The organism is Actinotalea solisilvae (genome assembly GCF_016464425.1).
GTDB lineage: Bacteria > Actinomycetota > Actinomycetes > Actinomycetales > Cellulomonadaceae > Actinotalea > Actinotalea solisilvae.
In genome coordinates this window covers 1-56,239 of record NZ_JADDKQ010000023.1, presented here as the reverse complement: position 1 = coordinate 56,239, position 56,239 = coordinate 1, and the positions used below count along the sequence as shown (strand labels likewise).

General features: G+C 74.6%; 53 protein-coding genes, 1 rRNA gene and 1 riboswitch (1 of these 55 cut by a window edge). Of the genes, 23 read left to right on the top strand and 31 right to left on the bottom strand.

Annotated elements, in window-relative coordinates:
* Positions 1-853: the 5' portion of a ThiF family adenylyltransferase gene (locus tag JIG38_RS17250; RefSeq protein WP_199424964.1), read on the bottom strand. It extends 335 nt beyond the left edge of the window; 853 of the gene's 1,188 nt are visible here — the first part of the coding sequence; the start codon lies at positions 851-853; the stop codon falls past the left edge of the window.
* 120 nt (positions 854-973) lie between these two features.
* Between JIG38_RS17250 and JIG38_RS17245 the strand changes: the two genes are divergently transcribed.
* Genes JIG38_RS17245 through JIG38_RS17230 form a run of 4 tightly spaced genes read left to right on the top strand, consistent with a single transcriptional unit; the run spans position 974 to position 4,126 of the window.
* Positions 974-1,390 (top strand): TOBE domain-containing protein, encoded by a 417-nt coding sequence (locus JIG38_RS17245; RefSeq protein ID WP_199424963.1) that lies wholly within the window; start codon positions 974-976, stop codon positions 1,388-1,390.
* Complete coding sequence (modA, locus tag JIG38_RS17240) at positions 1,387-2,223, top strand: molybdate ABC transporter substrate-binding protein (protein ID WP_307844997.1); 837 nt, start codon at positions 1,387-1,389, stop codon at positions 2,221-2,223. The genes JIG38_RS17245 and modA overlap by 4 nt, the downstream gene beginning before the upstream one ends.
* Positions 2,220-3,062, top strand: coding sequence for an ABC transporter permease (locus JIG38_RS17235; RefSeq protein ID WP_372419936.1), 843 nt, complete (start codon positions 2,220-2,222; stop codon positions 3,060-3,062). Before modA ends, JIG38_RS17235 begins: the two co-directional genes overlap by 4 nt.
* Entirely contained in the window at positions 3,059-4,126 is a 1,068-nt protein-coding gene (locus tag JIG38_RS17230; protein WP_199424962.1) for an ABC transporter ATP-binding protein, read from the top strand. Before JIG38_RS17235 ends, JIG38_RS17230 begins: the two co-directional genes overlap by 4 nt.
* Before the next feature lie 10 nt (positions 4,127-4,136).
* Here the strand turns inward: JIG38_RS17230 and JIG38_RS17225 are convergent, their stop codons facing one another.
* The gene (locus JIG38_RS17225) at positions 4,137-4,352 is read right to left on the bottom strand and encodes a hypothetical protein (protein ID WP_199424961.1); all 216 of its coding nucleotides are present in this window, start codon (positions 4,350-4,352) and stop codon (positions 4,137-4,139) included.
* Entirely contained in the window at positions 4,349-4,996 is a 648-nt protein-coding gene (locus tag JIG38_RS17220; protein WP_199424960.1) for a winged helix-turn-helix domain-containing protein, read from the bottom strand. Before JIG38_RS17220 ends, JIG38_RS17225 begins: the two co-directional genes overlap by 4 nt.
* Before the next feature lie 203 nt (positions 4,997-5,199).
* Between JIG38_RS17220 and JIG38_RS17215 the strand changes: the two genes are divergently transcribed.
* From JIG38_RS17215 to JIG38_RS17205, 3 genes are all read left to right on the top strand, one after another.
* Entirely contained in the window at positions 5,200-5,535 is a 336-nt protein-coding gene (locus JIG38_RS17215; protein ID WP_199424959.1) for a YciI family protein, read from the top strand.
* The gene (locus JIG38_RS17210; RefSeq protein WP_199424958.1) at positions 5,532-6,851 is read left to right on the top strand and encodes an RNA polymerase sigma factor; all 1,320 of its coding nucleotides are present in this window, start codon (positions 5,532-5,534) and stop codon (positions 6,849-6,851) included. Before JIG38_RS17215 ends, JIG38_RS17210 begins: the two co-directional genes overlap by 4 nt.
* 61 nt (positions 6,852-6,912) lie before the next feature.
* Positions 6,913-7,317 (top strand): hypothetical protein, encoded by a 405-nt coding sequence (locus JIG38_RS17205; RefSeq protein WP_199424957.1) that lies wholly within the window; start codon positions 6,913-6,915, stop codon positions 7,315-7,317.
* 136 nt (positions 7,318-7,453) lie between these two features.
* On the opposite strand, the gene JIG38_RS17200 is transcribed toward JIG38_RS17205, so the two are convergent.
* From JIG38_RS17200 to JIG38_RS17190, 3 genes are all read right to left on the bottom strand, one after another.
* Complete coding sequence (locus JIG38_RS17200; RefSeq protein ID WP_199424956.1) at positions 7,454-7,849, bottom strand: cupin domain-containing protein; 396 nt, start codon at positions 7,847-7,849, stop codon at positions 7,454-7,456.
* 165 nt (positions 7,850-8,014) lie between these two features.
* On the bottom strand, positions 8,015-9,199 hold the full coding sequence (locus JIG38_RS17195) for a YihY/virulence factor BrkB family protein (protein WP_199424955.1): 1,185 nt from the start codon (positions 9,197-9,199) through the stop codon (positions 8,015-8,017).
* 88 nt (positions 9,200-9,287) lie between these two features.
* Entirely contained in the window at positions 9,288-10,097 is an 810-nt protein-coding gene (locus JIG38_RS17190) for a hypothetical protein (protein ID WP_199424954.1), read from the bottom strand.
* A 390-nt stretch (positions 10,098-10,487) separates the two neighbouring features.
* Between JIG38_RS17190 and JIG38_RS17185 the strand changes: the two genes are divergently transcribed.
* The 5 genes from JIG38_RS17185 (at position 10,488) to JIG38_RS17165 (ending at position 16,271) form a co-directional block, all read left to right on the top strand.
* A complete protein-coding gene (locus tag JIG38_RS17185; protein WP_307844996.1) occupies positions 10,488-11,798 on the top strand; it encodes an ABC transporter substrate-binding protein in 1,311 nt (436 codons plus the stop codon).
* A gap of 99 nt (positions 11,799-11,897) precedes the next feature.
* Entirely contained in the window at positions 11,898-12,914 is a 1,017-nt protein-coding gene (locus JIG38_RS17180) for a carbohydrate ABC transporter permease (RefSeq protein ID WP_199424953.1), read from the top strand.
* Positions 12,911-13,819 carry a carbohydrate ABC transporter permease gene (locus JIG38_RS17175; RefSeq protein WP_199424952.1) on the top strand — a complete coding sequence of 303 codons (909 nt, stop codon included), beginning with the start codon at positions 12,911-12,913 and terminating at the stop codon, positions 13,817-13,819. Before JIG38_RS17180 ends, JIG38_RS17175 begins: the two co-directional genes overlap by 4 nt.
* Complete coding sequence (locus JIG38_RS17170; RefSeq protein ID WP_199424951.1) at positions 13,816-15,249, top strand: GH1 family beta-glucosidase; 1,434 nt, start codon at positions 13,816-13,818, stop codon at positions 15,247-15,249. Before JIG38_RS17175 ends, JIG38_RS17170 begins: the two co-directional genes overlap by 4 nt.
* Complete coding sequence (locus JIG38_RS17165; RefSeq protein WP_199424950.1) at positions 15,246-16,271, top strand: LacI family DNA-binding transcriptional regulator; 1,026 nt, start codon at positions 15,246-15,248, stop codon at positions 16,269-16,271. The genes JIG38_RS17170 and JIG38_RS17165 overlap by 4 nt, the downstream gene beginning before the upstream one ends.
* A gap of 29 nt (positions 16,272-16,300) precedes the next feature.
* Here JIG38_RS17165 and JIG38_RS17160 read toward each other — a convergent pair whose 3' ends face one another.
* From JIG38_RS17160 to JIG38_RS17100, 13 genes are all read right to left on the bottom strand, one after another.
* Positions 16,301-17,047 (bottom strand): VIT1/CCC1 transporter family protein, encoded by a 747-nt coding sequence (locus JIG38_RS17160; protein WP_199424949.1) that lies wholly within the window; start codon positions 17,045-17,047, stop codon positions 16,301-16,303.
* A 107-nt stretch (positions 17,048-17,154) separates the two neighbouring features.
* Positions 17,155-17,961, bottom strand: a complete 807-nt coding sequence (locus JIG38_RS17155; RefSeq protein WP_199424948.1) for an esterase/lipase family protein — start codon at positions 17,959-17,961, stop codon at positions 17,155-17,157.
* Entirely contained in the window at positions 17,958-18,755 is a 798-nt protein-coding gene (locus JIG38_RS17150; RefSeq protein WP_199424947.1) for an alpha/beta fold hydrolase, read from the bottom strand. Before JIG38_RS17150 ends, JIG38_RS17155 begins: the two co-directional genes overlap by 4 nt.
* A 70-nt stretch (positions 18,756-18,825) precedes the next feature.
* Positions 18,826-21,111: a putative bifunctional diguanylate cyclase/phosphodiesterase gene (locus JIG38_RS21150; RefSeq protein ID WP_199424946.1), complete on the bottom strand. Its 2,286-nt coding sequence runs from the start codon at positions 21,109-21,111 to the stop codon at positions 18,826-18,828.
* Between the two features lie 145 nt (positions 21,112-21,256).
* The gene (locus JIG38_RS17140; RefSeq protein ID WP_199424945.1) at positions 21,257-21,760 is read right to left on the bottom strand and encodes a CAP domain-containing protein; all 504 of its coding nucleotides are present in this window, start codon (positions 21,758-21,760) and stop codon (positions 21,257-21,259) included.
* Positions 21,757-22,761 carry a galactosyltransferase-related protein gene (locus tag JIG38_RS17135; RefSeq protein ID WP_199424944.1) on the bottom strand — a complete coding sequence of 335 codons (1,005 nt, stop codon included), beginning with the start codon at positions 22,759-22,761 and terminating at the stop codon, positions 21,757-21,759. Before JIG38_RS17135 ends, JIG38_RS17140 begins: the two co-directional genes overlap by 4 nt.
* Entirely contained in the window at positions 22,758-24,059 is a 1,302-nt protein-coding gene (locus JIG38_RS17130) for a lipopolysaccharide biosynthesis protein (protein ID WP_199424943.1), read from the bottom strand. Before JIG38_RS17130 ends, JIG38_RS17135 begins: the two co-directional genes overlap by 4 nt.
* Positions 24,056-25,405 carry a polysaccharide pyruvyl transferase family protein gene (locus tag JIG38_RS17125; RefSeq protein WP_199424942.1) on the bottom strand — a complete coding sequence of 450 codons (1,350 nt, stop codon included), beginning with the start codon at positions 25,403-25,405 and terminating at the stop codon, positions 24,056-24,058. The genes JIG38_RS17130 and JIG38_RS17125 overlap by 4 nt, the downstream gene beginning before the upstream one ends.
* Positions 25,402-26,724 (bottom strand): O-antigen ligase family protein, encoded by a 1,323-nt coding sequence (locus JIG38_RS17120; RefSeq protein WP_199424941.1) that lies wholly within the window; start codon positions 26,722-26,724, stop codon positions 25,402-25,404. The genes JIG38_RS17125 and JIG38_RS17120 overlap by 4 nt, the downstream gene beginning before the upstream one ends.
* Positions 26,717-27,877 carry a glycosyltransferase family 4 protein gene (locus JIG38_RS17115; protein WP_233405195.1) on the bottom strand — a complete coding sequence of 387 codons (1,161 nt, stop codon included), beginning with the start codon at positions 27,875-27,877 and terminating at the stop codon, positions 26,717-26,719. Before JIG38_RS17115 ends, JIG38_RS17120 begins: the two co-directional genes overlap by 8 nt.
* A 5-nt stretch (positions 27,878-27,882) precedes the next feature.
* Positions 27,883-28,701, bottom strand: a complete 819-nt coding sequence (locus JIG38_RS17110; protein WP_199424939.1) for a glycosyltransferase family 2 protein — start codon at positions 28,699-28,701, stop codon at positions 27,883-27,885.
* Positions 28,702-28,742: 41 nt separating this feature from the next.
* The gene (locus JIG38_RS17105) at positions 28,743-29,645 is read right to left on the bottom strand and encodes a glycosyltransferase family 2 protein (RefSeq protein ID WP_199424938.1); all 903 of its coding nucleotides are present in this window, start codon (positions 29,643-29,645) and stop codon (positions 28,743-28,745) included.
* The gene (locus tag JIG38_RS17100) at positions 29,642-31,048 is read right to left on the bottom strand and encodes a sugar transferase (RefSeq protein WP_307844995.1); all 1,407 of its coding nucleotides are present in this window, start codon (positions 31,046-31,048) and stop codon (positions 29,642-29,644) included. Before JIG38_RS17100 ends, JIG38_RS17105 begins: the two co-directional genes overlap by 4 nt.
* 340 nt (positions 31,049-31,388) lie before the next feature.
* On the opposite strand from JIG38_RS17100, the gene JIG38_RS17095 reads away from it, so the two are divergent.
* Genes JIG38_RS17095 through JIG38_RS17085 form a run of 3 tightly spaced genes read left to right on the top strand, consistent with a single transcriptional unit; the run spans position 31,389 to position 34,502 of the window.
* Complete coding sequence (locus JIG38_RS17095) at positions 31,389-32,963, top strand: tyrosine-protein kinase domain-containing protein (RefSeq protein WP_199424936.1); 1,575 nt, start codon at positions 31,389-31,391, stop codon at positions 32,961-32,963.
* A gap of 49 nt (positions 32,964-33,012) precedes the next feature.
* On the top strand, positions 33,013-33,495 hold the full coding sequence (locus tag JIG38_RS17090; RefSeq protein WP_199424935.1) for a transporter substrate-binding domain-containing protein: 483 nt from the start codon (positions 33,013-33,015) through the stop codon (positions 33,493-33,495).
* Complete coding sequence (locus JIG38_RS17085) at positions 33,492-34,502, top strand: cation efflux transmembrane domain-containing protein (RefSeq protein ID WP_199424934.1); 1,011 nt, start codon at positions 33,492-33,494, stop codon at positions 34,500-34,502. The genes JIG38_RS17090 and JIG38_RS17085 overlap by 4 nt, the downstream gene beginning before the upstream one ends.
* Positions 34,503-34,698: 196 nt before the next feature.
* On the opposite strand, the gene JIG38_RS17080 is transcribed toward JIG38_RS17085, so the two are convergent.
* Positions 34,699-35,223, bottom strand: coding sequence for a peptidase (locus JIG38_RS17080; protein ID WP_199424933.1), 525 nt, complete (start codon positions 35,221-35,223; stop codon positions 34,699-34,701).
* A gap of 69 nt (positions 35,224-35,292) precedes the next feature.
* Entirely contained in the window at positions 35,293-37,167 is a 1,875-nt protein-coding gene (locus tag JIG38_RS21145; RefSeq protein WP_199424932.1) for a DUF4012 domain-containing protein, read from the bottom strand.
* Between the two features lie 78 nt (positions 37,168-37,245).
* Here JIG38_RS21145 and JIG38_RS17070 point away from each other — a divergent pair, with 78 nt between their 5' ends.
* Both JIG38_RS17070 and JIG38_RS17065 read left to right on the top strand, forming a co-directional pair.
* The gene (locus JIG38_RS17070; protein WP_199424931.1) at positions 37,246-37,821 is read left to right on the top strand and encodes an arsenate reductase/protein-tyrosine-phosphatase family protein; all 576 of its coding nucleotides are present in this window, start codon (positions 37,246-37,248) and stop codon (positions 37,819-37,821) included.
* 100 nt (positions 37,822-37,921) lie between these two features.
* Positions 37,922-37,999, top strand: a riboswitch (cyclic di-GMP riboswitch).
* A 13-nt stretch (positions 38,000-38,012) separates the two neighbouring features.
* Positions 38,013-38,867 carry an EAL domain-containing protein gene (locus JIG38_RS17065; RefSeq protein WP_199424930.1) on the top strand — a complete coding sequence of 285 codons (855 nt, stop codon included), beginning with the start codon at positions 38,013-38,015 and terminating at the stop codon, positions 38,865-38,867.
* Between the two features lie 58 nt (positions 38,868-38,925).
* Here the strand turns inward: JIG38_RS17065 and JIG38_RS17060 are convergent, their stop codons facing one another.
* The 3 genes from JIG38_RS17060 to JIG38_RS17050 form a co-directional block, all read right to left on the bottom strand.
* Positions 38,926-39,351, bottom strand: coding sequence for a hypothetical protein (locus JIG38_RS17060; RefSeq protein ID WP_199424929.1), 426 nt, complete (start codon positions 39,349-39,351; stop codon positions 38,926-38,928).
* 110 nt (positions 39,352-39,461) lie between these two features.
* Positions 39,462-41,057, bottom strand: coding sequence for a sensor histidine kinase (locus tag JIG38_RS17055; protein WP_307844994.1), 1,596 nt, complete (start codon positions 41,055-41,057; stop codon positions 39,462-39,464).
* Positions 41,054-41,803, bottom strand: coding sequence for a response regulator transcription factor (locus JIG38_RS17050; protein ID WP_199424928.1), 750 nt, complete (start codon positions 41,801-41,803; stop codon positions 41,054-41,056). Before JIG38_RS17050 ends, JIG38_RS17055 begins: the two co-directional genes overlap by 4 nt.
* A 200-nt stretch (positions 41,804-42,003) precedes the next feature.
* Between JIG38_RS17050 and JIG38_RS17045 the strand changes: the two genes are divergently transcribed.
* The 3 genes from JIG38_RS17045 to JIG38_RS17035 all read left to right on the top strand — a co-directional run bounded on the left by JIG38_RS17045 (position 42,004) and on the right by JIG38_RS17035 (position 45,451).
* On the top strand, positions 42,004-42,591 hold the full coding sequence (locus JIG38_RS17045; protein WP_199424927.1) for a DUF4956 domain-containing protein: 588 nt from the start codon (positions 42,004-42,006) through the stop codon (positions 42,589-42,591).
* Entirely contained in the window at positions 42,588-43,388 is an 801-nt protein-coding gene (locus JIG38_RS17040; RefSeq protein ID WP_199424926.1) for a polyphosphate polymerase domain-containing protein, read from the top strand. The genes JIG38_RS17045 and JIG38_RS17040 overlap by 4 nt, the downstream gene beginning before the upstream one ends.
* Before the next feature lie 128 nt (positions 43,389-43,516).
* Positions 43,517-45,451 (top strand): carbohydrate-binding domain-containing protein, encoded by a 1,935-nt coding sequence (locus JIG38_RS17035; protein ID WP_199424925.1) that lies wholly within the window; start codon positions 43,517-43,519, stop codon positions 45,449-45,451.
* Positions 45,452-45,570: 119 nt separating this feature from the next.
* Here JIG38_RS17035 and JIG38_RS17030 read toward each other — a convergent pair whose 3' ends face one another.
* The 5 genes from JIG38_RS17030 to JIG38_RS17010 form a co-directional block, all read right to left on the bottom strand.
* The gene (locus JIG38_RS17030) at positions 45,571-46,224 is read right to left on the bottom strand and encodes a DUF308 domain-containing protein (protein ID WP_199424924.1); all 654 of its coding nucleotides are present in this window, start codon (positions 46,222-46,224) and stop codon (positions 45,571-45,573) included.
* 93 nt (positions 46,225-46,317) lie between these two features.
* Complete coding sequence (locus JIG38_RS17025; RefSeq protein ID WP_199424923.1) at positions 46,318-46,461, bottom strand: hypothetical protein; 144 nt, start codon at positions 46,459-46,461, stop codon at positions 46,318-46,320.
* The gene (locus tag JIG38_RS17020; protein WP_199424922.1) at positions 46,458-47,084 is read right to left on the bottom strand and encodes a DinB family protein; all 627 of its coding nucleotides are present in this window, start codon (positions 47,082-47,084) and stop codon (positions 46,458-46,460) included. The genes JIG38_RS17025 and JIG38_RS17020 overlap by 4 nt, the downstream gene beginning before the upstream one ends.
* Before the next feature lie 141 nt (positions 47,085-47,225).
* Positions 47,226-49,730, bottom strand: a complete 2,505-nt coding sequence (locus tag JIG38_RS17015) for an MMPL family transporter (RefSeq protein WP_199424921.1) — start codon at positions 49,728-49,730, stop codon at positions 47,226-47,228.
* A 26-nt stretch (positions 49,731-49,756) separates the two neighbouring features.
* On the bottom strand, positions 49,757-50,413 hold the full coding sequence (locus tag JIG38_RS17010; RefSeq protein ID WP_307844993.1) for a TetR/AcrR family transcriptional regulator: 657 nt from the start codon (positions 50,411-50,413) through the stop codon (positions 49,757-49,759).
* 475 nt (positions 50,414-50,888) lie between these two features.
* On the opposite strand from JIG38_RS17010, the gene JIG38_RS17005 reads away from it, so the two are divergent.
* Positions 50,889-51,386 carry a cupin domain-containing protein gene (locus JIG38_RS17005; protein WP_199424920.1) on the top strand — a complete coding sequence of 166 codons (498 nt, stop codon included), beginning with the start codon at positions 50,889-50,891 and terminating at the stop codon, positions 51,384-51,386.
* 122 nt (positions 51,387-51,508) lie between these two features.
* Here the strand turns inward: JIG38_RS17005 and JIG38_RS17000 are convergent, their stop codons facing one another.
* Positions 51,509-52,993: an NAD(P)-binding domain-containing protein gene (locus JIG38_RS17000; RefSeq protein WP_199424919.1), complete on the bottom strand. Its 1,485-nt coding sequence runs from the start codon at positions 52,991-52,993 to the stop codon at positions 51,509-51,511.
* Positions 52,994-53,103: 110 nt separating this feature from the next.
* Between JIG38_RS17000 and JIG38_RS16995 the strand changes: the two genes are divergently transcribed.
* Positions 53,104-53,478: an ArsR/SmtB family transcription factor gene (locus tag JIG38_RS16995; RefSeq protein WP_199424918.1), complete on the top strand. Its 375-nt coding sequence runs from the start codon at positions 53,104-53,106 to the stop codon at positions 53,476-53,478.
* A gap of 281 nt (positions 53,479-53,759) precedes the next feature.
* On the top strand, positions 53,760-55,796 hold the full coding sequence (locus JIG38_RS16990; RefSeq protein WP_199424917.1) for a thioredoxin domain-containing protein: 2,037 nt from the start codon (positions 53,760-53,762) through the stop codon (positions 55,794-55,796).
* 373 nt (positions 55,797-56,169) lie between these two features.
* Here the strand turns inward: JIG38_RS16990 and rrf are convergent.
* Positions 56,170-56,239, bottom strand: a 5S ribosomal RNA gene (gene rrf / locus JIG38_RS21270); the annotation flags it as partial.

The following is a 56,239-nucleotide window of genomic DNA, read 5'->3' as shown; positions in this document are numbered from 1 at the left end:
GGCCGGCGTGGGCGGCGTCCGGGCCGGGCGCCGCGTCCGGCGTCGCGCCCGGCACGCGCGGCGCGGCCGCGCGCGCGCCGCCGCGCAGCGGCACCTCGGTCCACCGCGAGGCGAGCCCGTCGAGCACGAGCACGCGCCCGAGCAGCGGCTCGCCGACGCCCGTGAGGAGCTTGACGGCCTCGGTCGCCATGAGCGAGCCGACCTGTCCGCACAGCGCGCCGAGCACGCCGCCCTCGGCGCACGACGGCACCGTGCCCGGCGCGGGCGGCTCGGGGAAGAGGTCGCGGAGCTGCACGGCCGCCACGCCCGCGGGCGGACGGCCCCAGAACACGGCGACCATCGCGTCGAACCGGTAGACCGAGGCCCAGACCTCGGGCAGGCCCAGGCGCACGCACGCGTCGTTGACGAGGTAGCGGGTGGGGAAGTTGTCGGTCCCGTCGAGCACGAGGTCGTACTCGCCGAGCACGGCGTCGACCGCGTCCGGGTCGTCCCCGTCGAGCCGGACGCGGTGGAGCACGACGTCGACGTCCGGGTCGAGGGCGAGCACCGCGTCGCGCGCGCTCTCGGTCTTGGGGCGCCCGACGTCGGCGTGCCCGTGCACCACCTGCCGCTGCAGGTTGGTGAGCTCGACGTCGTCGTGGTCGACGACCCCGATGCGGCCGACGCCGGCCGCGGCCAGGTAGAGCAGGACGGGCGCACCGAGGCCCCCGGCGCCGACGACGCACACGCGCGCGTTCCGGAGGCGGCGCTGGCCCAGGGCGCCGAGCTGCGGCAGGAGCAGGTGCCGCGACCAGCGCTCGACCTGCGCGCGGGTCAGCTCGGGCCCGGGCTCGACGAGCGGCGGCACGGGCATGGCGCCACCGTACTTCGCCGCGCGCGCCGCGCCGGGCGCGGGTGCCGGGGAAATGACGCCGCCGGGACGCGGGTGCGCCCCGCCTACGCCCCGACCGCCGCACGTGAGTACGCTGGCACGGTGACGACCTACCGCATCCGCGACGCCGCCGGCCTGCTCGGCGTCAGCACCGACACCGTGCGCCGGTGGGTCGACGCGGGCCGCCTGGCGGCCTCCACCGACGACGCCGGTCGCCAGGTGGTCGACGGCGCGACGCTCGCGGCGTTCGCGCAGGACCTCGCCGGCGCCCCCGCGGCCGGCGGCGCGGGCCGGTCCGTCCGCAACCGGTTCACGGGCCTCGTGACCCGCGTCGTCCGGGACACCGTCATGGCGCAGGTCGAGATCCAGGCCGGCCCGTTCCGGGTCGTCTCGCTCATCAGCCGCGAGGCGGCCGACGAGCTCGGGCTCGAGCCCGGCGTGCTCGCGACCGCGACCGCCAAGGCGACGAGCGTCGCCGTCGAGCTGCCCGCCCCGCACGACCTGCGCGCGCCGCGGTGACCCGGTCCCGCGTCGCGCTGGGCGCGGCGGCGGCCGTGCTCCTGCTCACCGCGGGCATCGGCCTCGGGCGCGCCGCGGGCGGGCCCGAGGCGCCGTCGCCCGCCGACGGCGCCCTGCGCGGCGAGGTCGTCGTCCTCGCGGCCGCGTCCCTCGCCGGGCCGTACGAGCAGCTCGCGGCCGAGCTCGAGGCCGCCCACCCGGGGCTGCGCGTCACGCTGTCGGTCGGCCCGAGCAGCGCGCTCGCCGCCCAGGTCGTCGCGGGCGCCCCCGCCGACGTCCTCGCGACCGCGAGCGAGGAGACGATGGCGACCGCCGTCGCCGGCCTGCGCGACGCGGACGTGCCGGGCGCGCGGGACGCGCGCCCGGTCGTCGTCGCCACGAACACCCTCGCGCTGGCCGTGACGCCGGACGCGGCGGCCGCCGGGCTCGCGGGGCTCGCCGACCTCGACCGGGCCGGCGTCCGGCTCGCCGTGTGCCGGCCCGAGGTCCCGTGCGGGGCCGGCGCCGCGGCGGTGCTCGGCGGGGGAAGCGTCGCGACCGCGCCGGTGACCTACGAGAACGACGTCGCCGCGGTGCTCACCAAGGTGGTGCTCGGCGAGGTCGACGCGGGCCTGGTCTACACGTCGGACGTGCGCCCGGACGCCCCGCGCGTGCGCGACGGGAGCGTCGTCGGCGTCGTCCTCGACGAGCCGGGGGCCGCGTGGACGACGCGCTACCCCGTGCTCGCCGTGCCGGACGCGCCGCACCCGGAGGCTGCCGCGGCCTTCGTCGCGCTGGTCACGTCCGAGCGCGGGGCGCAGGTGCTGCGCGACCACGGCTTCGGACCGGCGTGACGGCCACCACCGGGGCCGGGACGAGGCCCGCTCCTGCCCGGACGCCGCCCGCGCACGCGCTGCCCGGCGTCGCCGTCGTGCCCGCCGTGCTGGCGGTCGCCCTCCTCGTCCTCCCGCTCGTCGGGCTCGTGGTCCGGGCCCCCTGGTCGGACCTCGGCCGGGTGCTCGCCGAGCCGGACGTGCGCACGTCGCTCGGCCTGTCCCTCGCGACCGCGACCGTGGCGACGGCCCTCTCGGTCGTGCTCGGCGTCCCGCTCGCCTGGCTCCTCGCGCGGGCCGACGTGCCCGGGCGCCGGGTCCTGCGCGCGCTCGTGACGCTGCCCCTCGTCCTGCCGCCCGTCGTGGGCGGCGTCGCGCTGCTCATGGTCCTGGGCCGGCGCGGCCTCGTCGGCCAGTGGCTCGACGCCGTCGGCGTGAGCCTGCCCTTCACGCCCGCCGCGGTCGTCGTCGCGCAGACGTTCGTCGCGATGCCGTTCCTCGTGGTGACGGTCGAGGGTGCGCTGCGGGGCGCCGACCGTCGCTTCGAGGAGGCGGCCGCCTCGCTCGGGGCGTCGCGCGTCACCGTGCTGCGCCGCGTCACCCTGCCCCTCGTCGCGCCCTCCGTCGCGGCGGGGGCCGTGCTCACGTGGGCCCGGGCGCTCGGCGAGTTCGGCGCGACCGTGACCTTCGCCGGCAGCTTCCCCGGGCGCACCCAGACGCTCCCGCTCACGGTGTACGCGGCGCTCGAGCGCGACCCCGACGCGGCCGTCGCGCTCAGCCTCCTGCTGCTCGCCGTGTGCGTCGCGGTGCTCGTCGCGCTGCGCGACCGGTGGGTCGGCGCGGGCGGGACGGGCCGGTGACGGCCGGGGCGCCCGGCGGGGACCTGCGGCTCGCGGGCACCGTGCGCCGCGGGTCCTTCGCGCTCGACGTGGACCTCACCGTCGACGGGGGCGAGGTGCTCGCCGTCGTCGGACCCAACGGCGCGGGCAAGTCGACGCTGCTGCGGGCCGTCGCGGGCCTCGAGGCCCTGGACGCGGGCCGGCTCACGCTGGGCGGGCGCGTGCTCGACGACGCCGCCGCGCGCGTCTTCGTGCCGCCCGCCGGGCGCGAGGTCGGCACGGTGTTCCAGGACCACCGCCTGTTCCCGCACCTCACGGCGGCCGCGAACGTCGCGTTCGGCCCGCGGGCGCGTGGCGCGGACCGCGCGACCGCCGACGCCGCGGCGCGCGCGTGGCTCGACCGGCTGGGCGTCGGGCACCTCGCCACCCGCCGGCCGCACGAGCTGTCCGGGGGCCAGGCGCAGCGCGTCGCGCTCGCCCGGACGCTCGCCGCGGACCCGCGCGCGCTCGTGCTCGACGAGCCGCTCGCCGCGCTCGACCCGCGCGCCCGGGCCGACGTCCACCGCGCCCTCGCGGAGCACCTCGCGCCGTTCGCGGGCCCGTGCGTCGTCGTCACGCACGACGTCGTCGACGCGCTCGTGCTCGCCGACCGGCTCGTCGTGCTCGAGGACGGGCGCGTCGTGCAGGAGGGCGCGCCGGGCGCCGTCGTGCGGCGGCCGGCGACGCCCTACGTGGCGCACCTGCTCGGTCTCAACCTCTGCACCGGGCCCGTGCCGTTCGCGACGACCGCGCCCGACGGCACCCCGCTGCGCCCGGGCGACCCGCGCGCGGCGGGGCTGCGGGTCGCGGTGCGCCCGTCGGCGGTGCGGCTGCTCCCCGCCGTGGGCGGGAGCGAGGCCGCGGCCTGGGTCGGGACGGTGGGCGCGGTCGGGACGCGGGGCGAGCACGTCCGGGTCGAGGTCGAGGCGGACCCGCCGGTGGTCGTGGAGACCACCGCCGCCGAGCTGCCGGCTCACGTCCGGCCGGGCGCCCGGGTGCGGCTCGAGGTCGACCCCGCAGGGGTCGAGACGTACGTCGCGACCTGACGCCGGCCCGCTACAGCGCGCCGAGCGCGGAGCGCTGCGTGGCCGCGCGGTCGCGCTCGAACCGCTCGGCGGCCGCGGCCAGGCCGCGCTCGCGCGCGAGGCGGGGCCGGCGGATGTACGGGTCACGCGCCTGGAGCTGCAGCACGAGGACCGCGCTGATGCGGCGCAGCTGCAGCGTGGGCAGGACGACGGTGGGCGTGCGGATCTCGATGCGCTGCGTGGTCATGGGGTCACCTCGGTCGGGTCGGTCGCGGCGCCGTGAGCGACGTCGGCAGCGGTGCTGCCGGACGCGCCGTCCGCCACGGGGAAGCTGTCGGGGTTGAGGGCCGCGAAGAGGTGCGCCGGGCGCGCCCCCGCGGGCCGGAGCGCGGGGTCCTGGTGCCGACCCTCGAAGCGGTCGGTCAGGTGGTGCAGCTGTGCGACGAGGTCGCGCAGCTCGTCCGCGGTGGCCCAGAAGGACTGGGACGTGAGCGTGACCGTGTCCTCCCAGCCGGGGGGAGGGTCGGGCTGGGTCTGGATGAAGGAGCGGACGCGCTCGACCTCGCGGTTCATGGAGAGCGTCGCGACCTCCGCGACCGCGAGCCGCGAGGCGGGGTTGCCGCGCTCGATGCTCATGGTCCGGCCGGGGGCGACCGGACGCCACGGCTTCTCGCGACCGCGGGCCGGCGCCGGCTCGATGAAGCCGGCCTTGGCGAGGACGCGCAGGTGGAAGGAGCAGTTGGCGACCGTCTCCCCCAGCCGCTCGGCGCACTGGGTGGCCGTCGCCTCGCCGAGCTCGTCGAGCAGCTCGAGGAGGTCGAGGCGCACCGGGTGCGCGAGCGCCCGGATGCGCTCCGGGTCGGTGGTGCTGAGCTGCCGGTCCTCGTCCATGGCTCCACGGTAGACGCGCAACGCTGGTTGCGCAAGATCTGTTGCGAAAGAGATGTTGCGCAGGCCAAAGCGGCGCGCCCGTCGCGTGTGACGCAGATCACACCTAGCGCGTGGGGCACGATGTCCTCGGGCGGCCCTCTCGCGCGTCGTCCGGGTGACCGCTCGACCACGCCGCCCACCCGGCCCGGCCCCAGGAGGACCCTGTGCGCTACCTCATGCTCGTCCACGTCGACCCAAGCACCGACCCCGGCCCGGCCGCCGACGCCGGCGACCCGAGCGCCTGGGTCGAGGACGTCACCTCGCGCGGCATCCGCGTCACCGGCGACCGGCTGCGTCCGGCCGAGGAGAGCACGACGGTGCGCGTCCGCGACGGCCGCACCCTCGTCACCGACGGCCCGTTCGCCGAGGTCCACGACGTCATCGGCGGCTTCGACCTGCTCGAGGCCGCGGACCTCGACGAGGCGCTCGCCGTCGCCGCCGCCCACCCCGCCGCCCGGTTCGGCGCCATCGAGCTGCGTGCGGTGTGGCCGTTCGAGTGAGCGACGTCGGCGCGCCCGCCGGCGTGGACGACGCGATCGCCACGGCGTTCCGCACCGAGTGGGCGCGCGTCGTCGCCCTCCTCATCCGCGTGACGCACGACTGGGCGCTGGCCGAGGACTGCGCGCAGGACGCGTTCGTGGCGGCGGCGCGCCGCTGGCCGGTCGACGGCGTCCCGGACCGTCCCGGGGCGTGGCTCCTCACGACGGCCCGGCGGCGCGCCCTCGACCGGCTGCGGCGCGCCGGCACCGAGCGCCGTGCCGTCGAGCAGGTCGCGGCCGAGCTCGACCGGCGCGCGCCGGGCGGGGCCGACGGTGCGTCCGGCCCGCCCGGCGGCCCGGGCGGCCCCGCCGACCCGGACGCGCCCCGCGGCGACGGCCTCGACGACGACCGGCTGCGGCCGGTCTTCACGTGCTGCCACCCGGCGCTCGCGCCCGAGACCCGGGTCGCGCTGACGCTGCGCACCGTGTGCGGCCTCGACGTCCACGAGATCGCCCGCGCGTTCGGCGTCGGGGAGGCCGCGATGGCGAAGCGGCTCGTCCGGGCGCGGCAGAAGATCACGACGGCGCGCATCCCCTACCGGGTCCCGCCGGCGCACGCGCTGCCCGAGCGCCTCGACGCCGTCCTCGCCGTCGTGTACCTGCTCTTCACCGAGGGCTACGCCGCGACGCGGGGCGCGCTGCTCCGCGAGGACCTCAGCGACGAGGCGATCCGGCTCGGCCGGCTGCTCGCCGCGCTCATGCCCGACGAGCCCGAGGTGCTCGGGCTCCTGTCGCTCATGCTCTTCCACGACGCGCGCCGGACGTCCCGGACCCGCGGCGGGCGGCTCGTGCCGCTCGAGGAGCAGGACCGGGCGACCTGGGACGTGGCCCTCGCCGAGGAGGCGGACGCCCTGCTCACGACGGCGCGCCGGCGCACGGCCGCGAGCCTGCGCGGGCTCGGTGCCTACGGGCTCCAGGCCGCGATCGCGGGCGAGCACGCCACGGCGCCGTCGGCGGCCCTGACCGACTGGGCGACGATCGCCGAGCTCTACGAGGAGCTCGCCCGGCTGACCGGCTCCCCGTTCGTCGAGCTCAACCGGGCGGTCGCGGTGGCGATGGCGCACGGCCCCGAGCGCGGGCTCGCCCTCGTCGAGGCTCTGGCCGCGACGGGGTCGCTCGGCGGCTCGCACCTCGTCCCCGCGACGCGTGCCGACCTCCTGCGCCGCCTCGGCCGCTACGCCCCCGCCGCGGCGGCGTACCGCGAGGCGCTGTCCCTGGTGACGAACGACGCCGAGCGCGGGCACCTCGAGCGCCGCCTCCGCGAGGTCACCGGCTGACGGGGCGGCCCGCGCGGGCCGCCCGGTCTCGGGAGCCGCCGAACGGGCCTTCACTGAGCACATGCACCGACGTCGCCAGCGCCGCCCCGTCCTCGTCGTCGTCGCGCTCCCGCTCCTCGCGCTCGGGCTGACGGCGTGCAGCTCGGACAACGACGTGGACAGCCTGTCGCCCGGCTACATGCTGCAGAAGGACGACCCCATGGGGTTCGTCGCGTGCCGCGACGTGGTGCTCGCCGAGGACGCCGACGGCGACGAGCGGGACCGCCTCCTCGAGGCCGTCGCGGCCGCCGCCGCGAGCGCGGAGTCCCGGTCGATCCGTGCGACGGTCGACCCGCCGGTCACCAACGCCGAGTCCGAGCGCGTCGGCCCGAGCCAGCGCGGGCGCTGGACCGTCGACCCGGTCGCGCTGCGCGAGGGCTGCCTCGAGGCGGGCTTCGCGATCGAGGACGTCGCCGACAACGCCTGACGTCGCCTGACCGCACCGCGAGCGCGCGGGCGCGGTGCCGCCCGTCCACCGGCAGTCCCGGGCGCGGCGTGGGACAGCAGAGAGCGCCCCGGCGGCAGGTGCTGCCGGGGCGCTCGCTGTCGGTGCCGGACGGACCTCAGTCCGACGTCGGCGGCTCGTCCTGGCCGGACTCCTCGGCCGCGTCCGCTTCCTCCTTGGTGGCGTGCACGGCACCGTCGGCGTGCTCCGGGGGGCCGTAGACCGTGTAGAGGATGAGCGGGTTCTCGCCCGTGTTGACGAAGTTGTGCTTCTTGCCCGCCGGGACCACGACGAGGTCCCCCTGGCTGACCTTGCGCTTCTGGCCGGACACCATGGCCTCGCCGATGCCGCTGACGAACGTGAGGATCTGGTCGGTGTCCTCGTGGACCTCCTCGCCGATCTCGCCGCCCGGCGGGATGGTCATGATGACCAGCTGGCTGTGCTCGCCGGTCCACAGGACGCGCCGGAAGTCGGGGCTCTGCTCGGCGACGGTCGCGATCGTGAAGTGCTCCATGCGGGGCGCTCCTCTGCTCGGGTGCGGTCGTGCGGTCCCCCCTGTCCTACCGCGCCGCGCCTCCCCCCGCGCGCCGAACCCCACCCTCACCGCGATGTGACGCGCGGACCGGCGGCTCGGGGCCGGGCCGGTCCGCGCGTCGTCTCGGGGTCGCGCCGCGACGGCTCAGCGGCGCGCGCGGCGACCGTCCTGGGCGTCGTCGCGCGTGCGCGTCGAGGCCGCCCCGCGCCCGCGGTCGGTGTCCGTGTCGGCGTCCGGGTCGGCGTCCTGGCCGCGCGACTCGCGCAGCGCACGGCCCTTGGCGACGTCCTTCTCGTGCTGCTTCTGCTTCTTCTCGCTGGCCTTGGTGTCGCGCGGCGGCAGCTGGATGGTCTCCTCCGCGGGCATGCCCGCCTGGAGCTCGCGGCCGCGCTCGAGCTCCGCGTCCAGCTCGGCGCCGAACAGCAGGGCGTTGTTGGTGAGCCACAGCCACAGGAGGAACACGATGACGCCGGCGAGCGAGCCGTACGTCTCGTTGTAGCTGCCGAAGTTCGCGACGTAGAACCCGAACGCGACCGTCGCGACGGCCCACACGAGGATGAACACGAACGACCCGACGCTGATCCAGCGGAACTTCGGCTGACGCACGTTGGGCGTGCCCCAGTACAGGATCGCGACGGTGAGGGCCACGAGCAGCACGATGACGGGCCACTTGGCGATGTTCCAGATCGTCACCGCCTGGTCGCTCAGCCCGACGACGCCGCCGACCGCCTCCGCGACCGGACCCGAGACGACCATCGCGGCGCAGATGACGGCGACGAGCACGAGCGTGATGAGCGTGACGAGGAGCATCCACGGGCGCAGCTTCCAGATGGGCCGGCCCTCGTCGATCTCGTACATCCGGTTCATCGCCCGGCTGAAGGCGTTGACGTAGCCCGACGCCGACCACAGCGCGACGAGCAGACCGGTGATCAGCGCGAGGCCGGCGCCCTCCTGGGAGGCGAGGTTCTCGACGATCGGCCGCACGGCCTCCAGGTCGATGCCCGGCGCCATGTCCTCGGCCGTGCCCATGACGTCGTCGACGATCTGGTCGCCGTCCCCGAAGACGCCGAGCAACGACACGAGCGCGAGCGCCGCGGGCGCCAGCGCGAGCACGGCGTAGTACGTCAGCGCCGCGGCGAGGTCGGTGCACTGGTCACGGTTGAACTCACGGAAGGTCTTGGACAGGACGTAGCCCCACGACGGCTTGGTGAGGTCCGTTGGCGAGTCCGGCTTGCCCGGGTGGTCGGGGTGCGGCGCGGCCGCCTTCGCGGTCGAGTGCTCGTTCGTCTGCGCGGGCGAGGCCGCGTCGCTCGAGTGCTGGGCAACCATGGTCGTTCTCCTCGGGCGTTCGGTCGGGCAGTGGGGCACGGGTGTGCGGCCGGGGCCGCGGGACGACGGCGGCGCGCGTCGGCGCCGGTCAGTCGGGGCGGGCGCGCGCCGTCGGGCGGTACCCGCGCCGCGCGGCGAGGTAGGCCGGCTCCCTGAGGCGGGCGATCCACGGGTAGGTCTCGAGCCCCGCGGGGGCGGCGAGCGGCTCGAACCGCGCGGGCGGGTCGGTCTCGTCGCCCGCGCGACCGCCGACCTCGAGCGACCCGAACGCCCGCCACGCGCCGCCGAACGGGGCCCAGACGAGCGTCAGGCGCCAGGGGTGGGCCGCGAGCGCGTCGGCGAGCGCTGCGGGGTGCGTGGGCAGCTCGCGCGGCGGGTCCGGGAACGCCCCGACCATCACGGGTCCGCGCGCGGTGCGGAACGGCATGATCGACGTGTAGGTGCCGCGGCCGACGACGCGCTGCACCGCGAGGCCGTGGCGCAGGCCCACCGCGCGCCCGCTCGTGGAGAGCAGGAGGTCCGCGCCGTCGGGCGTGCGCAGCGCGAGCCCGTGGACGTCCGGCCACCCCGCCGGCAGGCCCCCGCCCCGCGAGAAGCGCACGAGCACGTCCTCGCGCCCCGGCGTGTCGAGCCAGGTGACGCCCGAGCCGGCGCGCCCGGTCCGCTCCAGGCGGCCCGTGAGCATCGCGCCCGCGGGGTGCATGGGCTTCGAGCCGCGCACGCGCGCGACACGCTCGACGACGACCGCGGCCGCACCGCCGAGCGCGTCGAGGGCGCGACCCACGACGTCGGACGACGCGTGACGCCCCCGCGCACCGTCGTGGACGGCCGTCGCGGGGATGCCGTCGGGCGCGCTCGGGCCCGCGACGTCCGGGGTGCGCGCGACGTGCAGGTTCACCCGTCGAGCATCACCCGAACGGCCGCCCGTGTCGCGCCGAGCGCCCGCGCCGGCCGCTCCGCGCGGCCCGCACGCCGGTGCTGCGGCGCCGGCCTCCGACGCGCCCGCGTGCGGGTCGGAGGTCCCACGGCGTCCTCCGGACGGGTGACCGGTCCCGCCGGGAGGTGTCCCCTTCGGTCACGGTTGGGTCACGCCGGTTGACACGAATCAGCAAGCCGCGCCACGGTGTGCACATCCCGATGAGACCGGTCTCAGGTCAGAGGCCAGCGACAGCACCAGACGGCGTGGAAACGATCTCATCACCGGACGCACCTGCGGCCGCGCTCCCCCCGGGGCGTGGTCCCTGACGTGGCGGCACCGCAGCCGCCCGCGACGACGAAGGAGTCACCAGTGCGCAGCACCAGGAAGCGGACGCTCGCCCTCACCGCGGGAGTCGCAGGCATGGCGCTGGTCGCCAGCGCCTGCGGCGGCGGCGGCGACGGCACCGAGAGCGGCGAGGAGGGCGACGGCGGTGGCGAGTCCACCGAGGAGATCACCCTCACCGTCGCGACGTTCAACGAGTTCGGCTACGAGGACCTCCTGACGGAGTACGAGGAGCTCAACCCGGGCATCACCGTCGAGCACGTCAAGGCGGCCACCTCGCAGGAGGCGCGCGACAAGCTCAACACCTCGCTCGCCGCCGGCTCCGGCGCCTCGGACGTCGAGGCCATCGAGACCGACTGGTGGCCCGAGCTCAAGCAGTACGCCGACAACTTCGAGGACCTGTCGAGCCCCGAGGTCGAGGGCCGCTGGATCGAGTGGAAGACGAACGACGCCATGACCGAGGACGGCAAGCTCCTCGGCTACGGCACGGACATCGGCCCCGAGGCCGTGTGCTACCGCTCCGACCTCTTCGCCGCCGCCGGCCTGCCGACGGACCGCGCCGAGGTCGCCGCCCTGCTCGAGGGCGACTGGGACACGTACTTCGAGGTCGGCCAGCAGTTCGTCGCGAGCTCCGAGTCGGCGTGGTTCGACTCCGCGGGCGCCACGTACTCCTCGATGGTCAACCAGATGGAGGAGCCGTACGAGACGTCCGACGGCACGCCCAAGGACCTCGCCTCGAACGACGAGATCCGCGAGGCGTACGAGGCCACGCTGGCCGTCGCGCCCGAGCTGTCGGCCCACCTCGACCAGTGGAGCGAGGACTGGACCAACGCGTTCCAGAACGACGGCTTCGCGACCATGCTGTGCCCGGGCTGGATGCTCGGCGTCATCGAGGGCAACGCGGCGGGCGTCGAGGGCTGGGACGTCGCCGACGTCTTCCCCGGCGGCGGCGGCAACTGGGGCGGCTCGTACCTCACCGTCCCGTCGGGTGGTGAGCACCTCGAGGAGGCCAAGGCGCTCGCGGCGTGGCTGACGGCTCCCGAGCAGCAGCTCAAGGCGTTCGCGGCGAAGGGCACGTTCCCGAGCCAGGTCGAGGCGCTCGAGAGCGACGAGCTGAAGAGCGCGGTCAACCCGTTCTTCAACGACGCGCCTGTCGGGGAGATCCTCAGCAACCGCGCCAACGCGATCGAGTCCCAGCCGTTCAAGGGCCCGAACTACTTCAGCATCCACACGTCGATGACCGACGCGATCTCCCGTGTGGACGTCGCCGGCACCGACGACGTCACGTCGTCCTGGGACAAGGCGCTCCAGGCCGTCGAGGAGCTCGGCCTGAGCTGAGCACGCAGCACGACGCAGGGCTGGGTCACCGGGGACCCGGTGGCCCAGCCCGCGACGTCGTGACAGCCCGATCCCTCCCCCGACGTCGCAGGAGCTCCCATGGCTGCCACCAGCCCGACCAGGCCCGTCCTCGAGACGGTGACGCCCCTCGGGCGGCCAGACCCCGACTCGTCCGGACGCCTCCTCCGCCGCAACCGGCGGGGACGGTGGGACGTGAAGATCTCGCCGTACCTCTACATCTCGCCGTTCTTCCTGCTGTTCGCGCTGGTCGGGCTCTTCCCCCTGATCTACACCGCGTACGTCTCGCTCCACGACTGGCACCTCATCGGCGGCCAGGGCGAGTTCGTCGGTGCGCAGAACTACCTCGACGTCCTGCAGCAGCCGCGCTTCATGACCGCGCTGCGCAACACGTTCAGCATCTTCCTGCTCTCGTCCGTGCCGCAGGTCCTCATGGCGATCGTCCTCGCGGCGGTCCTCGACGCGAACCTGCGCGCCAAGACGTTCTGGCGCATGGGCGTCCTGCTGCCCTACGTCGTCGCGCCCGTCGCCGCCTCGCTCATCTTCTCGAAGCTCTTCGGCGACCAGTCCGGCATGATCAACGCGATCCTCGGCCTCGTCGGGCTCGGGCCGATCGGCTTCCACGCCGACCCGCTCTCGAGCCACGTCGCCATCGCCTCGATGGTCAACTTCCGCTGGACGGGCTACAACACGCTGATCTTCCTGGCCGCGATGCAGGCCATCCCGCGCGACCTCTACGAGGCCGCTGTGCTCGACGGGGCGAGCCGCTTCCGGCAGTTCGTCTCGGTCACCGTGCCCATGCTCCGGCCGACCGTGATCTTCGTCGTCATCACCTCGACGATCGGCGGCCTGCAGATCTTCGACGAGCCGCGCATGTTCGACCAGCTCGGCGTCGGCGGCCCCGACCGTCAGTGGATGACCGTGACGATGTTCCTCTACGAGCTCGGCTGGGGCGCGCAGAAGAGCTTCGGCCGCGCGGCCGCGGTCGCGTGGATCCTCTTCGTGATCATCGTGGTCATCGGCCTCCTCAACTTCGCCCTCACGCGACGCATCGCGTCGTCGTCCAGCACCGTCAAGAAGGGCAGGGCGCACCGATGAGCTCCGTCGCCATGATCCGTCAGACCGCGGGCCCCGGTGCCGCACGCGCCGCCGCGCGGCGCCGCGGTCTCGAGGGCGGCCTCAACCGCCGCCCGGGCTGGGTGACCTACGCGGTCCTCGGCTTCTTCATCCTCATCTCGGCGTACCCGATCTACTACGCGATCCTCCTGGCGTCGTCCGACGCCGCGACCATCGCGCAGAACCCCATCCCCTCGCTCATCCCGCGCGGGAACCTGTTCGAGAACATCTCGCGCGTCATCGGCTCGGACATCAAGTTCTGGCCGGCGCTCATGAACAGCGTCATCGTCTCGACCGTGACGTCGCTGTCCGTCGTCTTCTTCTCGACGCTCGCGGGCTACTCGTTCGCCAAGCTCCGCTTCCGCGGGCGGCGCGGCCTGCTGACCTTCGTCATCGCGACGATGGCCGTGCCGACGCAGCTCGGGATCGTCCCGCTGTTCATCATCATGAGCAAGCTCGAGTGGACCGGGAAGCTCGTCGCGGTCATCGTCCCCGGCATGGTCACGGCGTTCGGCGTCTTCTGGATGACGCAGTACCTCGAGGAGGCCCTGCCGTTCGAGCTCATCGAGGCCGCGCGCGTCGACGGCTGCTCGATGATCCGCACGTTCTGGCACGTCGCCGTCCCGGCCGCGCGGCCGGCCGCCGCGATGCTCGCGCTGTTCACCTTCGTCGGCACGTGGACCAACTTCTTCTGGCCGTTCATCGTGCTCGGCGGGAAGAACCCGACGCTGCCCGTCGCGCTCCAGCTCCTCCAGGCGTCCTACTTCAAGGACTACTCTCTGATCATGGCCGGCGTGGTCGCCGCCACCATCCCGCTGCTCATCCTCTTCGCGGTCGCGGGCAAGCAGCTCGTCTCGGGCATCATGCAGGGAGCGGTCAAGGGATGAGCCACGCACTCCACCTCCCCGACGGCTTCGTCTGGGGAGCAGCCACCGCTGCGTTCCAGATCGAGGGCGCCACGCACACGGACGGCCGGACGGACTCGATCTGGGACACGTTCTGCCGCGTCCCCGGTGCGGTCGCGCACGGGGACACCGGCGAGGTCGCGTGCGACCACTACCACCGCTGGCCCCAGGACCTCGACCTCCTGAGCGAGCTCGGCCTGGGCGCCTACCGGCTGTCCACGGCGTGGCCCCGCGTGCTGCCCGAGCCGGGCCGCGTCGAGCAGCGCGGGCTCGACTTCTACTCGCGCCTCGTCGACGGGCTGCTCGAGCGGGGCATCACCCCCTGGGTCACGCTCTACCACTGGGACCTCCCCCAGTGGATGGAGGACCGGGGCGGCTGGACCTCGCGCGACGTCGTCGGGCACTTCGCCGACTACACCACCGCCGTCCACGGCGCGCTCGGCGACCGTGTGAAGCACTGGATCACGCTCAACGAGCCGTGGTGCTCGGCGTTCCTCGGCTACAAGGGCGGCCAGCACGCGCCCGGCCGGCAGGAGCCGCAGGCGGCCGTCTCGGCCGTGCACCACCTGCTCCTCGCGCACGGCGCCGCGGTGCGCGTGCTCCGCACGGACCCGACGGCGACCGTGGGCATCACGCTCAACATGACGGTCGCCGACCCGGCCGACCCGGGGAGCGCCGAGGACGCCGCCGCGGCGTACCGCGTCGACGGCCAGCAGAACCGCGTGTTCGCCGAGCCGCTCTTCACGGGCGAGTACCCGCAGGACGTCGTCGAGGCGTTCGCCTCGGCCGGCACCCATCTGCCGGTGCAGGACGGCGACCTCGAGGCGATCGCGGCACCGCTCGACTTCCTCGGGCTGAACTACTACCAGGGCTGCGCGATCTCGGCGCGGCCCGCGCCGCCCGACGAGCTCATGCCGGGCGAGCCGCCGCTCGCCCGCGCGACGTCGGTCCCCGCGGTCGGCCAGGGCGAGGCCTACACGGTCTCGCGCGGGCTGCCGCGCACCGCGATGGACTGGGAGGTCCAGCCCGACGGGCTGCGCCGGCTGCTCGAGCGCGTGCACACGGACTGGACGGGTCCTGCGGGGATCCCCCTCTACGTCACCGAGAACGGCGCGGCCTTCGACGACGTGGTCGGCCCCGACGGCCAGGTCGACGACGTCGAGCGCACCGCCTACATCGCCGAGCACCTCGCGGCGGTGGGCCGCGCGGTCGAGGCGGGCGCCGACGTGCGCGGGTACTTCGCCTGGTCGCTCCTCGACAACTTCGAGTGGGCGTACGGGTACGAGAAGCGGTTCGGCATCGTGCACGTGGACTTCGAGACGCTGGCGCGCACGCCCAAGGCGAGCGCACGGCTCTTCGCGTCCGCGGCCGCCACGGGGACCGTCCCGCTCGCGGACGCGGTCCGCGCATGAGCACGCAGGGCGCCGTCGCGCGACGGGGCGCACCGACGATCCGCCAGGTGGCGGCGGCCGCCGGTGTCTCGCGCGCGACGGCGTCCCGCGTCATCAACGGCGGTCACCTCGTCAGCCCGACGGCGCGGGCGGCGGTCGAGGCCGCGATCGCCGAGCTCGGCTTCGTGCCCAACCCCATCGCGCGCTCGCTCGCGACGCGTCGCACGGGGTCGGTCGCGCTCGTCGTGCCCGAGCCCAACTCGCGGCTGCTCACCGACCCGTTCTTCAGCGGCATCATCAACGGGCTCAGCCTCGTGCTCGAGGAGGCGGACCTGCAGATGGTCCTCCTCATCGCGCGCCAGGGCGCGACCGACCGCGCGGCGCGCTACCTGCTCCAGGGCCACGTCGACGGCGCGGTCGTCGCCTCGCACCACCGCGACGACGCGCTCAACCGCGAGCTCGTCGAGTCGGGGCTGCCGTGCGTGTTCATCGGCCGCCCGCTCAACGTCCCGACGACGTCGTACGTGGGCGTCCAGGACGTCGAGGGCTCGCGCATGGCGACCCAGCACCTGGTCCGCGCCGGCCACCGGCGGATCGGCACGGTCGCCGGCCCCGCGGACATGACCGCGGGCGTGGACCGGCTCGAGGGCTGGCGTTCCGCGATGGCCGACGCGGGCCTCGCCGACGACGCCGTCGAGCTCGGGGACTTCACGTTCCTCGGCGGGAGCCTCGCGATGGAGCGCCTGCTCGACGCCCACCCCGACGTCGACGCGGTGTTCGTCGCGTCCGACCTCATGGCGTCCGGCGCCATCGCCGAGATCACGCGCCGCGGCCTGCGGGTGCCGGACGACGTCGCCGTGTTCGGCTTCGACGACATCGGCGTCGCCGAGACGACGACGCCGCCGCTCAGCACCGTCGCGCAGCCGCTCGGCGAGATGGTCGCGCGCGCCGGCCGCATGCTCGTCGGCATGCTCGCCGGCGACGACGTGCCCGAGGAGCCCGTGCTCTACGAGGCCCGGCTCTCGCTGCGCCAGAGCGCCTGACCCCCGGCCCGCGGGCGCGGCCCTCGCCGTCAGGCCAGGACGGTCTGGCCCAGCAGCGCCCCGATGCCGAAGGTGATCGCCATCGCGAGCGCTCCCCCGACGACGAGCCGCACGACGGCGCGCAGGCGGTGGGCCCGGCCCAGGCGCGCGCTGACCGACCCCGTGAGCGCGAGCGCGAGGACGACGGCGACGAAGGTCACCGGCACACGCGCCGCCGGCGGGGCGAGCACGACGGCGACCAGCGGGAGGAGGGCACCGACGGTGAACGCGACCGCCGAGGCGATCGCCGCGTGCCACGGGTTGGTCCGCTCGTCCGGGTCGAGCCCGAGCTCGGCCTCGACGTGCGCGGCGACGGCGTCGTTCGCCGTGAGCTCGACGGCGACCTGGTGGGCGGTCGCCTCGCTGAGGCCCTTGCCGCGGTAGATCCCGGCGAGCTCGGCGAGCTCACCCTCCGGGTCCTCGAGCAGCTCCCGCCGCTCGAGCGCGATGAGCGCGCGCTCCGTGTCGCGCTGGCTGCTCACCGAGACGTACTCCCCGAGCGCCATGGAGACCGCGCCGGCGACGAGGCTCGCGACGCCCGCGACGAGGATCGCGGAGGCGTCGTCCGTCGCAGCCGACACGCCCACGACGACGCCGGCCGTCGAGATGATGCCGTCGTTCGCGCCGAGCACGCCCGCGCGCAACCAGTTGAGCCGGGCCTGGAGGCCGTTCGCGTGCGGCTCGGGCGTCGCGGCCACGCCGGCGGGCGTCCCGGCGCCCGGGCTCTCGGTGTCCATGACCCGACGCTAGGCACGCCCGGCCGGGGCCGCCAGCAAGGTGAGGCTCGCCGAAGCGCGGGCCGGGCGGCCGGCACCGGCACGCGCCGGGCCGACCCGCGCCGGGCCTAGCCCGCCCTGCGCTCGGCGGGGGGGTCGGCGGCGCGGTCCGCGGCGGCCACCTCGCCCGCGCCCGGGGCGGGCTGACCGCTGTCGCCGCGCACGGCCGCGAGCAGCACGCGCTCGAGCCGCGGGTCGGCCAGCGGGCGGAAGTGCCCGGGCGTCGAGAGCTCGACGTTGGCGGCGCCCGGCAGCACGCTCCCGGCCGGGATGTGCGGGTCCCACGGGGCGTAGACCGACGTGATCCGGCTGTTGACCTCCTGCTCCGCGGCGAGCGCGACGAGCGTCGCGTCGTCCGGGCGGAAGATGCGCAGGGACGCGAGCGGGATCCACCGCGCGTAGGCCGAGCCCGCGAACGGCGTGTTGATCGCGACCATCGAGCGGATGCGCCCGTCCGGGTCCTCGCGCAGCATCGCGAGCTTCCCGATGAGCCCGCCCTTGCTGTGCGCGACGACGACGACGTCGCGCAGGTCCTGCGCGCGCAGGTACGCGCCGAGCACGGACGCCGCCGCGGGGATCGGGCCCACGTTGTAGCCGAGCGTGGGCAGCACGTGGACGGCGTGGCCGCCCGCGTGCAGCAGCCGCGCCACGGGCCGCATGAACTGCCAGCTCTCGTACACGCCCGGCACGAGGACGACGTCGGGCGGGGTCCGGCCGGACAGGTAGGCGTCCGCTCCCCCGCGCCGCAGCGCGCCCTCCGCCTGCCGCACGAGGACGTACGCGTAGTCCTGCGTGCGCCACCACGCGTGGCGCGCGTGCGTGACCGCGAACGCCACGAGGCGGCGCACCGCTGCCGCGGCGTCCGGTGCGCTCACCGCAGGCTCCGGCACATCGCGGCCGCGGCCCGCGGTCGGTGCATCATGACGACGTGGCCCTCACCGGGCACCTGGTCGACGCGCGGGTCCCGGGCCCGCGCGGCGAGGCGCTCGAGGTACTCGGGCGGCGCGATCGGGTCGTGCTCGCCGCGGAGCAGGAGCACGGGCTCGTGCACGTCGGCGATCCGCTCCTCGAGCGGATAGTCGAGCATGTGCGGGAGCGTCGCGGCGTACCAGCGCGGACCCGTGCGCACGTAGTCGGTCATCACGACCCAGTTCGCGCGCGCGCTCTCGTGCCGCCCGTCGCGCAGCAGCCGCCAGGCCTGCCGCACCGCCGAGCGCTTGCCGGGCTCCGCGACGGGACCGATGAGCACGACGCCCGCCGCGAGCCCGGGCGCCTGCGCCGCCGCCTCGGTGACGACCTGCGCACCCATCGAGTGCCCGACGAGCACGGGTGGCTCCGCCCAGCCCTCGCGGCGCACGAGGTCGACGACGACGCGCGCGTGGTCCGCGATGTCGAGCGGGGCGTCCGGTCGCGGGCTCGCGCCGAAGCCCGGCAGGTCGGGGACGAGCACGGGACCCTCGAGGGCGAGCTCGTGGGCGAGCGGCCCGAAGTAGCGGCCCGAGACGCCGATGCCGTGGACGAGGACGACCGGCGCGGCGGAGGCAGGCGGCGTCGGGGTCAGGCGCGTGACGACGACGTCGTGGCCCTGGACGGTGACGGTCTCGCGCACGACGAGGCGCCCGGAGGCGCGCTCGCGGCCGGGTCGCCCCGTCGTCGTCGGGCCCGTCATGCGGGCCAACGTACGTGCCCTGCGGCGCGCCCGCAGTCCGGCGGGTGCGCCCGCGGCCCGGCCGGCGCCGTCAGGCGCCGCGCGGGAGCGGGACGCGCAGGCCGACGACCTCGGGCACGCGGGCCTCGATCTCGTCGATCATGTCGGGGATCCGCTCCGCGGGGACCGGCCGCCCGAGGCCGTACCCCTGGGCCGCGAGGCACCGCATCTCCAGCAGCGCGAGCAGCGTCGCGTCGTCCTCGACGCCCTCCGCGACCACCGTGAGCCCGAGGTGGCGCGCGAGCTCGATCGTCGACCGCACGATCGCCGCGCTCGCCGCGTCCCGCACGACGCCGTCCACGAAGGACCGGTCGATCTTGAGCCGGCGCACGGGCAGGCGCTGGAGGTAGGCGAGCGAGGAGTAGCCCGTGCCGTAGTCGTCGACCGAGAGCAGGACGCCGAGGTCGTCGAGCGCGCCGAGCACCTCGACCGAGCGGTGCGGGTCGAGCATCGCCATCGTCTCGGTGATCTCGAGCTCGAGCTGGGTCGCGGGGATCCGGTGCCGCTCGAGCGCGTCGCGCACGTCGTCGACGAAGTGCGGGTCGAGGAGGTTCCGGACGGACAGGTTGACGGAGACGGGGATCGTCCGGCCCGACGCGCGCCACCGCGCGGCCTGCGCGAGCGAGCGGTCGAGGACGTGCAGCGTGAGCTGCCGGATGAGGCCCGTGCGCTCGGCGGCGGGCACGAAGGCGAGCGGCCCGAGCAACCCGTGCACCGGGTGCTCCCAGCGGACGAGCGCCTCGACGCCCACGACCCGGCCCGTCTCGAGCTCGACCTGCGGCTGGTAGTGCACGACCACCTCGTCCGCGTGGAGCGCCGCGACGAGCTCGCTCATGAGCTGCGGGGCGGAGGGCCCGCCGGTCCGCATCTGCCCCGCGTACCGCGCGACGAGGTCGCGGCTCTCGCGCGCCGCCGACAGGGCGACGTCGGCTCGCTGCAGCAGGTCGGACGCCGTCGTCGCGTCGGCGGGCGCGAGCGCGACGCCGACCGCGACGTCGACGGTGACCGTGAGCTCGGGCAGGAGGAACGGCTCGGCGAACGCCGCCCGGATCTCGGCGGCGCGCTCGGTCGCGTGGTCGCTCGAGGTGGGTCCGGGGAGGAGGACGCCGAACGACTCGCCCCCGAGCCGCGCGACCGTGCCGTCCGGCGTGGCCGCCACGAGGCGCGCGCCGACGGCGCGCAGGAGGAGGTCGCCCGTGCGCAGCCCGAGCGTGTCGTTGATCTCGGTGAAGCGCTCGATGGCGACGAGGAGCAGGGCGCCGCCACGCACCGATCCGTCCGCGGCGGGGACGAGCAGGTCGTCGACCCGCACCGTCATCCGCCGCGTGTTCTCCAGGCCGGTGAGGAAGTCGGTGTCGGCGAGGTGGGCCAGGCGGTCGGACTGCTCCCGCATGCGCCGCACCAGGCCCAGCATCCGCAGGACGACCAGCCCGATGAGCGGCAGGGACGCGAACGTCACCTCCATGTTGTGGATGCGCAGCCCCAGCGTGGCCTCGACGAGCACGAGCGTGGGCAGCACGGACACCGCGAGCGCGAGGAACGTCACGCGGCGCGGCGTCAGGCCCTCGGTCGGCGCGAGGTCGGACTCGCCGACCTCGCGGACCGACGGGTGCAGCGCCGCCGCGCCCCAGAGCAGGTACGCCCCCATCCACAGGGGGTCGAGCCAGGCCACACGGGCCTCGACCGCCGGGATGTAGGCCGCCGCCTGGAAGAACATGTCGGCGACGAACACGACGACGAACGCGCCCGCGACCAGGCGCAGCGCGGGGGTGCGCGAGCGCTGCGCGGCGCTGAGGTGCACGAGCTGGGTCACGAGCGCGAGGTCCGCGACGGGGTACGCGACCCCGACGAGCCGCGCGAGGACGCTGCCCTCGGCGTCCGTCCACGACGGCGCGATGAAGGCGACCCAGAGCACGAGCCCGACGGCGGTCGCGACGATGAGGGAGTCCAGGACCGCCGTGCGGTCGGCGGTCCGGAGGCGGCCCCGCGCGAGGCGGTGCAGGCCGGCGGCGAGCAGCGGATACGCGACGAGGTAGGCGGCGTCGGCGACGGAGGGGAACGGCTCGACGCCGAGCACGTCGGCGAGCAGCGTCCACAGCGCGTCGCCCGCGCTCCAGCACGCCACACCCGCGGCGAGGAGGTACCACGGCAGGCGGTCGCGGACGCCGTTGGCGCGCACCCCGAGGACCATGAGCGCGACGGCGGCCACGCCGGTCGCCACGATCAGGGCGTTGCGCGGGAGCGCGATGGGCAGCACGAGGATGCCCGCCGACAGCGCGGCACCTGCGACGAGGAAACGCCACCAGGCAGACCCCACGCAGTCACCGTCCCTCGTCCGTGCGGGCCGACGCCCCGCGCTCCCTGGTCATCGACCGCGGGGCCGCGTCCTTGAGGGGACGGGGGCCGTCCGACGCGTCGCCTGCGGGCGTCGATACCGTTTTCACCCGCGACCGCGGGGACGCTCAGGTGTCCTCCGGGCGCGACGTGGGACCGAGCAGGACCATCGAGCAGACCAGGTCGTCGCCGTCCTCTGCGCAGCCGACGCCGACCTGCGTCAGGTCCGGGTCGAGGATGTTGGCCCGGTGCCCCGGGGACTCCATCCACGCGTCGACGACGTCCTGCGCCGGGGTCCCCGTCGGCGCGCGGGAGAGGTTCTCGGCCGCCGTGGTGACCCCGCAGCCGGCGATGACGTCGTCGAGCGGGGCGTGAGTGAGCTCTGGCCGGCCGACGAGCGCCTCGGCGCGCGCGAGCGCGGCTTCGGCGGCGCAGGTGGAGATCGCTATCGGAGGGCTACCAGCGCCACGGCGCGCGTCGGCTGTCAGGACTTCCAGCGTCGCGGGAACCCGATCCACGTTCAGGTGGTCGTCGCCCTGCGCAGCACAACCCGCCACGAGCCCTCCGAAGAGGGGCAAGGCGAGACGCGCGGCGCGCCATCGGGCCTGTCGAATCGTGAGCTGCGTGGTCACTGCGACGGTGCTCCTGTGAATCCTCTTCCGGTCGCGACCTTCCGTCGCATGGACGAGTGGTCGCGCACCCCCAGGCGCCGACCCCGGTAGGCCCGACGAGCGCTGGGTGCCGCACGTAAGCCCGCGCGGACACCCGCCAGGGTCGACCCCAGCGTCCGAGCACGGAGAAGCACGGGGACCTTGGCGGCGAGCACCAGCGCGAGGAACGCTCCGAATGCAGCCGTTTGCGGCGCCGTGTATAGCCTTGCTGCGAGCAGGATCCGGTTCCGGACCAGCAGAGACGCGCGGCGCGAGACGCCACGGCCCGAGACCGAGTGACCACCCTGGTGGGCAAGTGCTAGCTGAACGGTCTCGGTACGACGGCCCTCGAGGTACATCCGTAGAGCAAGGTCCGCGTCCTCGCCCCACGCGAAGTACGGCTCGTGGAAGCCCCCCAGCTCGCGGAACGCGGCGGTCCGGTACGCGGCGGCACCGCCCGAGGGGCCGAGCACCCGTCCGGCTCCGCCCAACGACCGGTAGACCGTCGCGCGCCGCCCCAACCGCCCACGCGGACCGGCGAGGGGTCGATCGACGAACCATCCCGCCGGAGTGAACGCCACGCCTGCGTGATGAAGACCACCGGTCTGCTGAGAGAACGCTAGGGCATCGGTGTCGTCGGCCGCGGCTGTGAGCGAACGGACGAGGGCGGCGAACGCGGTCGCACTCACCGTAAGATCTGGATTGAGAAGAACGAGCCACGGCGCGTCGGTGGACAGACCACGGGTGTTGCACGCCGCGGCGAAACCGGGGTTGTCCGCCCGTCGGACGAGCTCCACGTTCGAGCGCTCCGCGACGAGCGGGGCGAGCACCTTCGCGTCGGACCCGTCTTCATCGTTGTCGACGAAGGTCCACCGGACTCGGCCGTCCGTCGCCGCGAGGTTGAGGAACTGCATCACCTCGGCCTCGGCCGTGCGCAACGAGCGGTAGAGCACGACGACGACCTCCGCCACGAGCTCGCTCATTGGCCCCGTCCGAGCATCTCTCGCACGCCGCGCACGACGTCCCGCGGCAGGGGTAGACCGCCCGTGGGCCCCACACCGAGAAGGCGAAGCGTCACGGCGCACGACACCAGGGAACCGAGAGCCACTGCACTGGCGAGCCCCGTCGCACCGTGGCGCGCCCCGAAGCCGACCAGGACGACTGTGACGCCGAGTCCCGTGGCGCGCGCGATCGTCATGCGGCGACCCTGACGACGGGCCGCGAGCGCCGCACCACCGATCCCCGCAAGGCCGTTGAACCATGTGGTCAAGCCGACGAGGAGCGCGAGCGGGCGTGCGTCCGCGAAGGCTGCACCGAAGACGACAGGAATGAGGAACCAGCCCGCCGCGGCGACCGAGGCCGCGCTCGTGAGTGCGAGGCCCGATCCGCCGCGCAGCGCAGCGATCAGCGTGCCACGATCGGCGTCGCCCGCCAGCCGGGCGAAGGCGGAGTTGCCGAATGCCTCAGGGACCGGCGCGCTCAGAGAGCCGGTGGTCACGGCGACGGAGTAGAGGCCCGCACCGGACGCGCCGATCAACGGCAGCGCCACGACCTGGGCGACGCGCCCGGACAGGATCTCCGCGAGCTGGCCGCCCACGAGCGACATGCCTTCCCGTGCCACGTCTGTCACCCCGCTCACTCGGCCACCCCGCTCGTGGACCAGGACGAGGCCGAGGAGGAACGCCACGACGTTGCCCGCGAGGAAGGCATAGATCACAGTCGGCACCCCGAGGCTGCCGCCCCACCAGGTCGCCAGCACGATCACGGTCGAGACGGCCCCATGCACCACCGAGAGCATCGCCAGCGCTCGGAACCTGCGCTCGACCAGGAGGACGTTGGCGTCGATCGACCACGAGACGGAGAAGGGCACGAGCGCTGCCGAGACGCCGAACGCGACCCGCGAGGCGGGCTCGAGCCCGGGCAGCAGCAAAGGCTCCAGCGTGAGCGCAAGGACGACAGAGGGCACCAGGGTGAGGGCAGCGAGGAGTCGACCTGTACGAACCAGGTCAGCGCGGGCCGAGGCCCCCACGGCGAGTCGCCGACGGATCGCGAGCGGCATCCCGAGACCGACCACCACGGGCAGCACGGCGAGCACAGCGAGCGCCGTCGCGGTCATCCCGCGACCGTCGGGGCCGAGCGCCCGCGCAATCACTGGTGCGGCCAGCAGGACGCATGCCATCGCACCGAAGCGACCCAGCACCAGGACGACGGGCCTGTCTCGCGATGACGCATCCGGCGGCGCCACCATGGCAGGCGGGTCGGCGACCGCGTCGTAGGTCATCGCTCACCTTCATGCGGCATGGCCGAGCGCACGCGCAGCGCGGCCATCCGCGCCTGGCGGCGGGCGTGCCCGGTCGAGCGTCGCACCGCCGTACGGAGACCTCTGCTGAGCTTGCGCGTCACCGCCGCCTCGAGCACCGCCACCTGACGGCGGCGAAGGTCCTCGACGCCTGCGATCCGACTGGCGAATCGATCCGCTGGTGTACGAGCGAGCATCACCGCGATCGACTCGCGCATCGAGGCATCGGCCAGCGTGCCGAGCCGTCGACCCACGCCCTCGTCTCCACGCGCGGCCTCACGTGAGAGGGCCCTCTCGACCGCGCTGCCCAGCGTGGTCGGGATCACGCCGGCCGGCATGCCCTCGTCCCACGTCGCCGCGTAGGCGTCCAGCTTCGGGTCCGCGAGGCTCAACCGCGGGACGCCGTACGCCGCAGAGACGATTCGCCCGTGGAGGGACTGGCCGATCCAGAGACGAGCCTCGCTGATCCTGTTCACGAGCTGCCACGGATCCCTGGAGCTGCCATCGAGCTCGATGTCCGTCGCGGGTGCCAGCGCGCGGACGTGCCTGGCCACGGCTGCGAAGGCGTCGACCGAGTCGTGACCCGGCGCCGTGCCAGCGAGGAAGAGGCGGATCCGCGCCGTCTTCAGGTCCGGCGCGCTGACCAAGGCACGCGCGAGCGACTGCGGACCGACTGCGCGGATCCACCGCTCCGATGCCTGGACCAGGACGATGTCGGAATGACGTCGCGGCTGGGGCCTCGTGAGGGCCAACGTGTGGATCAGATCCGGTGCCAGCCTGTGCGCAACCCCTTCGCGGGCGAGCAGGTCCGCGCTCGAGGTGTCACGCACGATCACCGAGTCGGCCTCGCGCAGCGCTGCGAGGTGGACGAGGCGGTCCTCGACCGGCACACCAGACAGTCCTGCCAGGCCCACGGAGTTCAGCGTGAGAGAAGCGAGAGCGTTCCTCGGGAAGGCCGTCGGGCGCGCGAGGTACGCAGGCGCCTGCGGTGAAGCTCCGCTCAGCGTACGGATCGCGGCGGCGCGGCCGGCGTGGAGCCCGTGACGCGCTCCCAGCGCTGCGATGGCCGTGGCCATCGTCGCGCCACCCACCTCGCCCCCGACCGTCCAGATGTGGTCGACGGCCTGGCGTTCGAGGATTCGGTGGAATGCCGGGATGCGGCGGCCGAGCAACGGCGTCATGTCCGCCTCGAACGCGGAGGTCGCAAGGGTCTCCAGCCCATGATCGGCGAGGTAGGCCTCCGTCTGGAGCAGGAACAGGAGGTCGCCGAAGTTGTCGCGCTCATAGGCTCCGATGAGCGCAACGAGGCCCTTCTGTGGGGCGGTCAAGGCAGCAGCCTTCCTTTCGGGACCTCGGTGGCGACGCGGCCGTGCTTGACGCCTACTGCGGTGCCGATCCGCAGGACGTCGACGGGCCGTGCGAGGCTCGAGCCGAGGCCCAACATCAACCACAGGATTGCGTTCCACGGGTTGACGTCCAGCAGATCTGCCGAGAGCGACCGCCACAGAACCATCGCCAGGCCCGCTGTGACGAGCACCCTGCCGACGGAGGTCACGTCGTTCCCCTCGCGCCGCGCGCGTAGGAGCGGCACGACAACGCTCAGAACGAGGCCCGCAAGGAGGACGCACCCGGCGAGACCTGCCTCGAGCAAGAGCTTGAGCCACGCGTTGTCGATCGTCCCGGTGGTGGTCCCCGATGTTGTGGGCGACCCGGCTACGTAGCCTCCGAACCCGTTGCCGAAGAACCACGCGTCGTTGACCCGTAGCTGCTCCCTCCACAAGGTCGAGCGGAACGAGGCGCTCGCGTCGCGGCCGCCGAGAATCGACCCGATCGAGTCGATCACGCGACGTACGCTGTCCGACGTCAGCACGGGCACCACACCGACGAGTGCTCCGACGACGGTCACTGCGGCCGCGTGGCGCGGACGGAGCAGTGCGACCACGACGACCAAGCCGACCACGAGCCCCAAGATCGCGCCGCGGGAGCCAGTCACGAACAGCCCCCAGGTGAAGGCAGCCAACGAGACGACGATCCCCGCGCGCCGGGCGTACACCCGGCTGACCAGTCCGATGAGGCAGACCATGACGCCGAGGCCGAGCAGCAGGCCCAGGTCGTTCGGGTTACCGAGGAAGCCCGTGTACCGCGTCAGCAGCGTGCGTCCCTCCGCGTCGAGCACACTGCCGCTGACGACTAGGCCTCCCCAGGTCCCGCGAATGTACCCGGTGTGCTGGAGCGCGACGCCGGCGAGTTGGATCCAGCACGCGACCAGGAGCGATGCGCACAGAACCCGGAGGGTGCGATCGTCACCCCGAACGAACAGCAGAGGCACGAACATCACCCAGTTGAGCAGCCGGACCATGCCGTACTCCAGGCTCGGCGCCCCGAGCGCCTCGGCCATCAGGAGGAGGACGAAGACGATCAGGACACCGGCAGTGCCGGGTCGAAGCCGCGCTGGCGCCTTGAGCACCAGAGCGGCGACGGCGACCGCGACCAGGACGCGCAGCGGCGTCCCGGCCGGACCTAGCGCCGGTGCCACGGTCGTCACGGGCAGGACGAGGAAGAGAGCACGGTGTAGCGCGGCACCTTCCCGCCGCACCGCACGGCCGCCCGCCCGTGTAGGCGCGACCTCCACGGAGACGTCAGCCATGTGCACCCCGCGCGGCCGAGGCGCTCTCAGGGGCCGCTGAAGCGCGCGTCCGGTCACCTTCACCGCGAGCGACGATCTCGACCACGTCGGCGAGGTCGCCGTCGGTCGGCTCGAGGCGCCACAAGGCACCAGCGCCTGCTGCCTGGCGGGTGAGCGCGGCGAGCATGGACCCGTCGCTCGCGAGCCGGGCGATCGCGTCACCCATCGCGGCGGCGCTCGGCTCGATGAGAACACCACCGCCTCTCGACAGCGCCTCGGTCGTCCCGCCCGCGCGGTAGCCGACCACGGGCACTCCGGCGTGGAGCGCCTCGACCGTCACCCGGCCGAACGCCTCATGGCGCGACGGCACGAGAAGCACGTCGGTTCGTGCGAGGAGCGCGGAGACGTCATCCGCCTCACCCTCGATTCGGACGAAGTCTGAAATTCCGACCGCCCGGGCGCGGTCGCGCACGACGGCGACGTCGCGCTCGCTGCCGGGGCCGTGGAGCTCGAGCACCACATCTGCACCCCGAGCGCGGGCATGCCGCACGGCCTCGACCGCGTCGAGCTGCCCCTTGTCGCGCGTCACGGCCCCGATGACCGCCGCTCGCAGCGGCCCCGTGCGCTCGGTCCGGGGCTGAGGCGCCAAGGCCGCCACGTGCTCGAGCACGACGAGGTCTGCGTCTACTTGCCGGCCGACGAAGTCGGAGACGGCGACGAGGCAGTCGGACCACGCGTGCAATGCCTTGACGAGGGTCCTCCTGCTCACAGCGGACGCCATGACCGGGTTGCTGGCGATCGCCTCACGCACCAGCACGACGCACGGGATGCGCATGAGTGTGGCCGCGAGCATCGGGGCGGGCGTCACCGAGGTGTTGACGACCACGACGTCGGGCGCCGTGCTGCGCAGGAGCCGGGCCACACGAGGCAGGTCCATCACGCACTGCAGCAACCTGATGGCTCCCGCCGGCCCGCCGGCCCTGGGTGAGACCCAACGGTGTCCCGGGGAGCGGAACAGGGCGACGCCAGGCGCAGCGTCCCGCACGAGGGTTTCGAGCGGCCCGTCCCCCGGCACGGCGACGGCGACGTCGTTGCCACGCCGAGAGAGGACTGACACCAGCGCGAGCATCGAGCGTTCCGCGCCGCCACGCCCCGCTGAGTGCGAGAAGACCATCACCTTCACGAGGGCCGCGCCCCCGTGACGCCACGGGCTCCGTCGAGCGCACCCACTGCCCACGCACGGGCCGCACCGTCTCGCATGGCCGCCGCGCAGAAGATCAGCTGATCCTTGACCAGCCGGGGATGGGTCAGCGGGACACCGTGTCTGCGTGCCAGCAGCACCTTGTTCCGCGCCCTGTAGTAGTGGGCGGTGGGCGACGCGTGCGCCAACGACCCCCCTACGGCGTGCGGCACCACGGTGCTGCAGGACCACACGATCCGCCCCGAGATGCGCCGGACGCGCAGGCAGTAGTCGACCTCCTCGGCATAGTGGAAGAACGATTCGTCCATGCCATCGAGCATGCATGCCGTCGCGAGCTCCACGACGATCGTCGCCCCCGAGACGACGTCCACCTCATGCTGGCCATCTCGACATCCGCCGCACGTGAAGGACCTCGGGAACACGCCGGCGCCGACCGCCGCCGTGACGTACTCGCCCGCGGGGGACCGCTGAGCGGTGCCGACGACGGCCGCGTCGGCCGCGAGCTCCGCGAGACGCCGCAACGTCATACCGTCGGGACGGGCGTCGGCATTGACGAGCGCCGCGTGGGTGAAGCCTCGCCGAGCCGCCTCCTGCATCCCAGTGTTCATGCCCGCGGCGTACCCACCGTTGGTCGAGCGACGATGGATGGTCACACCCCGCACCGACTCGAGATCGCGCAGCACGTCCAGGCCTCGGGTGGATCCGTTGTCGACCACGAGGATCTCGCCGTTCCAGGTCTCCCTGAGGGTCAGCACGGCAGCAGTGGTGTCGTAGCCCGAGTTCCAGTTGAGGATCACGACCACAAGGTCGACTGCGGCGTCCGGTTCGAGTCGTGACGTCACGCGGCCACCGCCCGCTTGAGGCGGGACACGGCCGCTCGCACCGGCGCCAACGCAGCCAGGGAAAGGAACCGTCCACCGATCGCGACGTAGACCGCTCCGTCGAGCAACGGATGACGACCAGCTTGGTGGGTGCGGTAGAACAGGGCCATGCTCCGGTGGAAGTGCCACACGAGGCGTAGCGATCGGCGACGGTCCGCGGTTGCGCCCTTGACGTGCAGGGCGCTCACCTGGCCGTCGTAGAGGACGTGGTAGCCAGCAGCAGAGAACCGCACGCACCAGTCGAGGTCCTCGCCGTACATCCAGTACCTCTCGTCCAGCAGCCCGACTTCGGAGAGCGCCTCCGTACGGACGAGCATCAGTGCGCCATTGATGGCGTCGACACGCCCGAGTTCGTCGTCGTCGACGTCCGGCGCGAGGTAGTCCGAGCGTGAGGTCCTGCGAACGAAGTACTTCAGGGCCTCGTACGGATCAGGGATCGACCTCTTCGCGGCGTGGTCGAGCGTGCCGTCCAGGCGCATCAGGCGGCAGCCGACGACGGCCGCCTTAGGGTGCGCCGCCATCGTGGCGAGCAGGTGGTCCAGAGTGCCGACGGGGACCTCGGTGTCCGGGTTGAGTACCAAGGCAAAGGGGGCTGTGACGGCACGGAGAGCCATGTTCGTGGCCACGGCGAAGCCGTCGTTCGTCGACCTACGCCACAGGACGACCTCGGGGAACTCACGCGCGACGACGTCGGGCGTCCCGTCGGGGCTGGCGTTGTCGACCACGTGCACCCGGAGGCGCAGTCCTTGCGCTGAAACATCGCGCAGAGAGGTCAGGCAGCGGCGCAGCAGCGGCGCGGAGCCGTAGGCGACGATGACCACCTCGACCTCTGGGGGCGCGAGCACCTCGGTCTCGTTCATCGTGCCCCCTCCCCCCGCAGCACGGCCTTCGCCGTGCGCGCAAGGATGAGGACGTCACCGAAGAGCGTCCAGTTCTCGACGTAGTACACGTCCATCCGGATGCCCTCCTCGGGCGTGAGGCCCGACCGGCCGGACGTCTGCCACAGGCCTGTGAGTCCGGGCTTCACGAGCAGGCGCCGGTGCGCCTTCCGGTCGTAGAGCGCGACCTCGTCGGCGATCTGCGGACGCGGGCCCACGAGGCTCATGTCTCCCGCCAGGACGTTGAAGAGCTGGGGCAGCTCGTCGAGCGAGTAGCGCCGGAGCACGCGGCCGATCGCCGTGACGCGCGGGTCGTTCTTGGGCTTGTAGAAGAGCCCGACGCTCTCGACGCCATCCGCGGCGAGGACCTCCGCGAGCCGCTGGTGCGCGTCGACGACCATCGAGCGGAACTTGAGCATGCGGAAGGTCTGCCCGCCGGCCCCGATCCGCTCCTGCCGGTAGAAGATGGGGCCGGGCCCGGATAGCCGCACGAGTGCGGCGATGACGAGGAGGACCGGCGCGAGCAGCACGCAGAGCACCAGGGCACCGCACCAGTCGGCCACCGTCTTGATGACGTACTTGGGCCCGGTGAAGTGAGGCTCGTCGACGTAGACCAAGGGCAGACCGTGGACGGGGTTCATGATGACCCGCGGCCCGGCGACGTCGCGGTAGGACATCGTGAGCGCGAGGTCGATGCCGCTGCCCTCGAGATCCCATCCGAGCCTGCGGACTGTGTCGGCCGTGAGCGAGTCCGCACCCACCACGGTGACGACGTCGACGCGCTCCCGCCGGGCGACCGCTGCGGCCTCAGCCATGTCTCCCAGGACCGGCACGCCGCCGACGGTGCCGCCGCGCACCTCGCCGGACGGCAGGCAGACGCCCACGACGCCGAACCCCGCGCCGAACCGCGCGCCGAGCTCCTCGACGAGGTACTCAGCCTTGCCCTCGTGCCCGACCACGAGCACCCGCGACTGGTAGCGCCCGGCGCGGCGGCGGCGGTGCAGCCACCGGCGCCAAGCGAAGCGCCCGGCGAGCAGGAGCACCAGGCCGAGGGGAAAGGCCAGACCCAGGTAGCCGCGGCCGATCTCCATCTTCCCGAGGTAGGCCACGACGGCCACTGCCGCGAAGAGCTGCCAGGAGACCGTGAAGACGCGCTGGTACTCGGTCGGTCCGACGCCGACGAGGCGGCGGTCCTGCGTCCGGCCCGCGACGAGCGCGAACAGCCACGCCCACATGAGCACGATGGAGACCGCGAGGTAGCTCGGTGAGAAGTCCCCGCTGACGCGAGTGATGCCGGCGACGTCGTGCCGGACGACGTACGCAGTGAACACCGCGACATAGACGGCCACGGCGTCCGTGACGAGAATGCGCGTGGCGTAGCTCACCCACCACCGCTGCCCGGCAAGTCCCGCCGCGGACGAGATGTCCGTTTCGTTCGAGATTCCGGACGCATCGTCCATTTCGTCACGAATTGCTGCTCCAGGGACTCCGGACAGCGTCGGGGTGCCAGCCTTCTCGGCCACGCTGACACCTCCAGGAAAACCGTTTACGGACCGCGAACGCGACATCGTAGGCATGCCGAAATGCGTGCCGACTGGGACATCGGTCGGCCCCGGTCATCCTTGAGGGTTGTGCCCGACCTCGGGTCGGGTGAGGTGAACCGCTCACCGTGCGACGATGTCTGCCGATGTCCAGCGGGATGTGGAATCGACAGGGGAGCTCGTGATGGAACTTCAGGACTACGTGACAGTCCTGCGGAAGCGGTGGCTCTCCATCCTGCTTCTCACCGTGCTGGCAGTCGCGGGCGCCGTGGCCGTCACCCTCGTGACGACGCCCCTCTACGAGGCGCGTGCCCAGGTGTTCGTCTCTGTGCGGACCGGTGGCACGACGTCGGACCTCGCGCAGGGCAGCAGCTTCACGCAGCGCCAGGTGAAGTCGTACACCGACCTCGCCACGAGCCCGCGCGTGCTGATCCCCGTCGTCGAGGACCTCGACCTCAGCACGACTCCGGACGAGCTCGCCCGGACGATCACGGCGGACAACCCCCTCGACACGGTGCTGATCAACATCACCGCGACGCACGAGGACCCGCAGACCGCCTCGGACATCGCCAACGCGACGTCGGAGAGCCTCGCCAGCGAGGTGACCGACCTGGAGAAGCCCGAGGACGGGCCTTCCCCGGTGCAGATCAGCTCCGTCCGGGCGGCCTCGGCGCCGACCGAGCCGGCCTCCCCCAACACCAAGCTCAACCTCGCGCTCGGCCTTCTCGTCGGTCTGGGCATGGGCTTCGGCATCGCCCTGCTCCGGGAGATCCTCGACACCCGCGTCCGCAGCGAGGCAGACGTGCGCAAGGTCAGCGAGACCTCCGTCGTCGCGACAATCGTGCACGACGACGAGGCGGTGAAGGACCCGCTCCTCGTGGCGGCCAACCCCCACAGCCAGCGCTCGGAGTCGTTCCGGCGGCTGCGCACCAACCTGCAGTTCCTCGACGTCACGGACGACCTGCAGACGATGGTGGTCACCTCCTCACTCCCCGGCGAGGGCAAGTCCACGACCGCCATCAACCTCGCGATCACCCTCGCGGACGCCGGCTCCAAGGTGCTGCTCGTCGACGCCGACCTCCGCCGGCCCGCGGTCGCGCGCTACATGGACCTCGAGGGCACCGCGGGCCTCACCACGGTCCTCATCGGCCGCGCGTCGCTCGAGGACGTCGTCCAGCCGTGGGGCAACGGCCAGCTCCACGTGCTCCCGTCCGGCCAGATCCCGCCCAACCCGAGCGAGCTGCTCGGGTCGCGCACCATGGCGGACCTGCTCGCGATGGTGAGCCGGGCCTACGACGTGGTCATCATCGACACACCGCCCCTGCTGCCCGTGACGGACGCCGCCATCCTCGCCCGGCTCACGGGCGGCGCGATCGTCGTCGTCGGAGCGCACTCGATCCACCAGAACGAGCTCGCGCAGTCGCTCGGCGCACTCGAGACCGTCGGGGCGCGGGTCCTCGGACTGGTGCTCAACCGCGTGCCCGCCAAGAGCGCGGGCAGCTACGCCTACTACGACTACGCGCCGCTGGCCCCGGCGCCCGAGGGACGCACGAGCCGCCGGATGTCAGCGCGCACGGCGGAGAAGGCCCAGGAGGTGCAGGCGGCCCCGCTCCGCGCGCGCACGACGAGCAACCCGCCCTTCCGCGAGCCCGACCGCGCCCGCACCGGGGAGGTGGCCGACTTCTTCGGCGAGCCGCCGACGACGACCGGGTCGCACCGGTGGCCGGGCGCGCCGTTGGGCCAGGACGCCCCGCACTGAACCCACCGCCCCGAGGTGCGGACCGCGCCAGGTGGCGTTGGATGGGGCCATGATCGCTCGCGTGGTCGCCGGGCTCGGCATCCTCACCCTCCTCGCGGGCTGCGGCGTCACCATCCCGACGGACCCCGAGGACACGCTGGAGGACGTGCGTGGCGGCGTGCTCCGGGTGGGGGTCTCGACCGACCCGCCCTGGACCGAGGAGGCGCCGGACCCGGGCGGCTCGGGCCCCGCGGGCATCGAGCCGCAGCTCGTGCGGGACTTTGCGGCCTCGCTCGGCGCCGAGGTCGAGTGGACGCGGGGCGGTGAGGCCGACCTCGTCGACCAGCTCCACCGCGACGAGCTCGACCTCGTCGTCGGCGGACTGACCACGACCTCGCCCTGGGCGGCGCACGCGACGCTGACCTACCCGTACGCCGAGGCGACGGGGCCCGAGGGCGCCACCGAGCTGCACGTCATGGCCGTGCAGACGGGTGAGAACGCGTTCCTCGTCGAGCTCGAGCGCTTCCTCCTGGGTCAGGAGGTGTCGCCGTGAGCACGCGCTTCGGCCGTACCGAGCTGCCCGCCGAGCAGGAGCGCGACCTGCGCCGGGCGATCCGGCTCGCGTGGCTCACCATCGCGTTCCTCGTCACCGCCGTCACGCTCGTGTACCTCGTCATGGGCAGCTCCCAGGCCATGAAGGCCGCGTGGCTCGAGGACCTGCTCTCGTTCATCCCGCCCGTCTCGTTCCTCGTCGCGGTCCACCTCACGCGCCGGGCGCCCACCGAGCGCCACCCGTACGGCTACCACCGCTCGATCGGCGTCGGGCACCTCGTCGCGGCGACCGCGCTCGTGACGATGGGCGCCTTCATGGTGTGGGACTCCGCGTCGGGCCTCCTCGCCCAGGAGCACCCGCCGGTCGGGCTGATGGTGGTCGCGGGGCAGCCCGTGTGGTCCGGCTGGCCGATGATCGTCGTCATGGCGTACACGGCCGTGCCGCCCGTCCTGCTCGGCCGCGCGAAGCTGCCGCTCGCGCGCTCGCTGCACGACCGCGTCCTGTGGGCCGACGCGAAGATGAACAAGGCCGACTGGATGACGGCGGTCGGCGGCATCGTCGGCGTCCTGGGCATCGGGATGGGCCTGTGGTGGGCGGACTCGGCAGCGGCGCTGTTCATCTCGGGCAGCGTCCTGCGCGACGGTGTCGGCAACCTGCGCGTCGCCGTGTCCGCGCTCATGGACTCGCGGGCCGAGACCGTCGACGGCGGCGAGCCGCACCCGCTCGTCCGCGAGCTGGACGCGCACCTCACGTCCCTCGCCTGGGTGGACGTCGCGCGGTCACGCGTGCGCGACGAGGGGCACGTCTTCCACGTCGAGTCCTTCGTCGTGCCGCACGCGGGCACGACGCCATCGCTCGAGCAGCTCGCGGACGCGCGCGCGGGTGCGCTCGAGCTCGACTGGAAGATCCGCGACCTCGTCGTGGTCCCCGTCGCCGAGCTCCCCGACGAGCTGCTGCCCGGCGCCGCGCAGGACGACGGCGCGACCCACGGGCACGACGCCGGCTGACGCACCGCGCCCTGCCCGGACACGCCGGGAGGCCGGGGCCCCGGCGGGGGCCCGCCGCCCCCCGGCCCGCGCGGGGGCCGGCGCGGCCCGGCGAGGGGGCCCCCCCCCCCCCGGGCCCCCCCCCGGGGGGGGCGGGTCCCCGGGGGGGCCCCCCCCCCCCGGGCGTCCGGCGCGGTGGCCGGCGAGTCAGGTCGAGTCAGCGCGCCTGGGCAGCCTGGCGACGACGCGCGACGACGACGGCGCCGGCGCCGGCGAGGACCAGCGCGCCCGCGCCCACGGCGAGCTCCATGCCGTCGAAGCCGGTCGAGCTCAGGACGCCGGTGCCTGCCGCCGCCGCCGCACCCGGCGCCGCCACCGTGAGCACCTCGTCGCCGACGATGCGGCCGGCCGCGTCCGTGGTGACACCCGTGTAGGTGCCGGCGGCGCTGAGCGTGACGGTGTAGGAGACCGACGAGCCCGAGGCCGTCTTCGTCACCGACTTCGTCCCGGCGATCTGGATGGCGTCGTTGCTGACCGACGTGGGGTTCGACGTGATCGTCAGCGTGTAGGCCTGGCCGGCCGTCGTGCCGGTCGTCGTCACGGTGATGGACTCGCCGACGGACGGCGTCGGGTCGGTCGTCGTCGTCGAGTAGCCCGGAGCGTCGTAGGCCAGGGCGGCCGAGGGAACCGCGACGAGCGCAGCAGCGGCGAGAGTGGAGAGGGCGATGCGGCGGCGGTTCATGGAATTCCCCTGCTCAGAGCGGTCAACTATTTCGGGCAGACGGACATCTGCTCCCGGTCCATCGGCACCCTAGCGACACTTGTGAGCGGAATCGAACTGCTGCACGGAAGTCACCCGGTTGGGCGCAGGGGTCGTCCGAATCATAGGAATTCCGTCCTGATCGGGGCCTGTCGCCAACGTGTATGTGATCACCTGGGACTCGCCCGGAGCCAGGCGGACGGTGCGCCCGACGACGGCCAGACCGTCGTGGACCTGCGACGTCACGCCGGGCTCGCCCGCCGAGGCCACAACCTCGTCGACCAGCCCACCTTCCGGCGCGTACACCAGGACGTTCGTCTGCATGTGACCGACGGGCAGCTCGGGGTCGGTGCCCGTGATATACGCCGGCAACTGTGCGGGATCTCCGGGCACGTCATTGCGAAGAATGACCACGACCTCGAGCCGGCGCGCTCCGTCGGCCAGACAATCGCCCGGGACGACCTCGATGTCGAATCCGAGGTAATAGCCCATCTTGTCCGCATTCCCCTGGTTGAGGAACACGCCCACGACGGGTGAATCGCCGGACTCACCCGTCAGCTCGCCGCTGAGCACGGTCCCCGCCAGCAGCGCCTGCTCGTCGGGAAGGGCGGACCACACCATCAGGCTCCCGCGGCGCGCCGCCTCCGCCAGCGCCTCGACCGCCGCGGCCGCGTCCCCCTGGCCGCCGGCGAGCGCCGCGAACACGCCCGCCGCCGTCGACGCGAAGAACGGGTCCTGGTCAGCCACGGGCAGCACCCGGTAGACGGTGTTGAGCAGCACGTCCTCGGCGTTGTCCGCCGTCAGCACGCCACCGACGGCGTCGGCGACCGGCCCGGGCGGGAGCGGCACCGGGCCGGTCGCGCCGAGGAGCAGCGCGAGGGTGCCCGGGTCCACCGACAGCACGCCGTCGACCGGTCCGCCGACCTCCTGCTGCCACAGGGCGCGCGCGATCTCGGCCGTACGCGGGAAGTCCGGGGTGAACGTCACGTCGCGCATGTCCGCGGCCAGGTCCGCGCCGAACAGCGCGGTCTCGGCGGGCGTCAGCGGCAGGACGGGGGCCGGGAGGTCGACGAGCGGCGGGCCCGAGCGCTGGTCCACGACGCGGACCGCCCCGCCGTCCGCCTCGAGCAGGATGACGGCGCCGGGGATGCCACCCGTCGCGCGCGGCTCGGCGGTGTTCTGGACGAGCAGGACGTAGTGCCGCGGACCGTCGGCGCCGAGCATCGGCGGCAGCAGCTGGACGGCCTTCGCGGCTGTCGACGTCGTGCTCGCGACGCCCCGGACCTGCGCCGCCAGGTCCTCCACCGGCCCCCGGAGCGGGGCCCAGAGCCCCGCGACGTCGAGGCCCTCGACCCGGTCCCGGGCCGCCCGCACCTCGGCGTCCGCGGCGACGACGACGGGCGCCGCCTCCTCGAGCGGCCCGATGGGCACGCGCCCGTCGACGGGGGCCATGCCCGCGGGGTCGACGAGCGCGGTCGCGTCCATGAGGCCCGGGAGCGCGCGGACCGCGAGGCCGTCGACGACCTCGCTCACGACCTGGACGGCGGCCACGTTGGGGCCCACCCAGGGCAGCACGCGGGCCGCGCTCCAGTGCGGGCCGTGAGCGGCGTCGTGCGCGCGCGACGCGTGGTCCTGGAGGTCGGCCAGGGTGGCCCCGGCGGCGGCGCGGTCGCCGTCGAGCACCTGCTGCTGGAGCGTCGTCACCAGGGCGGCCGCCGACTGGAGCTCGGAGCGCGCGCGCAGCGCGTCGAGCCCGAGCCACGCGGCCCAGGCCACGAGAAGCACCGGCACGGCCACGACCAGGGCCGTGGTCACGGTGCGGCGGGTCGACGGCCGCCGGCGCGCACGCACGGATGCGCCGGTCGCGTGCCGCACGGGCGGGTCGTCGCGGACGCTGCGGCGGGTCCGCGGGGCGTCGTCGGTCACCGCTCCCCCTCCCGCCGTCCGTGCCGGGCGAGCCTACCCGCGGCGGGAGCACCCCCGAGGACGCGCGAGACTGGTGCCGTGACGACCGACCCGCACGCGCCGTCGAGCGCCACCTTCTCCGTCCTCACCGTGTGCACGGGCAACATCTGCCGGTCCCCCGCGGTCGAGCGCCTGCTCGCGGCAGGCCTCGGCAGCACCGTCACGGTGACGAGCGCGGGGACGCGCGCGATGGTCGGGCACCCCGTCTCGCCGCCCATGGTCCCCCTGCTCACCGCGGCGGGGGTCAGCTCCGAGGGGTTCGTCGCGCGCCAGCTCACCGAGCAGCTCGTGCGGGAGGCGGACCTGGTCCTGCCCCTGACCCGCGCCCACCGGGCCGCCGTGGTCGACCTCGCGCCGGCGGCGGTGCGCCGCACGTTCACGCTGCTCGAGCTCGCCCGCCTGGCCGCCGCGGTGGACCCGGCGGACCTGCCCGCCGGTCCGCCCGCCGCGCGCCTGCGCGCCCTCCTCCCGCTGGCCGCCGCGCGCCGTGGGCACGTCCCCCCCGGGGACGACGACGTCGTCGACCCGTACGGGCGCGGCGACGCGCTCTACGCCGAGTCGTTCGGGCTCATCGAGCCCGCCGTCCGGGCGATCGTGGCGGTCGCGCGCGGGTGATCCTCCGCGCGAACGGGTGAATCGGGCCCCGCCGCCCGGCAAACCGCGTCATGCGCGCCCGACGGGACGCTCTCGCCCGGTGAGCCCCGCGTCAGGGACTCGTCGACCAGGGCAAACCGGCCGCGAGGCCGGGACGCAAAGCCACGGGACCGCGGATGCGGTCAGCCGGGCTACCGAGAGGACCACCACGCATGACGACGCTCACCGGCGCGCCGACCGCCGCCACCGACGGCGCGGCCGACGCCGCGCACCTCGCCCTCGGCCTCCTCGCGCGCCGCCCCGACTCGCTCGAGACGGAGCTCCAGAAGGCGCTCGGCGGCGGCCAGCTGCGGATGCACTACCAGCCGCAGCTCGACATGGGCACCGGCCGGGTCGCCGCGATGGAGGCGCTCATCCGCTGGGCGCACCCGGACCACGGCCTCCTCACGCCGGCGCAGTTCCTGCCGCTGGCCCAGAGCAACGGGCTCATGGGGATGATCGACTCCTGGGCGCTGCGCACCGCGTGCCGCGACGGCGCCTGGCTGGCCGCGCGCGGCTACGCGGTCGAGGTCGCCGTGAACGTCACGGCCTCGCAGCTCACGGACGCGCGCTTCATCACGGAGGTCGAGACGGCGGCGCGGACCGCGAACCTGCCCCTCGAGCTCCTCACCGTCGAGATGGGCCTGCGCGACGTGCTCGGTCACATCTACGCGGCGCGGGACGTCGCGCTCGCGCTGCGGCGCCGCGGCGTCCGGGTCTCGGTGAGCGACATCGGCACCGGGCCCTCGTCGCCCGAGCGGCTCGCGCAGCTCCAGGTCGGCGAGGTCAAGGTCGATCGCGGCCTCACCGCCGGCCTCGACGACGCCGCCTTCGGCTCGGCCGCGGCCGTGCGTCAGGTCGTGGAGATCGCGCGCGCGACCGGCACGCGCGTCGTCGCGGAGGGCATCGAGACGCCCGCGCAGTACGAAGCCGCACGCGCCGCGGGCTGCGACCGCGCGCAGGGGTACCTGCTGGGCCGCCCGGCCCCGCTCGACGACCTCGCCGGCCTGCTGGCCCGCCTGCACTGACCGTCCCGCCGGGAGTGCACCGCGCGCCCGACCAGGGGGGAGCCGGGCGCGCGGTGGTCTAGGTGCCGGACGACGCGTCGTCGGGCAGGTCCTCGGGTGACGCGTCGGCACGGTCGTCGCGACCGCGCCAGCCGTCGCCGGGACGCCCGCCCGGGCCGCCCGGCAGCACGCCCTCGTCGCCCCAGGGACCGCCGTGCCGCTCGAGACCGGGACCGCCCTCGTCGCCCACGGCGTGACCGACCGCGAAGCCCGTGCCGCCCGCGAGGCCGGCAGCGAGCACGGCCGTGAGGCCGAGGGCGAGCCAGGGCCGCGCGACGACGCGCTCGCGGGCGGTGGGCATGGTGCGCGTCGGGGTCGGCGGCGGCGCCGCGACGGCGTGCTCCGCCCCGGGCGTCGCCCCGTCCGCCTGGGTTCCGGTGGGCGTCGCGTCGGGTGCTGCGGCGTCGTGCGGGCCGTCCTGCGGTCCTGTCGGTGCGGTGGTCATGGCGTCTCCTCGTGGGACGTGCTGGTCGTCCGGTGGTCGAGGCACCAGGGGACCGCGCGAACCTGTGCCCACGGTCGCCCGCGCCTGTGAGCAGGCTGTGCACCGACGGGTCAGCGCGCCTCGGCGTCCGAGGGCGGCGCCGCGGGCAGGACCACCGTGACCCGGGTGTCACCCGGGACGCTCTCGACGGCGAGACGGCCGCCGTGCGCGCGCACCACCGCGTCCACGATCGCGAGGCCGAGGCCCGTCGAGCCGCTCCCGGGCGAGCGTGCGGCATCGCCCCGCGTGAAGCGCTGGAAGAGCGTGGGCTGCTGCGCGACGGGGATGCCGGGGCCGTCGTCGGCGACCTCGACCACGACGGACCCGCCGTCCCGCCGCACCGTGGTCGTCACCGTGGTGCCCGCCGGCGTGTGCACGCGCGCGTTCGCGAGGAGGTTGGCGAGCACCTGGCGCAGGCGGTCCTCGTCGCCCGGGACGACAGCGTCCGGGACGACGTCGTCCGGCGGGTCGCCCGCCTCTGCCGGGTCGCGGAGCTCCGGCGCCCCGGCACGGTCGACGTCCGGCCCGTCGACGCCTCCCGCCCCCGACGACCCGGCGAGCTCCAGCCGCCAGCGGTGGTCCGGCCCGGCTGCGTGCGCGTCCGCGACGGCGTCCACCGCCAGCACCGTGAGGTCCACCGGCGAGCGGTCGAGCGGGCGGCCCGCGTCGAGGCGCGCGAGGAGCAGCATGTCCTCGACGAGCGTCGTCATGCGCCGCGACTCCGACTCGACGCGCTCCATCGCGCGCACGGCGTCGGGCGGCAGCTCGCCGGGCATCCGGCGGACCAGCTCGGCGTACCCGCGGATCGACGCGAGCGGCGTGCGCAGCTCGTGGCTCGCGTCGGCGACGAAGCGCCGCACCTGCGTCTCGCTCTCGTGCCGGGACGCGAGCGCGCCCTCGACGTGACCGAGGAGCCGGTTGAGCGCGGCGCCCACCTGGCCCACCTCGGTCGAGGGGTCCGTGTCGCGTTCCGGGACGCGCTCGCCGATGACCACCTCGCCCTCGTGCAGCGGCAGCTCGGACACGCGCGCCGCGGTCGACGCCACCCGCTCGAGCGGCTCGAGCTCGCGCCGCACCAGCGCACCCCCGGCGACGGCGGCGAGCGTGATCCCGGCCGCCGCGACGAGCACCTCCGCGACGAGGTACTCCCGCACCGTCGCGTCGGCGACGGCGGTGGAGAGCCCGGTGACGACGAGGTCGCCGTCGCGGCCGGTGGCCGCGAGCACCCGGTAGCGTCCCAGCTCCTCGAGGTCGACCGTCGTCGGGCCCTCGTCGGGCTCGACGTCCTCGAGCGTCGCGACCTGGGCGTCCGTGAGCCGCCGGAGGCTGCCGTCGGCGTCGATGAAGCCACCGACCGCGGTGCCGTCGTCGACCGTCAGGTTGACGGTCCCGGCGCCCTGGCCGGGTGCGTCGAGGCCCGGCGGCGGCGCGTCGCCCCCGTCGCCGTCGTCCCACGCCGACGGCGGCCCGCCCGGGCCGCGGTCGCGGTCGCCCTGACCGTCCTGCGCCGAGAGCGCGCGGTCGCTCGACGCCTCGAGCCCCTCGTCGAGCTGGTCGACGAGCGAGCCGCGCAGCGCGAGCGTCGACACGGCACCCATGACGGCGGCGACCGTGACGAGCAGCCCGACGAGCACGGCGACGAGCCGCCGCCGCAGGGTCCACCTCACGCGCCGGACCCGTCCGCCGCCTTGAGCAGGTACCCGGCGCCCCGGAGCGTGTGGATCATGGGCGCGCGCCCGGCGTCGACCTTGCGGCGCAGGTAGGACACGTACAGCTCGACGATGTTGGCCTGCCCGCCGAAGTCGTACTGCCAGACCCGGTCGAGGATCTGCGCCTTGGACAGCACGCGGCGCGGGTTGCGCATGAAGAACCGCAGCAGCTCGAACTCGGTCGCCGTGAGCGTGATCGCGTCCGCGCCCCGGAACACCTCGTGGCTGTCCTCGTCGAGCCGCAGGTCCCCGACGACGAGGACGCTGCCCTCGCGCGCGGCCGTCGCCCCCGCGCGGCGCAGCAGCCCGCGCAGCCGGGCGACGACCTCCTCGAGGCTGAACGGCTTGGTCACGTAGTCGTCGCCCCCCGCCGTGAGCCCCGCGATGCGGTCCTCCACGGCGTCTTTCGCGGTGAGGAAGAGCACGGGCACCTCAGGGTGGACGGCACGGATGCGGCGCAGCACCTCGAGCCCGGTGAGGTCGGGGAGCATGACGTCGAGGACGACGACGTCGGGCGCCTGCGCCCGCGCGGCGCGGATCGCGGCCTGCCCGGTCAGGGCCGTCTCGACCTGCCAGCCCTCGTACCGCAGGACGGTCGACAGGAGGTCGCCGAGCGCCGGCTCGTCGTCGACGACGAGCGCGCGGATCGGCGAGCCGTCCGGCCGGGTGAGGACGTCGGGCGCGGAGGCGGGGCGGCTGCTCATGCGCCCATGGTCCGCCCCGTGCCCGTGCGTCGCCTGGGACGAGTCTGTGAGCCCGCTGTGGACGCCTCCCCGCAGCGCGCCGCAAGCACCCGGGCACGGCGCCGCGCCTCACAACCGGCTCACAGGGTCGGCGCAGCGGGCCCACAGAGGCGCCTCCCAGAGTCGCTCCAGCACCTCGCACCACCGACCCTGGAGCACCCATGACCACGACCCTCCTGCCCTACCTCGTCGACCTCGTCGCGATCACCGTCCTCACGACGCTCTACGTCCGCCGGCACCGGCGTCGCGAGCTCGTGGTCGCCTACCTCGGCGTCAACGTCGGGGTCCTCGCGGTCGCGGCGACGCTGGGCGCCACGACGGTCGGCGCCGGCCTCGGCCTGGGTCTCTTCGGCGTCCTCTCGATCATCCGGCTCCGCTCGACCGAGCTCGGCCAGCACGAGGTCGCCTACTACTTCTCGGCGCTCGCGCTCGGCCTCGTGGCCGGGCTCGCCGCGACGCCGCTCGCGGCCGTCGTGGCGATGAGCGCGCTGGTGGTCCTCGTGCTCGCGGTCGGCGACCACCCACGCCTCCTCCCCCGGTACCGCGCGCAGCTCATGCACCTCGACGCGGCCTTCACCGACCACACGGCGCTCGTCGCGCACCTCGAGCAGCTGCTCGGGGCCCGCGTGCACGTCGCCGTCGTGCAGGAGGTCGACCTCGTCCTCGACACGACCCTCGTGGACGTCCGGTACGAGGTCGGCGCCTCCGTCCCGGCGCGCGTCCGCACGACGACGGGCGGGACCCGATGACCGTGACCGCCGACCACCTGCCCGTCACCGAGCTCGCCCCGCTGGGGCTCGACGAGCTCACCGCCCGCGCCGCGCTGCTCACGCGGGTCGACCGCAAGTACGTCGTCCCGGTCGACGACGCCGCGCGGCTCCTCGACCGGCTCCGCGGCACCGCACGCGTGCTCGAGATCGACGGCGAGCGCACCTTCGGCTACGCGTCCGTGTACTTCGACACCGCCGCCCTCGACTCGTACCTGCTCGCGGCGCGGCGACGCCCGCTGCGGTGGAAGGTCCGCACGCGCACCTACCTCGCGTCGGACGAGCGCTGGCTCGAGGTCAAGACGCGCGACCGCCGCGGCCGCACCGTCAAGCACCGGGCCCCGCACGACGCCGACCCCGCGCACCTCACGTCCGACGGCACCGGCTTCGTCGACGCCGTCCTCGGCGCAGCGGGCGTGACCGCGCCGCCCGCGCCGCTGCGCCCCACGCTCGTGACCCGCTACCAGCGCTCCACGCTGCACCTGCCCGACGACGACAGCCGCGTGACCCTCGACACCGAGCTCGTCTGCACGCTCACGCCCGACGCGGTCGTCGGGCTCCACGCAGGGGCGGGACGCCGCGTCGCCCTCCCGGACCGCGTCGTCGTGGAGACCAAGACGGCCGGGCACGCCTCGGCCGTCGACCACCTCCTGTGGCGTGCGGGCCACCGGCCGAGCCGGATCTCCAAGTACGCGACCGGTCTCGCGGCGCTCGCGCCGGCGCTGCCGGCCTCACGCTGGCGCCCCGTGCTGCGCCGGCACCCCTTCCTCGAGGCCTGACCGCACGGGACCTCGGTCGCGGCACTGCGCTCAGCCGGCCCACAGGGACCGCACCGGGACGGCACAGCGCGGCCGCGCACGCTCGGACCACCACCCCACCCGCACCACCGACATCACCGGAGCACCTCATGCGACTCCCCCGCACCCCCCGCCTCCTGCCGCTCGCCGCAGCCCTCGCCCTCGTCGGCGGCTGCAGCACGGCGGCCACGCCCGCGGCGTCGTCCACGACGTCGACCACCGCCACCACGTCGACCTCCGTGGAGGCGGCGACGACCGAGAACCTCGTCGACCACGACGACGCGGAGGACCACGTCTGGGACACCGCGAGCGAGGAGGCCGTGACCCTCGACGGGACGTCCGCGACGAGCACGTCCGACGCCGTGAGCGTCACGGACGGCGTCGTCACCGTGACCGCCGCCGGCACCTACCGCCTGAGCGGGACGTTCGAGGGCCAGGTGGTCGTCGCGACGGCAGACGACGGCATCGTGCGCCTCGTGCTCGACGGCGTCGACATCACGAGCCCCACGGGCAGCGCGCTCGTCGTCACCGACGCCGAGGAGGTCGTCGTCGAGCTCGCCGAGGGCACGGAGAACATCCTCACGGACGCGACCCAGTACCTCGTCACCGGCGAGGACGCGCCGAACGCCGCGCTCTTCAGCGCCGCCGACCTCACCATCGCCGGCACGGGCTCGCTCACCGTCCAGGGCCGCAGCGCCGACGGCATCGCGAGCAAGGACGGGCTCGTCGTCGCCGGCGGAGCGGTCACGGTCGAGGCCGTCGACGACGCGCTGCGCGGCAAGGACTACGTCGTGGTCGACGACGGCGTGCTCACGCTCACCGCCGGGGGCGACGGCCTCCGGTCAGACGACGAGGAGGACGCGGCCGCGGGCTACGTCGCCGTGAACGGCGGCGAGGTGACCGTCGTGGCGGACGGCGACGGCGTCGACGCGTTCACGGACGCGCTCGTCACGGGCGGCACGCTCGCCGTCACGGCGGGCGGCGGCAGCACCGGGACCGTCACGCAGGACGTGTCGACCAAGGGCCTCAAGGGTGGCGTGAGCGTCGTCGTCAGCGGCGGCTCGCTCGACCTCGACTCGTCCGACGACGCGCTGCACTCGAACGGCGCGCTGACCGTCTCGGGTGGCCGGCTCACGCTCGCGAGCGCCGACGACGGCGCCCACGCCGACGGCGCGCTCACCGTGGCGGGCGGCACCGTCGTGGTCACGACGTCCTACGAAGGGCTCGAGGGCGGCACGGTGACGATCACCGACGGCTCCGTCGACGTCACCGCGACCGACGACGGCATCAACGTCGCCGGCGGCGCCGACGGCTCGGGACTCTCGGGTCCGGGCGGCTCGGGCGACGCGGGCATGGGTGCCGGCGCGCCCGCCGGCCCGCCGCAGGGCACGGGCACGCGCCCGGGCGGCGGCCGCGGCGGCGGCGTCGGCGCGGCGCCCGGCGTGGCAGGCGGCACGGCCAGCGGCACGTCGGGCGGGTCCGCTGCGGGCACCGCGGCCGAGGACCTCACGCTCGTCGAGACGGGGACGGGCGGCGGCACCCCGGGCGGCACGACGTCGGGCGAGGTGGGCCTGCGCATCGGCGGCGGCACCGTCGTGGTGAGCAGCGGCGGCGACGGCCTCGACGCCAACGCCGCGGCGGAGATGAGCGGCGGCACCGTGGTCGTCCACGGCCCGACGGACGACGGCAACGGCGCGCTCGACGTCGACGGCACGTTCGCCGTGACGGGCGGCACGCTCGTCGCCGCCGGCAGCGCGGGCATGCTCGTCACGCCGGTGTCGTCCGGCCAGGGCACCGCGGTCGTCGCGTTCTCCGGCGCCGCCGAGGCGGGCACCGTGGTCCAGCTCGTGGCCGACGACGGCACCGTCGTCGCGTCGTTCGAGACGGCCAAGGCGACCGCGTCCGTCGTCGTCTCGTCCGCCGCGCTCGAGGCGGGCGCCACCTACGAGGTCGTCGTGGGCGGCGCGACGGACGGCCCCACCGGCGGCTACTCCGCGGGCGGCACGGCCGGGACGACGGTGCTCGGCACGGTCACGGCCGCCTGACCCGACGAGACGGCCTGCGCCCTCCCGCGAGGCCGGGACGACGACGCCGGCGCGACCCGTGGTCGCGCCGGCGCCGTCGTGCGCAGTCCTCGAGGGCGCTCAGCGGTGCCCGAGGCTGCTCAGAGGTTCCCGTAGGCCTGCAGCCCCACGATGGCGCCGATCACGACACCCAGGACCGTGCACACGATCGAGACGACGAGCGCCGCACGCGCCGGCTTCTCGTGCCGCCGCTGCGCGACGACGGCGCACACGATCGCGCCGCCCCCGAAGAGGATCGGCACGAAGAGCAGGGCGATCGCCGAGAGCACGAACGCCACGATCGAGAGGGCGGGCGCTCCCGCCGGCGCCTGCGGCTGCCCGTACTGCGGCCCGTAGGCCTGTCCGTACTGCGGTCCGTAGGCCTGCCCGTACGCGGGGCCGTACGGCTGGCCGTTGGCAGCGGCGTCCTGGCCGAACGGCGGCGCGACCGGCGGCTGGCCGTAGGGCTGAGCCTGGCCGTAGGGCTGGGCCTGGCCGTAGGGCTGGGCCTGGCCGTACGGCTGCCCCTGGTCGTAGGGCTGCGACTGCCCGTACGGCTGCGCCTGGCCGTACGGCTGCCCGTGGTCGTAGGGCTGCGACTGCCCGTACGGCTGCGCCTGCCCGTACGGCGGCGCGACGGGCGGGAGGTCGGAGGGCTGCCCCTGGCCGCCGGGCCCGCCGTACGGCGGCACCGGTGCACCACCGCCCTGCGGCGCGTCGGAGGGCGGGACGGGCGGCTGGCCGGACGACGACATGGTTCTCCTCGGGAGGGCGACGGACGCGAGGACCCTACGGGAGCGGCGACCGGGCCGCTCCCACGCCGTCCGCCGTGGACGCACGCGGAGCGGTCACAGGTTCTCCGCCAGCGCCATCCCGACGACGACGGCGACCAGCACGACCACGACGACGCCGAGCAGGGCGGCGACGACGGCGGCACGCGACGGGCCGCCGCCCCCCGGCGCGGGGTCCCCGGGAGCGTCGTGCGGCGTCACGAGGGGAGCCCGCCCCCGGCGACCCGCGCCGCTTCCTCGATGCGGGCCCGGTGCACGGCCCACTCGTCCCCGGACCGCCCGGTGACGTTGGGGTCGCCGGGACGCTGCCCCGTGGCGCCGTCGACGAGCTCGCGCAGGATGTCGGCGTGACCCGCGTGGCGCGCCGTCTCGACGCAGAGGTGCACGAGGACCTGCTGGAGCGTGACGGCCCTCCGCTCGGCGGGCCACCACGGCACCTCGCCGCGAGCGTCGAGGTCCAGCGCCGCGACCGTCGCGTCCGCCTGCTCGGCCGAGAACCGGTGCAGCTCGAGCACGTCCTCGCGGGACTCCTCCGCCGTGACCCACAGGTCGGCGTCGGGCTCGGCGTCCTCGGCGTCCCAGGGCAGCTCGCGCCCGGACGGGCGCCCGAACACGTCGGTGAGGTAGCCGAGCTGCACGCTCGCGACGTGCTTGACGAGGCCGCGCAGGTTCGTGCCCGTCGGGGTGAGCGGCCGCCGCGCGTCGTACTCGCTCAGGCCGTCGACCTTGCTCGCGAGGCCGTCCCGCTGGCTCCGCAGGTAGCGGAGCAGCACGGCCTTCCCGTCCTCGGGCGTCGTGCGCGACAGGTCCGTGGTCTCGTCCATCCGACGCACGCTAGCCACCCGCACCGACACGTCACCAGAGCAGCCTCGTCCACCCACCGACGGTGCCCGCAGACGGCGACACCCCCACCCGTGAGGGTGAGGGTGTCGTCGGCGCGCACCGGGCAGGACCCGGCCGAGCGGTCAGCGTGCGCTGCCCACGGCGGCCTCGTCGGGCTCGGACGCGACCCCGGCGGTCGACGTCGTGCCCGCGTCGTGCTCAGCGACGTGGTGCGGGTGCCGGCGCTCGAGCGCGGCCCCCTCGACGTCGACGTCGGGCAGCAGGCGGTCGAGCCAGCGCGGCAGCCACCACGCGGCGTCCCCCGCGAGGTGCAGGAACCCGGGCACGACGAGCATCCGGACGACGAACGCGTCGAGCAGGACGCCGAGCGCGAGCCCGAAGCCGATGGGACGGATCATCGCGCTGTGCGAGAACACGAACCCGCCGAACACCGAGACCATGATGATCGCGGCGGCCGTGACGACCGAGCGCGCGGCGTGCACGCCCTGCACGACGGCGACCCGCGCCGGCACCCCGTGGACGTACGCCTCCCGCATGCCCGAGCCGAGGAAGAGCATGTAGTCCATCGCGAGCCCGAAGAGGATCCCGACGAGCAGCGTCGGCAGGAAGCTCAGCACGGGTCCGGGGTTGTCCACGCCGAACAGCGGGCCGAGCCAGCCCCACTGGTAGATCGCGACGACGCCGCCCATGGCCGCGAAGAAGGAGAGCACGAACCCGGCGGTCGCGATGAGCGGCACGAGCACCGACCGGAACACCAGGACGAGGATGACCAGCGACAGGCCGACGACGACGCCCAGGTAGACCGGCAGCGCGTCCGCGAGCCGCGCGGACACGTCGATGTTGCCGCTCGCGTGACCGGCGACGCCGATCTCCGTGCCGTCCTCGAGCGGCGAGAGCCCGCGCAGCGTCGTGACGAGCTCCTCGGTCGACTCGGTCGTCGGCCCCTGCGCGGGGACGACCTGGAACGCGGTGACCGTCCGGTCCTCGGAGCTGCCGAACGGGACCACCGCGACGACGTCGTCCTGGGCGAAGAGCTCCTCGGCCACCTCGACCTGCGCACGCAGCAGACCCTCCTCCGTCGGCGCCTCGGGCAGCTCGGCGACGACGAGCAGCGGGCCGTTCCGGCCCGGCCCGAACTTCTCCGACACCGTCGTGTAGGCGCGGTACTGGGTCGAGTCCTGCGCGTCGGAGGAGCCGTCGGGCAGGCCGAGCCGCAGCTGCGTCGCCGGCAGCGCCACGACGACCAGGCCGATGATGCCGAGCAGCACCCGCGCCGCGGCAGCGGCGGTGGACATCGGCCGCGTGGGCACGACCGGCGCAGGCGCGGCGGACGTCGCCTCGTGGTGCGCGGCGAGCGCGGCGCGCTCGCGCCGGGACAGGATGCGCATCCCCACCGTCCCGAGCAGCGCGGGCGTCAGGGTCACGGCGATGAGCACGGCGATCGCGACGCACATCGCACCGACCGAGCCCATGAGGCCGAGGAAGGGGATGCCCGTGACGTTGAGCGCGAGCAGCGCGATGAGGACCGTCGCGCCCGCGAACACGACCGCGTTGCCCGACGTGCCGTTCGCGAGCCCGATCGACTCGTCGACGTCGTAGCCCTGCATGAGCTGGCGCCGGTGGCGGTTGACGATGAAGAGCGCGTAGTCGATGCCGACCGCGAGGCCGAGCATGATGCCGAGCACCGGGGTCATGGACGCCATCTCCACGACGCCGGAGAGCGACATCGCGCCGAGCGCGCCGATCCCCACGCCGACGAGCGCGGTGAGGATGGGCAGGCCCGCGCCGACGAGCGTGCCGAGCATGACCACGAGCACGACGGCGGCGGCCACGAGCCCGAAGGCCTCGGCGACGCCGAAGACCTCGGGGACGCCCGTGGTGATGTCGGACGAGAGGTCCACCCGGACCCCCTCGACGGGCTCGTCGAACGCCGCGATGACGGCGTCGCGCGTCTCCTGCGTGACGTCGAACGAGACCTCCTCGAAGACGACCGTCGCGACCGCCGTGCTGCCGTCCTCGGAGACCGTGCGGACCTCGGACGCCATGGCGAGCAGGCGGGACGCGAGGTCGAGCTGCTCCGCACCGGCCTCCAGCTCGAGCGCCCCCTGGTCGAGCGCGGCCTGCTGCGCGTCGAGCTCGGGCCCGACGACGGCGATCGCGCCCGCGGCCTCGGCCTGGGCCCGCGCGGCGTCGAGCTGCGCCTGCCCCTGGGCGAGCTCGAGCCGCCCCTGCTCGAGCTGGGCGAGGCCGCCGTCGACCTCGAGCCGGCGCTGCTCGCGCTCGGCCGCGGTCGCGAACGGGTCGACCGTCGCCTCGACGCCGTCGGCCTCGGCGGCCGCGGCGACGAGCTCGCCGATCGCGGCCTGCTGCTCGGCGGTGAACGGTGAGCCGTCCTCGGTGCTCAGCACGACGGTGCCGACCGCGCCCGCCGCACCCGGGAGCTCGTCCCGCAGCTGGTCGGTGACCTCCGCGGTCGGCGTGCCCGGGATTGAGAAGCTGTTCGCGAGCGTCCCGCCGAAGGCCGCGAACGCGGCGCCGGCGAGCGCGAGCACCACGAGCCACGCGGCGATGACGACGCGCGCGCGGCGCGCCGCGGTCCGGCCGAGCCGGTAGAGGAGTTCAGCCATGGTTCCGTTCCTGTGGGTGGAGGCGGTCAGCGGTGGGCGTCGGCGGCCGCGTACCCGGCCCGGACGGTGGAGACGAGGCGCTCGACGAGCTCCGACCAGACCTCGCGCGAGGCGGCGTCGTCGGCCCCGCCGGTCGCGGCGTACCAGTGCCCGTGGAGCACCATGAGGCCGGTCATGAGGGAGTTGACGAGCAGCTCGACAGCCAGCGGGTCGGCCTCGGGGTGCCGCTCCGCCATCGCGTGCGCGAAGCGCGCGCTGACGTCGTGCACGCTGCGGAGCATGAGGGCCGCGCGCCACGGCGTGGGGTCCTGCGCGACGCCGAGCGTGCGCGTGAGGTACGCCATGGGCGTCACGAGGTCCGTGGTGCGCAGCGCGTAGGCGACCTCGTCGAACATCGAGGACGCCGACCCGCCGTCCGCCGACGCCTCGGACGCCCGCGCGACGAAGCCGTCGACGACGCCGCCCAGGATCCCGGCGCAGACCTCCGTGACGATGTCGTCGACGGACGCGAAGTGGTTGAACACGGTGCGCCGCGAGACGTCGGCCCGTGCCGCGAGGTCGTCCACGGTGAACCCGATGCTGCCGACCTCGGTCATGAGCGCCGCGGCGGCCTCGACGATCGCCTGGCGGTGCCGTTTCTTGAGGGCGGCCCGACGGTCGGCGAGCGGGCGGGTCGGGATCACGTTCTTACACTAAGTGCAACGGTGCACCCGGTGCATCCACGGAGCCGCTTTCACCCGCCCGCCGCCGTGTGATCCCCGACACGGTGGGAGGACGGCGGCAGCCGACGCGAGGCGCGCAGGAGGGCCCCCTTGACCGCGCGCGCCCGGGGCGAGGACCGTGCTCCCAGGGCCACCCCGAGCGTGGCCCAGGCCGAGAACGCGGCACCGTCGCCGCCGTCGTCGGCCGCGACGCAGCGACCCGACCGGTCTCCGGACGGGCTGCCTCACCGCGGGCGCACACCCGTCAGGCCCTGTGCCCGACGCCCCCCGTGCCCCCGGTCACCGCTCGGGCGGCCGCCCGGCCCTCGTGACCGGGCGGTGCGGCCTCCCGACGCCACCGACGCCGCACCCACGGCCGAGGTCACCTCGCCGCACGGGGCCCGCGCCGCCCCACCCAGCACCTACCCCGCACCACGCACACCGCAGGAGGCACCCCATGCGCACCCGGACGACCGCGCTCACCGCCACCGCCGCGCTCCTCGTCACCGGAGCATGCGTCACGGCCGCCGTCGCGACCCCTGGCTCCGGCACCACGACCACCGCGAACACCGCGAGCGGCCGGCTCGACGACAGCGACGGACACCGCACCCTCAAGGTCGCCCAGGACGGCGTGACGCTCATGACCCGCGAGCCCACGACCGTGACCACCTTCGACCTCACGTACCCGCCCGGCAGCTTCTCCGGCTGGCACTCGCACCCGGGGATCGTCATCGCCGTCGTCGTCTCGGGCAAGGTCGTGCGGCAGACCCCGTGCGCACCGCCGGAGACGTTCGGCGTCGACGCCGGCGGCACGCTCGTCGGCTCGTTCACCGAGGTCGGCCCGCACCACGTGAGCAACCCCTTCGACGAGCCCGCCGTCCTGTCGATCACGCGCATCTACCCCACGGCCGACGCGGCGACGCCGCGCATCGACGAGCCCGCGCCGGTCTGCTGACCGCGCCCGACGCCTCCCGCGCCGGACCGGCGGTCGGAGGATCACGGACGACGACGCCGCGGCCGGTTCACCGGGCGCGGCGCCGGACCATCACGAGCGCACCCGCGCCGGCCCGAGGCGGGTCACGAGCAGCAGCCGCCCGAGCCGCACGAGCCGGCGTCGTCGGTTGCGGTCACGTCGGCGAGCGCGAGCAGCGCGACGGCACCGCCGCCCGCGACGCCGGTGGCGAAGCCCCGGGCGGCGACGCCGTCGGGACGGGCGCGGTGCGCCGCGGCGGGGACCTCGAGGCCCTCGACGCCCGTCGGACCGCCGCAGCAGCCGCCGGCACCGGTGTCCCGGCCCGCCGCGTCGACCGAGCAGACCCCGGTCTCCGGGAGCACGAGCTGGACCTCGTCGGCGGCGGCGCGGTCCCCCGCGAGAGCGGCGACCACGGAGCGGACCTGCTCGTTGCCCGTCGTGATGAGGAACGTGGGGGCGCGGCCGTAGGACTTCATCCCGACCACGTAGAACCCCTCCTCCGGGTGCGCGAGGTCCCGGTGCCCGTGCGGCGGGACCGTCCCGCACGAGTGGAAGGCGGGGTCGATCAGCGGGCCGAGCGCTCGCGGCGCCTCGAGCCCGGGGTCGAGCTCCAGGCGCACCTCGGAGAGCATCGAGAGGTCGGGGCGGAAGCCGGTCGCTGCGGCGACGTGGTGCAGGCCGTCGAGCCGGACCTCGCCGTCGGCCGTCTCGCCGACGACGGCGACCACCTCTCCGGCCGGCTCGAGGGCCGTGATCGCGAAGCCGGTGACGAGGCGCACGATCCCGGAGTCGACCAGCGCGCGGAGGTCCGAGCCGAGCTTGCCGCGCGCGGCGAGCGCGTCGGCCTCTGCGCCGCCGTACACCGACGCCGGCGACGCACCGCGGATGGCCCACAGGATCTCCGTGCCCGGCACCTCGGCGGCCAGGCGGGCCAGGTTCAGCAGCGTGTTCGCGGCGGAGTGACCGGCGCCGACCACGAGGGTGCGCCGCCCGGCGAACCGCCCGCGGTCGCACCCGAGGACGTCCGGGAGGGGACCGACGAGGAACCGCCCCGCCTGCTCCTCGCCGATCGCGGGCAGGCCCGCACCGCCCAGCGGGTTGGGGCGGGACCACGTGCCCGAGGCGTCGATGACCGCACGGGCCCGCAGCTCGGTCACCGCACCGTCGTCGCGCCGGGTCCGCACCAGGAACGGCCGCTCCGAGCGGCCGACGCTGCGCATCTTGTCCATCCCGGCACGGGACACGGCGACCACGCGCTCCCCGAGCCGGACGTGCGCGCCGACGAGCGCACCGAGCGGCCGCAGGTAGTGCTCGACCAGCTCGGCGCCGGTCGGGGGGACAGGCGTGGTCGGCCGGGCCCAGCCGGTGGGGGCGAGCAGCGCCTCGGCCGTGGCGTCGACGATGTACCGCCACGGGGTGAAGGTGCGGATGTGCCCCCACTGGGAGACCGCGGCGCCGACGTCGTCGCCGGCCTCCAGGACGACGAAGGGCAGACCGCGGTCGGTCAGGTGCGCCGCGGCGGCCAGGCCGATCGGCCCGGCGCCGATGACGACGACCGGCAGGTCCTGGTCGGCAGCGGTGGTGCTCATCGTGGCGCTCCTCCTGGCGGTTCCCCGCCGTCGGCGTACTATCGACATTCGTCGATGCGTGCGCCAGACTGCACGCATACATCGACAGATGTCAATACGTTGGAGGAACGATGACCGAGGCCACCGCGATCGTGCGTGAGCTGCCCCTGCTCGCCCAGCCGGCGGTCGAGGCGTGCTGCGCACCGCTGCAGGCCGCGGCCCTGACGGAGGCGGAGGCCGCCGAGCTCGCTCGTCGGTTCGCGGCGCTCTCCGACCCGGTCCGGCTGCGGCTGCTCAACCTGCTGGCCACGCACCCGGACGGCGCCGTCTGCGCGTGCGACCTCGTCGAGCCGGTCGGCAAGAGCCAGCCGACGGTCAGCCACCACCTGAGGATCCTGCGCGAGGCGGGCCTGGTGATCAGCGAGAAGCGCGGCACCAACGTCTGGTACGCGGCCGTGCCGGCCGCACTCGCGTCGCTGCGAGACGCGCTGGCGCCGCGCCCCTGAGGTCCGCCGGCGCGGGCCCCTCGCCCGGCGCGCGACCTCCGCCGGAGCGGGCCACGCGTGCGCACCGTGGTCGGCGGTACGGCCTCGCGGCGGTGCTCGTCCGCGGGCACGGCGACGGGCGGTCCCGTAGCGTCGGTCTGGACACGGTTGCGCGACGAGGGCTGCGACGCCGGCACCCCCGTGGCGGCTCGCGGTCGGCCAGGTCTGTCCCGGCGTCCGGCCCGGCCCGCAGGTCCGAGGCGCTCGGACCACCGCTCCCGGCGACGCCAGCGAGGAGTGAGATGCCCAACCGCCTGGCCTCCAGCACCAGCCCCTACCTGCGGCAGCACGCGGACAACCCCGTCGACTGGTACGAGTGGGGCGACGAGGCCTTCGCCGAGGCGCGCCGTCGCGACGTGCCCCTGCTCCTCTCCGTCGGCTACGCCGCCTGCCACTGGTGCCACGTCATGGCGCACGAGTCGTTCGAGGACGCGTCGGTCGCGGCGTTCATGAACGAGCGTTTCGTCTGCATCAAGGTGGACCGCGAGGAGCGCCCGGACGTCGACGCCGTCTACATGGAGGCGACCCAGGCGATGACCGGCCAGGGCGGCTGGCCGATGACGGTCTTCGCCACCCCCGACGGCGACCCGTTCTTCTGCGGCACGTACTTCCCGCCACGGCCCGTCGGCGGCATGCCGTCGTTCGGCCAGGTCCTCGCGAGCATGGCCGCGGCCTGGACGACGCGCCGCGAGGACGTCGGCTCGAGTGCCGCCTCCATCCGGGCGGCCCTCGCCGACCGGGCCGCCGACCTCGCGCCCCCGGCGGCCGCTCCCGTCCGTTCGGAGACGACCGAGGCAGCGCTCGCCGCCCTGGCGACGACCTACGACGTCCACCGCGGAGGGTTCGGCGGCGCCCCGAAGTTCCCCCCGTCGATGGTGGTCGAGTGGCTCCTGCGGCACCACGCGCGCACCGGCTCGCACGGCGCCCTCGCCATGGCAGAGTCCACGCTGGAGGCGATGGCGCGCGGTGGCCTCTACGACCAGCTCGGGGGCGGCTTCGCGCGGTACTCGGTCGACGCGGACTGGGTCGTGCCGCACTTCGAGAAGATGCTCTACGACAACGCGCTGCTGCTCCGCGTCTACGCCCACGCCTGGCGGCTGACCGGGTCGGCGCTCGCCCGCCGTGTGGTCACCGAGACGGCCGACTGGCTGCTCCGCGAGCTCCGCACGCCCGAGGGCGGGTTCGCCTCCGCGCTCGACGCCGACTCCCTCGGTCCCGACGGCCGGACGCACGAGGGCGCCTTCTACGCCTGGACGCCGGAGTCGCTCACCACCGCCCTGGGACCCGACGACGGAGGCTGGGCGGCGCACACCTTCTCCGTCACCGTCGAGGGCACCTTCGAGGCCGGCGCCTCGGTCCTCCAGCTGCGCACGGACCCCGACGACGACGCCCGGCTCGCCGACGTCCGGCACCGCCTCCTGGCGACCCGGGAGACGAGGCCCCGCCCGGCTCGCGACGACAAGGTCGTCACCGGGTGGAACGGCCTCGCGGTCGCCGCACTCGCGGAGGCCGGCGAGCTCCTGGACCGCCCCGACTGGGTGGCCGCCGCCGCCGACGCGGTCCACCACCTCCGTTCCCACCTGAGGGCCGAGGACGGCGTCGTACGCCTCGCCCGTGCGTCGCGCGACGGCCGGGTCGGGACCGCGGCGGGCGTCCTCGAGGACTACGCGCACGTGGCGGAGGGACTGCTCGCCCTGTACTCCGCCACCGGCGACCCCGTCCACGTCGACGACGCCGGCCGCCTGCTCGACGCGATCCTCGACCGCTTCCTCGAGGAGGGACGCCTCTACGACACCGCCGCCGACGAGACGGATGCGGTGCTCGCACGCATCCGCCGACCGCGCGAGCTGGCCGACGGCCCGACGCCCGCCGGTCAGACCGCGGCGGCGGGCGCACTCCTGACCTACGCGGCGTTGACGGGCTCGGTCCGGCACCGCGAGGCGGCGGAAGCCGCCCTCGCCGAACCGCTCGCCGTGGCTCCGCGTGTCCCGCGCGCGACCGGGTGGGCCCTCGCCGTCGCCGAGGCCGTCCTCGACGGCCCCCGCGAGGTCGCGGTGATCGGCACGCCGGGCGCGGACCGGGACGCGCTCGTCCGAGCCGCGCGCCGGTCGCCCGCTCCGGGCGCGGTCGTCGCGGTCGGTACGGAGGGCTCACGCGTTCCCCTGCTCGCCGACCGCCCCGCCGTCTCCGGTCGCGCGACCGCGTACGTGTGCCGAGGATTCGTGTGCGACCAGCCGACGACGGACGCCATCGAGCTCGCCGGCCAGCTCGCACGCTGACCCGAGTGCGCCAGACACAACGGGACGCCACGAGCGAGGACACCGCCCTCACGGAGGTGCTGCAGAGCTCCGGGAAGTCCGTGCAGAGCTCCGGGATATCGATACGGAGCTACGGAAGATCCGTGCAGAGCTCCCGGAGATCGATGCAGAGCTCAGGGAAGACCGCGGCTGGTGGTGTGAAGGGTTGGTCGCACGAGGCGCGACCAACCCTTCACGCCTGCGTGGGTGCAGCTCTCCGACAGACGTGCTGAAGGGCGCTCGTCGACGTCGACAGAGCGACGAGAGTGCATGCAGAGCCCCGGAACGCATGCGTGACCGTGCCTGGAATGCACGAAGGCCGCCCCCGTTTCCGGGGGCGGCCTTGTGAAGGAATGTTCGGCGGCGACCTACTCTCCCACACAGTCTCCCGTGCAGTACCATCGGCGCAGAGGGGCTTAGCTTCC

What these genes read in the sequence shown, in the direction of transcription:
- JIG38_RS17020 (WP_199424922.1), bottom strand. Translation starts at nt 47,084, where the DNA reads ATGGACGAGACCACGGACCTGTCGCGCACGACGCCCGAGGACGGGAAG.
- JIG38_RS17150 (WP_199424947.1), bottom strand. Translation starts at nt 18,755, where the DNA reads ATGACGGGCCCGACGACGACGGGGCGACCCGGCCGCGAGCGCGCCTCC.
- JIG38_RS17200 (WP_199424956.1), bottom strand. Translation starts at nt 7,849, where the DNA reads ATGGAGCACTTCACGATCGCGACCGTCGCCGAGCAGAGCCCCGACTTC.
- JIG38_RS17220 (WP_199424960.1), bottom strand. Translation starts at nt 4,996, where the DNA reads ATGGACGAGGACCGGCAGCTCAGCACCACCGACCCGGAGCGCATCCGG.
- JIG38_RS17035 (WP_199424925.1), top strand. Translation starts at nt 43,517, where the DNA reads ATGCGACTCCCCCGCACCCCCCGCCTCCTGCCGCTCGCCGCAGCCCTC.
- JIG38_RS17105 (WP_199424938.1), bottom strand. Translation starts at nt 29,645, where the DNA reads ATGAACGAGACCGAGGTGCTCGCGCCCCCAGAGGTCGAGGTGGTCATC.
- JIG38_RS17180 (WP_199424953.1), top strand. Translation starts at nt 11,898, where the DNA reads ATGGCTGCCACCAGCCCGACCAGGCCCGTCCTCGAGACGGTGACGCCC.
- JIG38_RS17095 (WP_199424936.1), top strand. Translation starts at nt 31,389, where the DNA reads ATGGAACTTCAGGACTACGTGACAGTCCTGCGGAAGCGGTGGCTCTCC.
- JIG38_RS17195 (WP_199424955.1), bottom strand. Translation starts at nt 9,199, where the DNA reads ATGGTTGCCCAGCACTCGAGCGACGCGGCCTCGCCCGCGCAGACGAAC.
- JIG38_RS17130 (WP_199424943.1), bottom strand. Translation starts at nt 24,059, where the DNA reads ATGACCTACGACGCGGTCGCCGACCCGCCTGCCATGGTGGCGCCGCCG.
- JIG38_RS17015 (WP_199424921.1), bottom strand. Translation starts at nt 49,730, where the DNA reads ATGGCTGAACTCCTCTACCGGCTCGGCCGGACCGCGGCGCGCCGCGCG.
- JIG38_RS17060 (WP_199424929.1), bottom strand. Translation starts at nt 39,351, where the DNA reads ATGACCACCGCACCGACAGGACCGCAGGACGGCCCGCACGACGCCGCA.
- JIG38_RS17170 (WP_199424951.1), top strand. Translation starts at nt 13,816, where the DNA reads ATGAGCCACGCACTCCACCTCCCCGACGGCTTCGTCTGGGGAGCAGCC.
- JIG38_RS17160 (WP_199424949.1), bottom strand. Translation starts at nt 17,047, where the DNA reads ATGGACACCGAGAGCCCGGGCGCCGGGACGCCCGCCGGCGTGGCCGCG.
- JIG38_RS17080 (WP_199424933.1), bottom strand. Translation starts at nt 35,223, where the DNA reads ATGAACCGCCGCCGCATCGCCCTCTCCACTCTCGCCGCTGCTGCGCTC.
- JIG38_RS16990 (WP_199424917.1), top strand. Translation starts at nt 53,760, where the DNA reads ATGCCCAACCGCCTGGCCTCCAGCACCAGCCCCTACCTGCGGCAGCAC.
- JIG38_RS17120 (WP_199424941.1), bottom strand. Translation starts at nt 26,724, where the DNA reads ATGGCTGACGTCTCCGTGGAGGTCGCGCCTACACGGGCGGGCGGCCGT.
- JIG38_RS17165 (WP_199424950.1), top strand. Translation starts at nt 15,246, where the DNA reads ATGAGCACGCAGGGCGCCGTCGCGCGACGGGGCGCACCGACGATCCGC.
- JIG38_RS17030 (WP_199424924.1), bottom strand. Translation starts at nt 46,224, where the DNA reads ATGTCGTCGTCCGGCCAGCCGCCCGTCCCGCCCTCCGACGCGCCGCAG.
- JIG38_RS17115 (WP_233405195.1), bottom strand. Translation starts at nt 27,877, where the DNA reads ATGGTCTTCTCGCACTCAGCGGGGCGTGGCGGCGCGGAACGCTCGATG.
- JIG38_RS17205 (WP_199424957.1), top strand. Translation starts at nt 6,913, where the DNA reads ATGCACCGACGTCGCCAGCGCCGCCCCGTCCTCGTCGTCGTCGCGCTC.
- JIG38_RS16995 (WP_199424918.1), top strand. Translation starts at nt 53,104, where the DNA reads ATGACCGAGGCCACCGCGATCGTGCGTGAGCTGCCCCTGCTCGCCCAG.
- JIG38_RS17040 (WP_199424926.1), top strand. Translation starts at nt 42,588, where the DNA reads ATGACCGTGACCGCCGACCACCTGCCCGTCACCGAGCTCGCCCCGCTG.
- JIG38_RS17045 (WP_199424927.1), top strand. Translation starts at nt 42,004, where the DNA reads ATGACCACGACCCTCCTGCCCTACCTCGTCGACCTCGTCGCGATCACC.
- JIG38_RS17090 (WP_199424935.1), top strand. Translation starts at nt 33,013, where the DNA reads ATGATCGCTCGCGTGGTCGCCGGGCTCGGCATCCTCACCCTCCTCGCG.
- JIG38_RS17065 (WP_199424930.1), top strand. Translation starts at nt 38,013, where the DNA reads ATGACGACGCTCACCGGCGCGCCGACCGCCGCCACCGACGGCGCGGCC.
- JIG38_RS17175 (WP_199424952.1), top strand. Translation starts at nt 12,911, where the DNA reads ATGAGCTCCGTCGCCATGATCCGTCAGACCGCGGGCCCCGGTGCCGCA.
- JIG38_RS17000 (WP_199424919.1), bottom strand. Translation starts at nt 52,993, where the DNA reads ATGAGCACCACCGCTGCCGACCAGGACCTGCCGGTCGTCGTCATCGGC.
- JIG38_RS17005 (WP_199424920.1), top strand. Translation starts at nt 50,889, where the DNA reads ATGCGCACCCGGACGACCGCGCTCACCGCCACCGCCGCGCTCCTCGTC.
- JIG38_RS17050 (WP_199424928.1), bottom strand. Translation starts at nt 41,803, where the DNA reads ATGAGCAGCCGCCCCGCCTCCGCGCCCGACGTCCTCACCCGGCCGGAC.
- JIG38_RS17225 (WP_199424961.1), bottom strand. Translation starts at nt 4,352, where the DNA reads ATGACCACGCAGCGCATCGAGATCCGCACGCCCACCGTCGTCCTGCCC.
- JIG38_RS17135 (WP_199424944.1), bottom strand. Translation starts at nt 22,761, where the DNA reads ATGAGCGAGCTCGTGGCGGAGGTCGTCGTCGTGCTCTACCGCTCGTTG.